The 57,671-nt window shown below is 33.5% G+C and carries 39 protein-coding genes and 9 pseudogenes; 12 read left to right on the top strand and 36 right to left on the bottom strand.

Annotated elements, in window-relative coordinates; genetic code table 11:
• Positions 1–225: 225 nt before the first annotated feature.
• From nheB to ACUN26_RS27835, 3 genes are all read right to left on the bottom strand, one after another.
• Complete coding sequence (nheB, locus tag ACUN26_RS27845; protein ID WP_000743454.1) at positions 226–1,362, bottom strand: non-hemolytic enterotoxin subunit B; 1,137 nt, start codon at positions 1,360–1,362, stop codon at positions 226–228.
• Between the two features lie 59 nt (positions 1,363–1,421).
• A complete protein-coding gene (gene nheA, locus ACUN26_RS27840; RefSeq protein ID WP_000709940.1) occupies positions 1,422–2,582 on the bottom strand; it encodes a non-hemolytic enterotoxin subunit A in 1,161 nt (386 codons plus the stop codon).
• A gap of 665 nt (positions 2,583–3,247) precedes the next feature.
• Positions 3,248–3,601, bottom strand: a complete 354-nt coding sequence (locus ACUN26_RS27835) for a hypothetical protein (protein ID WP_000289512.1) — start codon at positions 3,599–3,601, stop codon at positions 3,248–3,250.
• A gap of 302 nt (positions 3,602–3,903) precedes the next feature.
• Here ACUN26_RS27835 and ACUN26_RS27830 point away from each other — a divergent pair, with 302 nt between their 5' ends.
• Complete coding sequence (locus ACUN26_RS27830) at positions 3,904–4,452, top strand: recombinase family protein (protein WP_033659284.1); 549 nt, start codon at positions 3,904–3,906, stop codon at positions 4,450–4,452.
• Positions 4,453–4,535: 83 nt separating this feature from the next.
• Here the strand turns inward: ACUN26_RS27830 and ACUN26_RS27825 are convergent, their stop codons facing one another.
• From ACUN26_RS27825 to ACUN26_RS27810, 4 genes and pseudogenes are all read right to left on the bottom strand, one after another.
• Complete coding sequence (locus tag ACUN26_RS27825) at positions 4,536–5,069, bottom strand: hypothetical protein (protein WP_000347974.1); 534 nt, start codon at positions 5,067–5,069, stop codon at positions 4,536–4,538.
• Positions 5,070–5,104: 35 nt separating this feature from the next.
• Positions 5,105–5,779 (bottom strand): annotated as a pseudogene (locus ACUN26_RS27820) (RHS repeat domain-containing protein); the annotation flags it as partial.
• A 188-nt stretch (positions 5,780–5,967) separates the two neighbouring features.
• The gene (locus ACUN26_RS27815) at positions 5,968–6,405 is read right to left on the bottom strand and encodes a hypothetical protein (RefSeq protein ID WP_001061275.1); all 438 of its coding nucleotides are present in this window, start codon (positions 6,403–6,405) and stop codon (positions 5,968–5,970) included.
• On the bottom strand, positions 6,405–6,980 hold the full coding sequence (locus ACUN26_RS27810) for a polymorphic toxin type 35 domain-containing protein (RefSeq protein ID WP_000561926.1): 576 nt from the start codon (positions 6,978–6,980) through the stop codon (positions 6,405–6,407). Before ACUN26_RS27810 ends, ACUN26_RS27815 begins: the two co-directional genes overlap by 1 nt.
• Positions 6,981–7,020: 40 nt before the next feature.
• On the opposite strand from ACUN26_RS27810, the gene ACUN26_RS27805 reads away from it, so the two are divergent.
• Positions 7,021–7,584, top strand: coding sequence for a recombinase family protein (locus tag ACUN26_RS27805; protein ID WP_000127207.1), 564 nt, complete (start codon positions 7,021–7,023; stop codon positions 7,582–7,584).
• 172 nt (positions 7,585–7,756) lie between these two features.
• Here the strand turns inward: ACUN26_RS27805 and ACUN26_RS27800 are convergent, their stop codons facing one another.
• Together ACUN26_RS27800 and ACUN26_RS27795 are read right to left on the bottom strand one after the other, a co-directional pair.
• Positions 7,757–8,047, bottom strand: a complete 291-nt coding sequence (locus ACUN26_RS27800) for a hypothetical protein (RefSeq protein ID WP_002093857.1) — start codon at positions 8,045–8,047, stop codon at positions 7,757–7,759.
• A 44-nt stretch (positions 8,048–8,091) separates the two neighbouring features.
• Complete coding sequence (locus tag ACUN26_RS27795) at positions 8,092–9,321, bottom strand: RHS repeat domain-containing protein (protein WP_000682225.1); 1,230 nt, start codon at positions 9,319–9,321, stop codon at positions 8,092–8,094.
• Here ACUN26_RS27795 and ACUN26_RS27790 point away from each other — a divergent pair.
• Positions 9,297–9,419: pseudogene (locus ACUN26_RS27790) on the top strand (IS6 family transposase); the annotation flags it as partial. The gene ACUN26_RS27795 and the pseudogene ACUN26_RS27790 sit on opposite strands and share 25 nt — an antisense overlap.
• 135 nt (positions 9,420–9,554) lie before the next feature.
• On the opposite strand, the gene ACUN26_RS27785 reads toward ACUN26_RS27790, so the two are convergent.
• The 4 genes and pseudogenes from ACUN26_RS27785 to ACUN26_RS27770 form a co-directional block, all read right to left on the bottom strand.
• Positions 9,555–9,908 carry a YxiJ family protein gene (locus tag ACUN26_RS27785; RefSeq protein ID WP_002040409.1) on the bottom strand — a complete coding sequence of 118 codons (354 nt, stop codon included), beginning with the start codon at positions 9,906–9,908 and terminating at the stop codon, positions 9,555–9,557.
• 34 nt (positions 9,909–9,942) lie between these two features.
• Positions 9,943–10,707, bottom strand: a pseudogene (locus tag ACUN26_RS27780) (RHS repeat-associated core domain-containing protein); the annotation flags it as partial.
• Positions 10,708–10,799: 92 nt separating this feature from the next.
• Positions 10,800–11,492, bottom strand: coding sequence for a hypothetical protein (locus tag ACUN26_RS27775; protein WP_000219086.1), 693 nt, complete (start codon positions 11,490–11,492; stop codon positions 10,800–10,802).
• A gap of 79 nt (positions 11,493–11,571) precedes the next feature.
• The gene (locus tag ACUN26_RS27770) at positions 11,572–12,078 is read right to left on the bottom strand and encodes a putative toxin (RefSeq protein WP_000348316.1); all 507 of its coding nucleotides are present in this window, start codon (positions 12,076–12,078) and stop codon (positions 11,572–11,574) included.
• A 785-nt stretch (positions 12,079–12,863) separates the two neighbouring features.
• Here ACUN26_RS27770 and ACUN26_RS27765 point away from each other — a divergent pair.
• The gene (locus tag ACUN26_RS27765; protein WP_000899496.1) at positions 12,864–15,299 is read left to right on the top strand and encodes a PAS domain S-box protein; all 2,436 of its coding nucleotides are present in this window, start codon (positions 12,864–12,866) and stop codon (positions 15,297–15,299) included.
• A gap of 187 nt (positions 15,300–15,486) precedes the next feature.
• Here ACUN26_RS27765 and ACUN26_RS27760 read toward each other — a convergent pair whose 3' ends face one another.
• Entirely contained in the window at positions 15,487–22,065 is a 6,579-nt protein-coding gene (locus ACUN26_RS27760; RefSeq protein ID WP_151547736.1) for a Cna B-type domain-containing protein, read from the bottom strand.
• 2,127 nt (positions 22,066–24,192) lie between these two features.
• Here ACUN26_RS27760 and ACUN26_RS27755 point away from each other — a divergent pair.
• From ACUN26_RS27755 to ACUN26_RS27745, 3 genes are all read left to right on the top strand, one after another.
• Positions 24,193–24,984 (top strand): carbonic anhydrase, encoded by a 792-nt coding sequence (locus ACUN26_RS27755; RefSeq protein WP_000677290.1) that lies wholly within the window; start codon positions 24,193–24,195, stop codon positions 24,982–24,984.
• Positions 24,985–28,304: 3,320 nt separating this feature from the next.
• Complete coding sequence (locus tag ACUN26_RS27750; protein ID WP_000207753.1) at positions 28,305–28,994, top strand: response regulator transcription factor; 690 nt, start codon at positions 28,305–28,307, stop codon at positions 28,992–28,994.
• A gap of 194 nt (positions 28,995–29,188) precedes the next feature.
• The gene (locus ACUN26_RS27745; RefSeq protein WP_000806404.1) at positions 29,189–29,599 is read left to right on the top strand and encodes a hypothetical protein; all 411 of its coding nucleotides are present in this window, start codon (positions 29,189–29,191) and stop codon (positions 29,597–29,599) included.
• 302 nt (positions 29,600–29,901) lie between these two features.
• Here the strand turns inward: ACUN26_RS27745 and ACUN26_RS27740 are convergent, their stop codons facing one another.
• From ACUN26_RS27740 to ACUN26_RS27700, 9 genes and pseudogenes are all read right to left on the bottom strand, one after another.
• Positions 29,902–31,716, bottom strand: a complete 1,815-nt coding sequence (locus ACUN26_RS27740; protein WP_001143141.1) for an acyltransferase family protein — start codon at positions 31,714–31,716, stop codon at positions 29,902–29,904.
• 367 nt (positions 31,717–32,083) lie between these two features.
• The gene (locus tag ACUN26_RS27735) at positions 32,084–32,749 is read right to left on the bottom strand and encodes a YkyA family protein (RefSeq protein WP_000610466.1); all 666 of its coding nucleotides are present in this window, start codon (positions 32,747–32,749) and stop codon (positions 32,084–32,086) included.
• A 20-nt stretch (positions 32,750–32,769) separates the two neighbouring features.
• Entirely contained in the window at positions 32,770–33,591 is an 822-nt protein-coding gene (locus ACUN26_RS27730; protein WP_001246628.1) for a peptidoglycan-N-acetylglucosamine deacetylase, read from the bottom strand.
• Between the two features lie 473 nt (positions 33,592–34,064).
• Positions 34,065–35,186 carry an alanine dehydrogenase gene (gene ald / locus ACUN26_RS27725; RefSeq protein ID WP_000583519.1) on the bottom strand — a complete coding sequence of 374 codons (1,122 nt, stop codon included), beginning with the start codon at positions 35,184–35,186 and terminating at the stop codon, positions 34,065–34,067.
• Positions 35,187–35,322: 136 nt separating this feature from the next.
• Positions 35,323–36,546, bottom strand: coding sequence for a PucR family transcriptional regulator (locus ACUN26_RS27720; RefSeq protein WP_002040123.1), 1,224 nt, complete (start codon positions 36,544–36,546; stop codon positions 35,323–35,325).
• A gap of 501 nt (positions 36,547–37,047) precedes the next feature.
• Positions 37,048–37,194 (bottom strand): annotated as a pseudogene (locus ACUN26_RS27715) (IS6 family transposase); the annotation flags it as partial.
• Between the two features lie 478 nt (positions 37,195–37,672).
• A complete protein-coding gene (locus ACUN26_RS27710; protein ID WP_000725198.1) occupies positions 37,673–39,073 on the bottom strand; it encodes a zinc dependent phospholipase C family protein in 1,401 nt (466 codons plus the stop codon).
• Positions 39,074–39,512: 439 nt separating this feature from the next.
• On the bottom strand, positions 39,513–39,950 hold the full coding sequence (locus ACUN26_RS27705) for a GNAT family N-acetyltransferase (protein ID WP_000617458.1): 438 nt from the start codon (positions 39,948–39,950) through the stop codon (positions 39,513–39,515).
• A gap of 56 nt (positions 39,951–40,006) precedes the next feature.
• Complete coding sequence (locus tag ACUN26_RS27700) at positions 40,007–40,312, bottom strand: hypothetical protein (RefSeq protein WP_000836236.1); 306 nt, start codon at positions 40,310–40,312, stop codon at positions 40,007–40,009.
• A 337-nt stretch (positions 40,313–40,649) separates the two neighbouring features.
• Between ACUN26_RS27700 and ACUN26_RS27695 the strand changes: the two are divergent.
• Together ACUN26_RS27695 and ACUN26_RS27690 are read left to right on the top strand one after the other, a co-directional pair.
• A pseudogene (locus tag ACUN26_RS27695) lies at positions 40,650–40,833 on the top strand (IS4 family transposase); the annotation flags it as partial.
• A 740-nt stretch (positions 40,834–41,573) separates the two neighbouring features.
• On the top strand, positions 41,574–42,743 hold the full coding sequence (locus ACUN26_RS27690; RefSeq protein WP_000702209.1) for a serine hydrolase domain-containing protein: 1,170 nt from the start codon (positions 41,574–41,576) through the stop codon (positions 42,741–42,743).
• A 542-nt stretch (positions 42,744–43,285) separates the two neighbouring features.
• On the opposite strand, the gene ACUN26_RS27685 is transcribed toward ACUN26_RS27690, so the two are convergent.
• The 3 genes and pseudogenes from ACUN26_RS27685 to ACUN26_RS27675 form a co-directional block, all read right to left on the bottom strand.
• Positions 43,286–45,370, bottom strand: coding sequence for a serine hydrolase domain-containing protein (locus ACUN26_RS27685; RefSeq protein WP_000694694.1), 2,085 nt, complete (start codon positions 45,368–45,370; stop codon positions 43,286–43,288).
• Positions 45,371–45,464: 94 nt separating this feature from the next.
• Positions 45,465–45,791 (bottom strand): annotated as a pseudogene (locus ACUN26_RS27680) (serine hydrolase domain-containing protein); the annotation flags it as partial.
• A gap of 216 nt (positions 45,792–46,007) precedes the next feature.
• Positions 46,008–46,142 carry a hypothetical protein gene (locus ACUN26_RS27675; RefSeq protein ID WP_255291721.1) on the bottom strand — a complete coding sequence of 45 codons (135 nt, stop codon included), beginning with the start codon at positions 46,140–46,142 and terminating at the stop codon, positions 46,008–46,010.
• A 300-nt stretch (positions 46,143–46,442) separates the two neighbouring features.
• On the opposite strand from ACUN26_RS27675, the gene ACUN26_RS27670 reads away from it, so the two are divergent.
• Complete coding sequence (locus tag ACUN26_RS27670; RefSeq protein WP_001087723.1) at positions 46,443–46,718, top strand: hypothetical protein; 276 nt, start codon at positions 46,443–46,445, stop codon at positions 46,716–46,718.
• 200 nt (positions 46,719–46,918) lie between these two features.
• Here the strand turns inward: ACUN26_RS27670 and ACUN26_RS27665 are convergent, their stop codons facing one another.
• From ACUN26_RS27665 to ACUN26_RS27650, 4 genes are all read right to left on the bottom strand, one after another.
• Positions 46,919–47,152, bottom strand: coding sequence for a hypothetical protein (locus tag ACUN26_RS27665; protein ID WP_000340041.1), 234 nt, complete (start codon positions 47,150–47,152; stop codon positions 46,919–46,921).
• 296 nt (positions 47,153–47,448) lie between these two features.
• Positions 47,449–47,595 carry a BC1881 family protein gene (locus ACUN26_RS27660; RefSeq protein ID WP_000738554.1) on the bottom strand — a complete coding sequence of 49 codons (147 nt, stop codon included), beginning with the start codon at positions 47,593–47,595 and terminating at the stop codon, positions 47,449–47,451.
• Between the two features lie 546 nt (positions 47,596–48,141).
• On the bottom strand, positions 48,142–48,603 hold the full coding sequence (locus tag ACUN26_RS27655) for a CarD family transcriptional regulator (protein ID WP_000486319.1): 462 nt from the start codon (positions 48,601–48,603) through the stop codon (positions 48,142–48,144).
• 216 nt (positions 48,604–48,819) lie between these two features.
• Positions 48,820–49,728 carry an acyl-ACP desaturase gene (locus tag ACUN26_RS27650; RefSeq protein ID WP_000957115.1) on the bottom strand — a complete coding sequence of 303 codons (909 nt, stop codon included), beginning with the start codon at positions 49,726–49,728 and terminating at the stop codon, positions 48,820–48,822.
• Positions 49,729–50,163: 435 nt separating this feature from the next.
• Between ACUN26_RS27650 and ACUN26_RS27645 the strand changes: the two genes are divergently transcribed.
• Positions 50,164–50,472 (top strand): hypothetical protein, encoded by a 309-nt coding sequence (locus ACUN26_RS27645; RefSeq protein WP_000446158.1) that lies wholly within the window; start codon positions 50,164–50,166, stop codon positions 50,470–50,472.
• A 283-nt stretch (positions 50,473–50,755) separates the two neighbouring features.
• On the opposite strand, the pseudogene ACUN26_RS27640 reads toward ACUN26_RS27645, so the two are convergent.
• Positions 50,756–50,878: pseudogene (locus tag ACUN26_RS27640) on the bottom strand (recombinase family protein); the annotation flags it as partial.
• 236 nt (positions 50,879–51,114) lie between these two features.
• Here ACUN26_RS27640 and ACUN26_RS27635 point away from each other — a divergent pair.
• On the top strand, positions 51,115–52,545 hold the full coding sequence (locus ACUN26_RS27635; RefSeq protein WP_001055918.1) for an IS4 family transposase: 1,431 nt from the start codon (positions 51,115–51,117) through the stop codon (positions 52,543–52,545).
• A 205-nt stretch (positions 52,546–52,750) separates the two neighbouring features.
• Here the strand turns inward: ACUN26_RS27635 and ACUN26_RS27630 are convergent, their stop codons facing one another.
• The 5 genes and pseudogenes from ACUN26_RS27630 to ACUN26_RS27610 form a co-directional block, all read right to left on the bottom strand.
• Complete coding sequence (locus tag ACUN26_RS27630) at positions 52,751–54,166, bottom strand: 6-phospho-beta-glucosidase (RefSeq protein WP_000933780.1); 1,416 nt, start codon at positions 54,164–54,166, stop codon at positions 52,751–52,753.
• A 71-nt stretch (positions 54,167–54,237) separates the two neighbouring features.
• Entirely contained in the window at positions 54,238–56,073 is a 1,836-nt protein-coding gene (locus tag ACUN26_RS27625) for a beta-glucoside-specific PTS transporter subunit IIABC (protein ID WP_000122701.1), read from the bottom strand.
• Between the two features lie 126 nt (positions 56,074–56,199).
• Positions 56,200–57,048, bottom strand: coding sequence for a BglG family transcription antiterminator LicT (gene licT / locus ACUN26_RS27620; protein ID WP_000694490.1), 849 nt, complete (start codon positions 57,046–57,048; stop codon positions 56,200–56,202).
• Positions 57,049–57,192: 144 nt separating this feature from the next.
• Positions 57,193–57,326, bottom strand: a pseudogene (locus ACUN26_RS27615) (IS6 family transposase); the annotation flags it as partial.
• A pseudogene (locus tag ACUN26_RS27610) lies at positions 57,320–57,585 on the bottom strand (DUF3238 domain-containing protein); the annotation flags it as partial. The pseudogenes ACUN26_RS27615 and ACUN26_RS27610, both read right to left, overlap by 7 nt.
• Positions 57,586–57,671: the final 86 nt, after the last annotated feature.

Raw genomic sequence — 57,671 nt, 5'->3', positions numbered from 1 at the left:
TAAGCTTCGATTCTTTACTTCAAATGAATTACGATGATTGCAAATAAAACAACATATTAAAATAGAGATTCTCGTACTTTCTTATTCTATAATTTTTATTAAGTTTCATAACTATATAGGAAGTCTCCTGCTCATACTTGAACAGGAGACTCACATTATATATTCTTCAAAAAGGAAACTCAGTATATTATATTTTCATTACTTCGGCAATTTCTTGAAGTAATATTATTTTTTATCTTCTACGAATGAAATCTCACTACTTTGAATTTTTTCAGCATACTTTCTAATATCCGCCCAATGATCCTTCGCTGTATCCAGATCTGCTGTTATATCCATAGCAAGGAATTCTGGGTCAACAGCTTTAGCACTCTTAATCAATGAGTCATATTTTGTTCCCATTCCATCCCACGCAGTCTTTATATTTTCAAGAGAAACAATAGCTTTATCAATTGTATCTGTTAAATTTTTAATATCACTTTGCACTATCGTTAACCTAGCTGACTGTAGTTGCGCCATTGAAATATTTTGTGTTAGCGTTATAATTTCTTCTTGTGCCTTGATTATCTGCTGCTGCGATGAAACTACTCCGTATATCCCGCCTCCTAATATAGGTGCACCAATGGGCGCAAAAGGTGAAAGAACTAAATATGCACCAGCAGCAGTTGCAACCGACGATGCAATATAAATTTTGTTATTCTCATCGATTAATGCTTTATTTGTTTCGATTTGTTTCTGAAACAGTGGAATTCCAGCTTCTTGACCAGTTAAAATATTTACGATATCTTCAGAATTCCCTTTTAAATTTTGTGTATCTTTTTCTAATTTGCCGCGAAAGCTTTTTAAATCCTCCACTAATTTGGTCACTTGATCTTTATTCTGTGAAATTTCACCATTCAACTTTGTAAGCAAAGCTGTTAGTTTGACTGGATCATTTTTATATTGTAATAAATAACGAGAATAATTTTGGAATTTTGTATCATAACTGATAATATTTTGATTTGTCGTAACTATCCCTGATTTCAAATTATTTAACCAGTATGTTGCATTTTCTCTAGTAAGATTTTGGTTGGCTTTAATGGATGTTTTTAAATTATCGCCAACTGAAGGTAAACCATCCAAATTAATATCTGCTTGTTTAAGAATAGTTAAGGCATACAGGTCCATTACCAACATATTGGATTTAGTATCCTTCATCGCATTATCAAGCCCTGTTGGTCCAAGGTAATAACTAGGGTATTTAAGGTCTTGATTTGCATAAATAGGTGCTGGTTCCGCTGCCGAAGCATATGATGGCATAATGCCACCCGCTACGATTGTTGCTATTAATGTAGATAAAGCCATTACTTTATAAGGTTTTTTCATCACATTTTTCTCTCCTTACATTATATTATTAAGAATTATTGTTCTGGATTCTACAAATCTCATCCTGTTACTTTTATTTTTGTAACACTCTCTTGATATTCCGTTGTTTGTTTTTTCAATTCATCCGTAAACTGTTTAAGCTCTTTTAATCGTGCTTGTAATGAATTTGAATCTATTTTTGCATCAGTATTAAGACTTGTCCCCGTTTCAATCATTATGATATTAAAGGTGTCCCAACTACTTACTAGATTGTCAAAACTCTGAGTTTGCTTTTTAACTGTTCTTGTAAAGTTATTTAATTGCTGCTCAATAAGTGTCATTTGAGTTGCTTGCACTTCAATATTCGATAAATTTTGTACCAATTGAATTAGTTTCTGTTGCTTTTGAGCAATAGCTTTATTCAGTTCTGTTACTTTATCATTTGTGAGTTGTCCATATTGGTTATAAACCGCTTCCAAATTAGACACGTCTACAGTTTTATCCTTAACTCCGTCTTTCAAAATATTAATAACCGACTTTGTAATATTTAAAGAACCGTCTAGATTTTCTTTTGGTAGAGCTAGAAGTTTTTCAAAATCTTCTTGAATACCTGCATTAAGTTGTCCCATTTCCGTTCTTAATTTTTCAATGTCACCGTCGGAACCCTTATAAGATTCAAACGCTTTGCTAACTTTACTAGAAAATTTATTACTATCTTCAACCAATTCGTTTTTAGAATCGTTTAAGTCTTCTGAAGTTATTTTCATATTATACTGAATTTTTTGAACGTCACCTTGAAGTAAGTTAAAAATACGTACAAATAATGCTCTTGCTTCCGGATCTTCATTCATCTTTCCAGATAGTTCAACTAATTTATTGTAGTAATTTGTAAATCTTATTCCGAAACTCTGTATCTCTTGATTTACAACGGATAATTTGTGGTTATTTACATCCAGGCAGTCTCGAACATGGTTTCTTATAGTGGCTTGATCAGTTGTTATTCCATATATAGTACTTACATCAAGATCTGGTTGCTGTAATATGATTAGCCCATATCCTTGAATTAATGGCGTCTGTGATCCTAAGTTCGTAATCGAATTTGATAACCTATCCATAGCGGGTCCAAGTATACTACTTGGTTGTAAATAAGTTGTATTACTTTCTGCATAAGTATTTACAGGTGAGAAGCAACTTGTAGATACTGCTGTAACTAATAACCCTGCGACTAACGCTTTTTTCATGGTGATCCCTCCCATTTATTGGTGCCTTTTGATAAAATAGTTGGACTAAATTTTAATTAATCTGAAACCTAACATTGTAACTATTAATCTATATAGATTATTTTAAAGATGATTTTTTAGGAATATAGATTGTAAACATTTGTACATAATGCTCTACTATAAACTTATTTCCTAAGTCATTACATAAAAGGCATATACGAAGATAATCTTGATTTTATATGTCTTAAAATGTAACTAACATCTTGTGCCCTTATTAAAACATCAAATTTCCATTGCGTATATAGTAAAATTTTGTTGATTTTTGTATAATTTTGTCCTTTTTTGTTTTTTTATCTTAATTATTTGATATGTGTAGAAATTAAAATACTATACTTCTAAAATTGCTATGCAACTTCACTACTATAATTAAAATAATTATAATTTAATAGTACTAATAAAAAGGTACTTAATTTAATTTAACTAGGTGAATTTTCATTCCAGAAAAATTATTTCAGTATAATTTTTCAATACTTTTCGCTTATTTCTTCCTCTATATGGATATGTAAAATTGCATATCTATATAGAGGGAAGTTAACTATTATATATACATAGTCATAAGGGTTCTGTTGCAAAGTTTTTGGAGCTGAGCTAGATCAATTTTCAGAATCATTTTCTTTTTTGTCTTTTTAGATTTTGGAGTTGGGGGATAATAATTTTTCTTTTAAATTCTTTAAAACCTTCTCTCTCTTCTCTTTTAATTCAGGCTCTCTCCACCAACGTTTTAAATCTGATTTATTATCAATAATATTAATTGCTTTTTCTTTAACCAGAGGTTCCAGTCTTCCCATTTCCCATTGGATTGCCGCTAAGGCAATCCAAAAAACATTTTCTTCATATTTTCTTAATGATGGAACATATTTGCTTATCAATATACTAGTAGCTTTCTCTAAACTATATCCATCACTTATTAAATTTTGAAAATCAAACTTTATATCTTCAGATAAATCATCTTCAAAGATACCTACTCCTGATACATACATTTTCTAGCCTCCTCTATTTCCTTTTAACCATGAATTGTGTAGCTTATTCCATTTCTTTTTAACATCTTTAACACTTTTTTAGAAGCACCTACTTTTCCAGTTCGAGCACTTTTATAAAAGTGCCAATGCGCTCTCCCTTAACAGGTATATTTTTATTTCTTACTAGCATTCTATCTTTTAGAATTTGTTTCCTCACAAATTTACTATTTTTAACGTAACCTACCTTAATAAGAAAATTCTTTTATATTAGAGTAAGTAGTAAAGATCAATCTATTAAGGGATAATTTGCAACCGCAGCAGAGATAAGTATTCCTGAAGAATACATCTTTATAGAAAGAGCAAGTGGAAAAGATTTTAAACGTCCTGAATATCAACTTATGAAGCGTATGTTGAGAAATGGAGATGTTTTATATATTCAATCACTAGATCGTTTGGGAAGAAATAAACAAATGATTTTAGACGAATGCCAAGAATTAATTAAGGAAAAAGAAATTGATATCGTTGTGTTAGATATGCCCCTTCTTAACACCATGAAATATAAAGATTTAAATGGAATTGAAACCCTTATTTCAGATTTAATTTTACAGTTATTAAGTTATATGGCTGAAGATGAAAGAAAAAGGATCCGTGAACGACAAAAAGAAGGGATTACAATTGCTCTTCAAAAAGGAGTTAAATTTGGCCGCAAAAAAGTTGAAATAGATGATAATTTTAAAGAAACTTATCGAGAATGGAAAAATCATAAAATTACTGCAGTAGAAGCAATGCAAAGAGTAGGAATGAAGAGTAATACATTTTATAGAAGAGTAAAAGAATACGAATTTAGCTTAGAAAAAAGCAAGCTTCCTTAAAAGGAAAGCTTGCTTTTTTCTAATTTTCTCCTTTTCAAAAGGATGGGCAAAAACACCTAAGATATAATTCCATTTTATTATTTTTATGTTGCACAAATATCCAAATTATTACTAGCAATTGTTAAAAGTGCACCATCATATTGAATAAATGCACACGCCGATGATGGAACCAATTTGATTTGTGGTACAAAGCATTCTCCCATTAAACGCTCCATAAATTTACTTTGATTTATTTTCTCTAATTTAATGTCAACGCTATTTCCTAAACTGATAATAGCCAAAGTATTTTCTATACTTACACCATAAAACAACTTGATTATATATAATACTTCTGTCCTTGGTATAGAATTAAAAATAAAGAAAATGTCCCTTCTTCCCAAATCAAAAACTGTGTAGGAAATTTTTTTAGAATCTATTTCTTCTTTTAAACTTTTTTCCTCAGATTTATCTACATGTACAATAAACTGATTAATCCTCTCTTGAAAAAGCAAACTTAAGTTATCAACATTACGATTATAATCATCAAATAAATCGGTTTCATATATATCAGTTACATTACTAACACGATATATATTTTCATCTTCGATATGTTGAACCTTTTCGAATGTAAAATCCATAATGCACCTTCTTTTCTCTCAAGGTTATAATTATTTTATTTCCATTTCACCTTACTTCTTTTAGGATATATAATGTGATGTTTATTCTTTTTATAGTTCCAATGCAAATGTAAAACCTTTCTGGTTGTCCTTTTTTTATTTTCTCTAATTTGATGATAATCCAATGCAAACAATCTAGAATCGGTGGATTTTGTCTGCTTTTTTTTGCGATTTACAATCGCAAATATCCTACCATCTCTTTTGCTCGGCCCCTGAATGGTGTATTTGCGATTTTTCCATGCATCCTTTGCCTTATTCGCTGTCCATTTAGCCGCTTTTTTTCCATATTTCACACCATATTTTCCAACTATTCTAGCGCCTGCTATCGCTACCGGTACAAGCCATGCCCACTTACCATCTGGATCTGTCATCATCACCGGATTATTATCTCCATACGTATATCCATTCTGCGTCACAGGATCATCTTCATCACCCAGATCTGGATCTATTGATAAGAATACACCATGCTCTGGGTTGTAGTAACGAGCAATTAAGTAATACATGCCAATTTCTTTATCATACATGTACCCCGCATATCCAAATGGATTGTCTGCTGCGATACCTTTTGCATCACTCTTTAATACGTTCCCCCATGCATCGTATTCATAGTTTGCGACAACTTGTCCATTTTGGTCTGTCATCGCAATGACATCACCACGTGGGTTGTAGTATAACGCTTCTTCTTATGATTTTATAATCAACAAAAATTAATTGTATACAAAAAGAGAGAAGAGTCTACATCACATCAGCTCTTCCCTCTTTCAATTACTTCTCTGTTTATTATTCTATTTTCATTTATTCTACATCATATAGCAAACATTCATTTTCCAATTCAAATAACGAACTTACTATCCATTTGTCATAAATTTTCTTCTATATAATTTTTAGCTACCTCATTGTTTGGGTCATCTTTTAATATATCTTTTGCCCAATTCATAGCTGATTTTTCTTCAAAAACATCATCTGGAACACTAGCAAAAAACAATAAAAACTCCCTATATTGCATATTATTAGGCTCCAATTCGATACACTTCTTTGCATGATAAAAAGCAGCTAGGTATGCCCCCTCTAAATGACATAGTGGATGACATAAAATATCTGATGCTAGTGAATGTAATCTAGCATCATTTCGACTCTCTAAATAACTAGTCAAGAAAGTGTATACAATAATATTGGGTTCATTAAAAGACCATTCTATTAATAAATCCTCTAATTCCTCAATACTTATTTTATTTGCATGTGCTATAGCATTTCCAATGTCTCCTCGATAAATTGCATCTTTTAACAAATTATTCATTATTTTACCCACCCATTTGATATATATATCTTCCCGTTCTTTTTAGCATACGTAACCGTTACTTGTTGTCCTTTCACCTTCATAGTTCTTTGATAACTTGATTTTTTATATGGTGTTTCCTTTCCTTTCCTCATTACCTTCCCCATAACTTTAGAAACAGATTTAAAATCACCTGGTTTTTTTGTAACTTTATTCCAATTGTGCTTTGGAGCTAAAATATGCTGTACTTTATTAGTTTGCTTCCCTATATTTTTTAATTCTTTGTTCACAGCCCTAGAGTGTTTATAATTATTATAAACTGTCTTCGCCTTATTACCTACCCACTTTGCTGCCTGTTTACCATATTTCGCACCATAGCGGATTGCATATTTCGCACCATACCTAGCTGCTACCATTCCACCTGCAATTGCAACCGGTACTAACCATGCCCATTTACCATCTGGATCCGTCATCATCACTGGATTATTATCTGCATATGTGTACCCATTCTGTGTCACAGGATCATCCTCATCACCTGGATCAGGATCCACTGATAAGAATACACCATGCTCTGGATTATAGTAACGAGCAATCATTAGAGTAAGTAGTAAAGATCAATCTATTGAAAGACAACTTGTGACTGCATCAGAAATAAATATTCCTGAAGAATACATCTTTATAGAGAGAGCGAGTGGAAAAGATTTTAAGCGTCCTGAATATCAACTTATGAAGCGTATGTTGAGAAATGGAGATATTTTATATATTCAATCACTAGATCGTTTGGGAAGAAATAAACAAATGATTTTAGACGAATGGCAAGAATTAATTGAGGAAAAAGAAATTGATATCGTTGTGTTAGATATGCCCCTTCTTAACACCATGAAATATAAAGATTTAAATGGAATTGAAACCCTTATTTCAGATTTAATTTTGCATTTATTAAGTTATATGGCTGAAGATGAAAGAAAAAGGATTCGTGAACGACAAAAAGAGGGAATTACAATTGCACTTCAAAAAGGTGTTAAATTTGGCCGCAAAAAAGTTGAAATTGATGATAATTTTATAGAAACTTATCAAGAATGGAAAAATCATAAAATTACTGCAGTAGAAGCAATGCAAAGAGTAGGAATGAAGAGTAATACATTTTATAGAAGAGTCAAAGAATACGAATATAGCTTAGAAAAAAGCAAGCTTCCTTAAAAGGCAAGCTTGCTTTTTTTCTAATTCCCCCTTTTCAAAGGGATGGGATAAGCACCATAGTTGAATTCTAGTTAGTGACAAATCTCTAATCTAGTTGGATGTTACAAAACTTAGCAACATAATTTTTATAACCTTACAATAGTATAGTGTTCCACTTCTAGTTCTACGTTATTTAATTACGGGATAACTCATAATCAAATATAAAACAATAAATTATCGTAAAGATTACTAAACTAACATACTGTACTGTGAGAGGAATATCTATTAGTACTGATGTTAAAATATTTGTAAAAGTAACAATAATAAGTAAAGCGAGTGCGGATACCATAAGTACTGCTGATAAAAAGAGTCTTTGCTTTATACACTTAAGAATCAAACCTAACCCTGCTAATATTAAAATTATCCGTATTGGATATTTTAATATTAGTGGAAACAAATTGTCTATAACATAAATATTTATCATTTATATTTACCCTATCACTTTCTTCACTTAGATTTTTTATTATTTTAACGATAACTTTTATACGCTTTTTTATATCCCTTATATGCCGCCGATCCAAAAGTATAAGCATCTTCTATTAACCCAACGCCCCAAAACACTTTAAATCCTACTTTAAGTCCAGCCTTTCTAGCAGCTTTATTTACGTAGGCTTTATTATAAGCTGGCCTGTTCTGTTTTTTATATTGAAATTTCCCTTTAGAATATCCAATAGAGAACCCCACTGATAAGGATAAGGCCTTCCCAATACTAGCATAACTTTGATAAACAGCCTTAGCACCTGCTTTAGCACCGGCCTTCGTTGCATACCAAATACGTTTTCCTTTCTTTTTCCATGCTTTATGCCCATCCGGATCAATCTTCATTACAGGATTATTATCTGCATACGTATATCCATTTTGTGTAACAGGATCATCTTCATCACCCGGATCTGGATCTACTGATAAGAATACACCATGCTCTGGTTTATAGTAACGAGCAATCAAGTAATACATGCCAATCTCTTTATCATACATGTATCCCGCATATCCGAATGGATTGTCTGCTGCAATACCCTTTGCGTCACTCTTTAATACATTACCCCATGCATCATATTGATAGTTTGCAACAATTTGTCCATTTTGGTCTGTCATCGCTACGACGTCACCACGTGGGTTGTAGTGGTAGAATAACGTTTGTCCTTGTGCTTTCATCGCGAGACGTACACCGTCTATTGAGTATACATATTGACGAAGGACATTTCCCTCTCCATTTGTTTCATATAAAGGATTAATGCTGTCACCATCGTAGAAGTAACGTGTGATTTGTCCATTTACTTCTTTTTCAATACGGCGACCATCATCGTCATATTTATATTTCGCAAATGGTGCCGTTTCACCTTGTTTCGTAATGGTCGTTAATTGATCTGCTTCATTCCATGTATAGCTATACTTGCCATCTGCTGTACGGTTACCATTTGCATCGTATTTCAACTTTTCATTTCCGTACGTTTCTAGTTGGTTCCCAGCGTTAAAGGCTAGACTCACATTTTTTACTATTTTTCCTGCTACTGTTTCTTTAACCGTTTTACGGTTACCAAAACCATCGTAATCATATTCGTATTTTACAATTTCTTTTTTTCCGCTTCCAAGGTCTCGTGCAATCTCAGTACGGTTCCCTGTTTTATCATATTTGTAACGTTCGAGTAAGATTGTTTCTCTAGATATATGTAGAGTTTCAAAATTTTTGTTATGCTTCACGTACGCTATAAGGCATCGAGATTACTCACGATATATATAAACAAAGGCGAAGTCTTCAAAGAGACTCCGCCTTTTCAACGTACAATGAACTTCAATAATTACTAGCTACTTTCTAAACAGTATTCCTCATTTACCAACCCGTTTTTGCTTTTTTCAAATTTGCAACAAACCCCTAACTTACCCATTAAAAATCTAATTATTACTAATATATATCGACTTACTATAACTCTAGACTAATATGTTTCAACTGCTCTAATTAATAAATTCCGAGTATATTCATAAACATTTAATTGCTGATGCAATTCTTGATACTTTGACTTTTCTCTAAATAAGAACATATATTGGGGATACATTTGATAAAAATTTTTATACAATAATCTCCCTTGATGAATAGGAATTTTTTTTTGAGATAAAACATAACTTAAACTTCCTTCAATTATCGAACAATAATTGTAATAATCTTCAGCAAAGCAATCTATATTATAATCTAATTGGATGCGCTCAATATCATCTGAAGGATATGGAATTTCTAATTGTATTTTAGCATTCTTTATCTCTTGCAATAATTCTAAATTAATTTTTGCCATTGTAATATTCACAATCCATTCACTTATTAAATTCTTAGCGCTTTTTCTTTTTCCATCCATTATTCCAGTAAGTAATTATCTTACCGTTTTTAGTATAATAACCACCTTTTTTTCCATTTGATAAAACTACTTCTTGTCTCAAATGTTTGTTTGATCGATAAAAAGATCTAGCCATATCTGTATATCTTTTTTGGCCATAAGATTTTTCTTTCCAAGTTACATGCTTTTTATGATGATATGCTAGAGATTTTGATCTGCTTTTAAATGTTCCCTTACTCCAATGGCGTGTCTTAGTATACCAATTCTTAGCAGCTTTATAAGCTATCTTTCCACCTTTGAAAGCTGCTCCACCGACTAAACCAACGCCAACAGCTATTGCTGCTGCTTTCCAGCCATTCTTTTTATAAGCATTATAACCATCATATGCTGCGAATCCTGCATTGAATACCATCCATGCCAAGTGACCATCTGAATCCACATTCATCACTGGATTATTATCCGCATACGTATAACCATTCTGCGTCACAGGATCATCTTCATCACCCGGATCTGGATTATAGTATCGCGCAATTAAGTAATACATGCCAATTTCTTTATCATACAGGTATCCCGCATATCCAAATGGATTCTCTGCTGCAATACCTTTCGCGTCATTCTTTAAGACATTACCCCATGCATCATATTCATAATTTGCGACTACTTGTCCGTTTGCATCTGTCATCGCCACTACGTCACCACGTAGACTGTAGTGATAGAATAACGTTTGGCCTTGTGATTTCGTCGCTAGACGAACACCATCTTTTCATGATCAACCTTTTTCAAGGGATAAAAACATTCAAATAAAAAAGGGAATCCTTGTATAGATTCCCTTTCTACAAAATAATAATTACTTTATAATTTTGGATATTCTCTTGATTGACCGTTAAACAAATCTAAACCAAAATTATTTTTGATTTGTTTTTCTATTTGTAAAAAGTCATCTTGAGGACTCTCTCCTATAAAAGTTAATATTCCTTTATCCATCTCCAATTTTTCAAACCAATGAAAAGAATTTAATTTTTCTTTCCCAATATAACCAGCAAAAACATCACCAAAGTAATTGCACCAAAATATCCCAGGTATTCTTTCTTTTAAAGTACCGGTTACATGTTGACGATCTATAGCATTTTCTTCACTTATATATCCGTATAAGGCATTAAATAATAATGTTATTTCTTTGAATATTACTATTATAGCATCTTTATATTTATTAAACGTTTTTTCCTGAAAGCTAATATCTAAATAATTTATACTAGCTTCCTTAGGATTATTCCACCAATTTACCATAAAAGAAAACCCTTGCCCTTTACCAAGAAGCCCCCCCGCAGTACCAATCAATGCATCTAATTCTTCATCATAACAACCAGGTTCAGCCAAATTCCACATTTCCACTGCTTTTTCTATAGTAAATTCTTTATTTATGGGCTCATAAAGTGCAATTTTTTTGACAGTAAGTCCTTTATTTTGTAGCGTATTAAAAAAATAATTTGCATATATCTTGGAACCAATATTCTCTTTAGTATAAACACTCATTGTTACAGTCAAAATAAAGCTCCTTTCTATAATAATTTAATTTTGATTCATTGTTTACATTATTAAACAATATTTTTCAACTTTCAAAAAATTATTTATGAGTATAGTATCGATTTTTCCCATATCTAACTTTTATTTTACCACCTGATTTCTTTATCGCTGCTTGAAGTGGCTTAGAAACTCTAGAATGTTTCGAAACAACTAAATCAATCCTTTTCCCAGTTTTTACATACCTTCTAAACTGTTTGCTCATTGATACCCTTCGAACATCTTTTATTTCTGTAATTCTTCCTTTAGATAAACTATCAGGTATAGTACCATTTATACGTTTAGAGTTCTTTTTTAATCCCAGTTCTCTTAGAGCTTTTTTCTCAAAAGCTCTTCCTCTAGCATATCTATAAGTATATTTTGCGCGTTTCTTAGCTGCATAACGTGCGCCATGTATAGCTACTGGAATTAAAAATTGAGCAAAGTGACCATCCGGATCTGTCATCATCGCCGGATTATTATCCGCATACGTATAGCCATTCTGCGTCACAGGATCATCTTCATCACCTGGATCTGGATCCACTGATTTCGCAAATGTTACAAAATCCATTCAGTACATTTTAATAAGAAACTTTTCATATATTAACGTAAAAGATTTATTTAGCAGTTAATTTGATGTCGAATTTATCAGAATTTTGTATTTTTTTGTTGTTTTATCTTGTTATTGATGTTAAACTTATACTTACAAAGAAAGAGATTAAATAGGAAACTTCGCTTTATAAATTTTCTGATTTTTCAGTCTTTACCTATTTTACTCCACTCCGTTAGATTGGCATGTTTGTGTATTCCTTCCCTACTCTTTCTTTGTTGTACCCTTCATAAGAAAACAATTTGTTCCTATCCAAGTTGTTTTCTTTTTTTTATACTTAGTTTATTATTTTTATTAATACAGAAAATATTTCGGACTAATCACCACTTAACATTCTAGTTCAATGTTTGAAGTGGGAGATTGTTAGGTACTGAAAACTTATTGGTTTCTAGTTCATTAGGCTATTCCCGTAGTTCCTACGGCCAGGAGACGACTGTCCCCCATCTTTTAAGCAATTACTATTTCTTATCGCCTATTTAAATAGATACAAAACTTATACACATTATTTACTAACATGGGTTGTAGATGCCCTGATTATATATCCTTATTAGCATTCATTTCCTATCTAAAATTAATGTTTCTTACATTTAATATTTTAGTGAAGGATCTATTGTTGGAAAAAGATAAAAAAGAACTGAATTTTTATCAATACTCATTTCCCTTTTCCAAATAACAAGTCTAATCACCGCATAATTCATAGAATTTCCTTTCTATTTTTCAATATATTTACTAAGGGGGAATATGGCATGCTTTTTACAGGGTTCATCATTAATCTATCTATTTTTGCATTCTTAGTTAGTACATCTATTTTTATTCAAGTATTTATAAGTAAAGTAGATTCTAAATCATTTCGTTTATTTTGTGGTATTTACGCAGGTATCATAGCTGCCATTTTAATGATTTTTAATTTTAAGCACATGGGATTGTTTTACGACCTGCGAGTCGTTCCACTAATTATTTCTTTTATTTATTTTGGTCGTACAGCTGGTTGGATTACATTAATGTTTATTTTATTTATGCGTATTTTCTACCTTGGTGGTGATTGGGGACCAGCTTTAATAGCATCTTTAGGAATAGCTATTATATATACTATATTCAAAACATATCTAAAAAATATCCATCCTTTTAAAAGCGTTTTTCTTTATCTAGCTGCTTATCTAGTTATAATTCATGTTGTATTTGGATTCTTTTTTCCTTCTATACCACTTATACTTCTTAACATCCAAGGTACATTTTTTATATCATGCGGACTCTTAATTGGTATTTTTCTTATGGAGTCGTATCAAAAGTTATATGTTTTAACACAAAATTTAGCCAAAGCGAATGAAACATTACTAGAATCAAAGCGAGAATTAAAGGATACTGTACACCAATTGCAAGGAGGTATTTTTAAATTCGAAAAAGTAGGGGGGAATTTTGTCCATACTCTATGTGATGGACAATTATTTTATCAAAACGGGTTTCACTCTCAGCAAGTCGTAGGTAAATGTTTATCTAATATAGATGCTTCAATTATTCCATTTCATTTAATTCCTCGACTATTAAAATATTATCAACAGGCATGGGATGGTGAAGAAGTAACTTTTGAACTACCATGGCCAAATGATGAGGCTACGATACTTTTCTCTCTTAGACCTGTTAAAAGAGGGGGAACAGTGGTTGAGGTAGTTGGTTCTACTGTTGATATAACGAAAAGAATAAATGCGGAAAATGAACTGAAGGTTACCAAAGAGCGACTAGAATCATTTATTAACCATAATGTAGATGCTATCACTATATTTGATTTAGATGGGCATATGTTACAAGCGAATAAAGCTTATGAGAGAATATTTGGTTGGTCAGAAAAAGAATCTGTAGGAAAAAAATTACCTTGCGTGCCTGAATTTTTAATAGATCAAACTTTAGAATATATAAACCACATTAAAAATACCAATATGAATGACCCAATTCTTACCCGTTTTGAAACTGTTAGACAAAGAAAAGATAAAACTTTAATTGATGTAAGCCTGACAATTTCGCCTATTTTAGATTTTAGAGGTAATGTAATTGCTTTATCAGGAATTTGTAGAGACATTTCTGAAAGGAAACAAGCAGAAAGAAAACTGCATCAATTACACCAGCAATTAAGTGACAGTGAAATGAAATACCGTGCACTCATCGAACAAGCAACTGATGCAGTATATGTAGTGGAACTGAATGATAATGAATTACCAACTCGCTTTATCGAAGTAAATCCTGTTGCGTGTAAAAGATTTGGATATAGTAGAGAAGAACTTCTTTCGATGTCTTTCCCTAGTAACGTTCTACCAGATTCTCCAATGGTCCAAAGAATCATAGAAAAAATTAGAGAAGGGCAAACATCTTTTACATTACAAGATGAATTTGTTTTTCCTAGAGGAAAAACCCTGACAATTGAATTTTCTATTCGTGTGTTTAACTTGAATGGCAAAAAAGTTTTCTTAAGCATCTCTCGAGACATCACTGAACGGCTAAAAACAGAGGAATTATTACGAAAATCGGAGAAACTTGCTGTAGTAGGTCAATTATCCACTGCAATTGCTCATGAAATTAAAAATCCTTTAACAGCAATGAAAGGATTCATGCAGTTATTACAATCACTGGGAAATAAGGATACCGAGCATTACATAGATATAGTGTTATCAGAGATTGAACGTATAGATAGTATTACTAGCGAATTTATGACATTAGCAAAACCTGAGGCATTAGAAATTAAAACTAATGACCTGAATGTATTAATGAAGCAAGTTGTAATGTTACTTGAACCTCAAGCGACAATGAATTGCATACAAATTAAAACTCAGTTTACATCTGATACTTCATTCATACTTTGTGAATGTAATCAATTAAAGCAAGTTTTTATAAATATCTTAAAAAATGCAATTGAGGCAACTTCAATGGGAGGGGAAATATTGATTCAAATCGAATATGCACCTGATCAAAATCAAGTAAACATTCGATTTACTGATTATGGGTGTGGAATTGAACAGGAACGTATACCTTACCTAGGAGAACCATTCTATAGTCTCAAAGAAAATGGTATCGGTTTAGGATTAATGATCTGTTATAAAATTATTGAGAAGCACCAAGGAAAGATATTTATTGAAAGTGAAGTAGGTAAAGGAACAACAGTCAATATAGATCTACCTATATCTACTCTCTGAGGGTGGATTAAATGAAAGTAAACACAAAAAACACAATTAATTATACAAACTTAAGAAATCTAAAATTAAGACCCACACATTTTGATTAAACTTTTTTCAAAATGTGTGGGTCTCCTCTATTTATAAAATCTATATTTACAGCAACACTTTGATCAAGCTATAATTCAAACCAACATAACCAGTCTTTTTATCTCATTCGTTGACGAACTAATACGAATCCACCTAAAGCCAATAACAACATTCCAGCAATATATGAAATCATATCCATTGATGTTCCACCTGTTTTAGGAAGCCATACTGATGTCGTAGAATTTTCTTGAGTAGGTGGATTTTTTGAATCTGTACTTGGATCTTTTGGATCCGTACTTGGATCTTTTGGATCTGTACTTGGATCTTTTGGATCTGTACTTGGATCTTTTGGATTCGTACTTGGATCTTTTGGATCTGTACTTGGATCTTTTGGATTCGTACTTGGATCTTTTGGATCCGTACTTGGATCTTTTATATTCGTGATGTCATAACCATGTACTTCTGATTTATATCCATTCACTGGTTGTTCTTTCACTTCATACTTATATGCATTTCCTTCGGCATCATATGCCGCTAAGTCTGTAAATGCATATTTCCATTCATCTGCTGCGCTCACTTCTTTTGTCGCGATCACTTTGCCATTTTGTAGTAGATCAATCTTGATCATTTCCGGACGGTTTTTTACATTTCCATCCTTCCATGTCTTCGTTCCTTCTACTTTTGTTTCGCCTACTTTTGTATTCGTAATGTCATAACCTTTTACCTCTGATTTATATCCATCTACTGGCTGTTCTTTTACTTCATACTTGTATGCATTTCCTTCGGCATCATATGCAGCTAAATCTGTAAACACGTACTTCCATTCACTTGCTTTACTTACCTCTTGTGTTGCAATTACTTTGCCATTTTGTAGTAAGTCTACTTTGATTATTTCCGGACGATCTTTCGCATTTCCGTCTTTCCATGTCTTCGTTCCTTCTACCTTTGTTTGGCCTACTTTTGTATTTGTGATGTCAGTACCACTTACTTTTGATTCATATCCTGGTACTGCTTGCTCTTTCACTTCATACTTGTATGCTTTACCTTCTGCATCGTATGCTTTGAGGTTTTCAAATGTGTACTTCCATTCTGTTGCCGCTGTTACTTCTTTTGTATCTACTACTTTACCGTTTTGTAGTAAGTCTACTTTGATCATTTCCGGACGATCTTTCGCATTTCCGTCTTTCCATGTCTTCGTTCCTTCTACTTTTGTTTGACCTATTTTTGTATTTGTGATGTCAGTACCACTTACTTTTGATTCATATCCTGGTACTGCTTGCTCTTTCACTTCATACTTGTATGCTTTACCTTCTGTATCATACGCTGCTAAATCTTTGAATTCGTATTTCCAGCCTGTTACTTTGCTTACTTCTTGCGTCGAAATCACTGTACCATTTTGTAAAAGGTCTACTGTAATCATTTCCGGACGATCTTTCGCGTTATCGTCTTTCCATGTCTTCGTTCCTTCTACCTTTGTTTGGCCTACTTTTGTATTTGTGATGTCGTAACCATTTACTTTTGGTTCATATCCAGCTATTGGCTGTTCTTTTACTTCATACTTGTACGCTACTCCATTCGCATCGTATGCTTGTAGCTTTTCAAACGTATACTTCCATTCTGTTGCCGCTGTTACTTCTTTTGTATCTACTACTTTACCGTTTTGTAGTAAGTCTACTTTGATCGAGCTTGGACGATCTGTTGCGTTATCGTCTTTCCATGTTTTCGTTCCTTCTACTTTTGTTTCGCCTACTTTTGTATTTGTGATGTCATAACCGTGTACGTCAGATTGGTATCCCGCTACTGGCTGTTCCTTCACTTCATACTTGTATGCTACTCCATTTGCGTCATATGCTTCTACATCCGCAAATGCATATTTCCAGTTTGTTGCCGCTGTTGCTTCTTTTGTATCTACTACTTTACCGTTTTGTAGTAAGTCTACTTTAATCGAGCTTGGACGATCTGTTGCGTTGTTATCGTTCCACGTTTTTGTTCCTTCTACTGTTAAGTTCGCTACTTTTGTATTCGTAATGTCATAACCATGAACCTCTGATTTATATCCATCCACCGGTTGTTCTTTTACTTCATACTTATATGCATTTCCTTCGGCATCATATGCCGCTAAATCTGTAAACGCATATTTCCATTCGCCCGCTGCGCTCACTTCTTTTGTATCAATCACTTTGCCATTTTGTAGTAAGTCCACTTTGATCATTTCTGGACGATTTGTTGCGTTTCCGTCCTTCCACGTCTTCGTTCCTTCTACTTTTGTTTGTGCCACTTTTGTATTTGTAATGTCATAACCTTTTACTTCGGATTTATATCCATCTACTGGTTGTTCTTTTACTTCATACTTGTACGCATTTCCTTCGGCATCATATGCCGCTAAATCTGTAAACGCATATTTCCATTCGCCCGCTGCGCTCACTTCTTTTGTATCAATCACTTTGCCATTTTGTAGTAAGTCCACTTTGATCATTTCTGGACGATTTGTTGCGTTTCCGTCCTTCCACGTCTTCGTTCCTTCTACTGTTGTTTGCGCTACTTTTGTATTCGTAATGTCATAACCATGAACCTCTGATTTATATCCATCTACTGGTTGTTCTTTTACTTCATACTTGTACGCATTTCCTTCGGCATCATATGCCGCTAAGTCTGTAAACGCATATTTCCATTCGCCCGCTGCGCTCACTTCTTTTGTATCAATTACTTTGCCATTTTGTAGTAGGTCTACTTTGATTGTTGTCGGACGGTTTGTCGCATTTCCATCTTTCCACGTCTTCGTTCCTTCTACTGTTGTTTGCGCTACTTTTGTATTTGTAATGTCATAACCATGAACCTCTGATTTATATCCATCTACTGGTTGTTCTTTTACTTCATACTTATATGCATTTCCTTCGGCATCATATGCCGCTAAATCTGTAAACGCATATTTCCATTCGCCCGCTGCGCTCACTTCTTTTGTGTCAATTACTTTACCATTTTGTAGTAAGTCTACCATGATTGTTGTCGGACGATTTGTCGCATTTCCATCTTTCCACGTCTTCGTTCCTTCTACTGTTGTTTGCGCTACTTTTGTATTTGTAATGTCATAACCATGAACCTCTGATTTATATCCATCTACTGGTTGTTCTTTTACTTCATACTTATATGCATTTCCTTCGGCATCATATGCCGCTAAATCTGTAAACGCATATTTCCATTCGCCCGCTGCGCTCACTTCTTTTGTGTCAATTACTTTACCATTTTGTAGTAAGTCTACCTTGATTGTTGTTGGACGATTTGTTGCGTTTCCGTCCTTCCACGTCTTCGTTCCTTCTACTTTTGTTTGTGCCATTTTTGTATTTGTAATGTCATAACCTTTTACTTCGGATTTATATCCATCTACCGGTTGTTCTTTTACTTCATACTTATATGCATTTCCTTCGGCATCATATGCCGCTAAGTCTGTAAACGCATATTTCCATTCGCCCGCTGCGCTCACTTCTTTTGTGTCAATTACTTTACCATTTTGTAGTAAGTCTACCTTGATTGTTGTTGGACGATTTGTTGCGTTTCCGTCCTTCCACGTCTTCGTTCCTTCTACTTTTGTTTGTGCCACTTTTGTATTTGTAATGTCATAACCTTTTACTTCGGATTTATATCCATCTACCGGTTGTTCTTTTACTTCATACTTGTACACATTTCCTTCGGCATCATATGCCGCTAAGTCTGTAAACGCATATTTCCATTCGCTCGCTGCGCTTACTTCTTTTGTATCAATTACTTTACCATTCTGTAGTAAGTCCACTTTGATCATTTCTGGACGATTTGTTGCGTTTCCGTCTTTCCATGTCTTTGTTCCTTCTACCGTTGTTTGTGCCACTTTTGTATTCGTAATATCATAACCGCTTATCTCTGATTTGTATCCCGCTACTAGGTGTTCTTTCACTTCATATTGATAAGCTACTCCATTCGCATCGTATGCTTCTAAATCTGCAAATATATATTTCCAACCTATTGCTGCTAGTACGTCTTGTGTTTTGATCACATTTCCATTTTGTAGTAAGTCTACTTTGATCATTGTCGGACGATCTATTGCATTTCCATCTTTCCACGCTTTTGTTCCTGCTACTGTCATTTTCGCTACTTTTGTATTTGTAATGTTGTAGCCATTTACTTCTGATTTGTATCCCGCTACCGGTTTTTCTTTTACTGTATACGTATAAGCAACACCATTTGCATCATATTGCGCTAGGTCTACAAAAGTATAATTCCAACCGTTCGCTGCTGTTACTTCTTTTGTTTGGATTATGTTTCCATTTTGCAATAAGTCTATTTGGATTGAGCTTGGACGATTTGTTGCATTTCCATCATTCCATGTTTTCGTTCCTAAAACAGATGTTTTTGCATCTTTTGTATTGGTAATGTCATAACCGTTTACTTCTGTTTTATATCCATCCACCGGTTGTTCTTTTACTTCATACTTGTACGCATTTCCTTCGGCATCATATGCTGCTAAGTCTTTGAATCCATATTTCCAGCCTGTTGCTTCACTTACTTCTTGCGTCGCAACTACTTGACCATTTTGTAGTAAGTCTACCTTGATTGTTGTCGGACGATTTGTTGCGTTTCCGTCCTTCCACGTTTTTGTTCCTTCTACCGTTGTTTGGCCTACTTTTGTATTTGTAATGTCATAACCGTTTATTTCTGATTTGTATCCCGCTACTGGTCGTTCTTTTACTGTATACGTATAGGCACTACCATTCACATCATATGATTCTACATTTGTAAATGAATATTTCCAATCATTTGCCGCTGCTACTTCTTGTGTTTGGATTACATTTCCGTTTTGTAGTAAATCTACTTGGATTGAGCTTGGACGATCTGTTGCATTTCCGTCTTTCCACTTCTTCGTTCCTTCTACTGTCATTTTCGCTACTTTTGTATTTGTGATGTTGTAGCCATTTACTTCTGATTTGTATCCCACTACCGGTTGCTCTTTTACTGTATACGTATAAGCAACACCGTTCATATCGTATTGTGCTAAGTCTGCAAATGTATAATTCCAACTATTTGCTGCTGTTACTTCTTTTGTTTGGATTACGTTCCCATTTTGCAATAAGTCTACTTGGATTGAGCTTGGACGATCTGTTGCATTTCCGTCTTTCCATGTTTTCGTTCCTGAAACAGATGTCTTTGCATCTTTTGTATTTGTAATGTTGTAGCCATTCACTTCTGATTTGTATCCCGCTACTGGTTGCTCTTTTATTGTATACGTATAAGCATTACCATCATTATCATATGCAGGTAAATCTGCAAACGTATAGTTCCAGCTATTCACTGCTGTTACTTCTTGTGTTTTGATTGAATTTCCATTTTGCAGTAACTCTACTTGAATTGAGCTTGGACGATCTGTTGCATTGTTGTCATTCCATGTTTTCGTTCCTGAAACAGATGTCGTTTTTACTTTATTCGGAATAGTAAGCTTTACACCTTTATCAGCATTGGCATCAATGGTAAAAGGTACTTTTACTTGAGGATCAAAATCCAAATAGTTTGGACCTGCAATCTCCTGTACATAGTAATTACCTGGGTCTAAATTAGGAACCTCGACCATACCTTGTTGATCGGTTGTATACGTACTACCAATTTGCTGACCTGACTCCGTATACAAGTTAAATGAAACATTTGGTATAAATTTTGTCTCATTACCGGCAATGTGCTTCACAATTCTTAACGTTCCCTTAGGAGGTAAATCGCCTTGCGCACCGCCGCCCTGATCTATATTTTTAACACTGACACTATCTGATTTAGATACTTTCTCTTCACCTGTAACCTTGTAGTCTACGTTATAATTATTATAAAATGCTTCTAATTTCTTTCCACTATCAGTTATATTTGCTTTATATTCAAAAACAAAAGTAAGACCATTGGCTTTATCTTTATTGATAACAGCTTTAAATCCATTATCACCAATAAATGTAACCGTGCCATAACCTTGCGCTTGGAATTCTTGTGGTGTCATTGGAGCTGCAAATCCTCCAATACGGAGACTATCTTGATTTAGCGTTTGCCCTTCTTGTAAAGTATCAACCAAAACAATATCACTATCTAAATTTTGTTTTGAAGTATTTGCATTTAAAACCCATTGTACTTCATTAGTGTTTTCTGGTTGAATGCTACCCGTTTTGTATGAAAATGGTGAAGATCCGCCACCTCCACCACCAGTCGGGCCGATAATCGTTACCGTTTTCTTTTCTAATTGTGTACCTAAATTCGTTTCAGTTGTTACCGTTTGTCCTTGTGCAACATCAATTGCTTTAACTTGGAAATAAAAATTCCCTCTAATATTTTTAAGTTTCTCAACCGTATCACTAAATGTACATACAACATTAGTTGTCTTTATTTGACAAGTACCAAAATTAACACCTGCATCATTATTTAATGGAATAGTTCCACTATATCCTTTCAATTCTGAAGGTAATGTTAATGTTAATGTATCTCCAGCTTTCATTTGATTCCCAGATTTATCACTAAACTGTACTGCCATTCTTGTCGTTTCTCCGGAGTTAAGCGTCGTTTTATCGATTGTAAAACTATCAACAAATCCTGTTGTATTTAACTCCTGTGCATTTGCTATTATCGATGTGAAACTCTGACCTATAGTAAATATAAAAAGCATTAGAATCGAAAAAATCGAAGTTACTTTCTTGATCATGTCATTCTCCTATCAGTTATAATTAGATGGCTCTAATATGAATATGCAATGACAATGACTTTATAGGCTGATGGTATTCCATTTCTTTTAATCGTTATACACATAAAGCTTGAAAACAAATTTCTATAAATAATTCTCTTGTACTCTACTAAACTTCATTTTTTAAATGTAACATTACTTTCACTAAGTTTAATATTTACAAGTTAAACAATTTTCGATATAATTGTAACTGGCGAAGTTACGTTTTTCATCATTCCTATAAAATCCCGAGATTTTATATCATATCTACCGTCTTATTTTGAGCATACATTTCTGATTAATAATGTTATATTTCAACACTATTAGTCTATTGATATTACTTTTTATTGTTTTTATATTAACAATATCAATATATTCAGTTTTTTAATCACGTTTTTAAATGATTTATAACATTATTCACCAGAATCTTTTTCCCCCTCCTATAGGCATTCTTTCATGCTCCCATCCGTAATATAGGGCTTTTTAAATGCCAAAGATAGTTTTTGTAGTTTTTGTAATTGATTTTGTAATTAAAGAAACCAAACGTAAATTAATATCCCTCTTGAGATAAGATCCTTATTTTATACTCCCTCCTATATACACCAAAATATTGTCCTTAAATTATTGTTCTACACCACTACCTAATTCTTGATTCATTTAGTAAAAATATAAATCACAAATAATTTTGTTTATTCAAATGTCACTTAAAAATCATTTCTCAGATTTTTAATTAGATAGTCTTATAATTTTCAAAAAGATCATCAAAAACGTTTATCAATTTCGGTCTACTTATGCATTTAGAATCTTAATTAAAATCTGCATGAATGATAAACTCCATGGCTAAATCTCGTTATACCGAATCTTCAATGAAATTCTCAGTTTGTTGACTAGATTCATAATTATTTGTAGCTGTTTATTTACTTGTATGAACTCACATTTTTCATTGCTAGATTGAAAAAAACGTCTCAATTCTCTCTACAAATATTTGTAATAAGTATGTTATTCATTAAGATGTCATACAAACAACAGAATACTTATCCTCTACTTTTACCGAATAATTACATTCCATTCACCCCGCTATCTATACATAATGTTCAATATCATATATAAAATAAAACAAAGAAAGAGTAGTAAACATGAGTATTATTCATTTAATAATTAGACTGAATCTTCAGTCTTTTCTGTTCGGATGGAGATATTTTCGGCTACTCTTTCTTTGTATTATGAGTTTAGCACTAAATATAAAGTATCACAAGACAAAAAATCACAAAATTCTCACAAATTCGACATTTTTTTCACAAACTAATATTACCACTAACTAGTAGAGGTCACCCTATCTCTCCATCAACTTAAAAATTTTATGACGCACTTAAAACAAAATTGTACATTTTCATCTTGAGAATTCAATCTTTTTATATTTGGGTTGTTTTTTAGCTTGATGTTGATGGAAGGTAGATCCAATTAAACTGATTTCTCTATTTCGTAGATTTAGGAAAATAACTTATTGTTGAAAACTCTTCAACATAACCAGAAATACATAGTATCACATCAAAGAATATAAATCTATATTGATTTTTTTTTAATAATTTATATATAATTATAATAAATATAAAATGAAAGTCAATATCAATTAGGAATGAGGATGATGAATATAAGAATGATAAAACATCCATGCTTCGGAATGAATACAGGAATGCCAACTAAATATGACCAGGTTAAGTAATTTGAATCATAATTAGATTACATAATCGATTTTGGGTATGGGTATGGGTAAGAAGTTATTCTATTTAGTACTACATGAAGACAAATAGAACGATAGAAATGTAATATGCTCTTACTTCCATTTCTCATAGTATTTAAAAATTATCGCCTGCAACCTGACTTTGTATAAAGATTTTCTAACTTGGGTAAGAAGCATAGTTATTCCTTTTCGCGTAAATTAACTGTATAGTTTCCGTATTCCATTTTTCTATTTAATAACTTAAATTGCATAACAATCGAGGAATGCTTCTCTAAATTCTTAATATTTTTGGCGAATTTGTAACAGAACCTTTAGTTACAAGCAATATTCTTTAAATACAATGTTTTATCAACTAAGGAGGAAACAGTATGAAAGGCTTAAAGTTTGTTTATAAAACTCCCCTTATATTAACAATGAGTGTAGTATTGATGGGATGTAACACAGCAAAACAAGAGGCTCCGCAAAAACAATCTACGAAGGAAAATACGCAGTGGTCATATAAAGGGACTACTGGTCCAGAGCACTGGGGAGAATTGAAACCAGAATACAATATGTGTTTAAATGGGCAAGAACAATCTCCGATAGATATCAAAACAGAACAAATAAAATCAACAGTTGATAATAATCTTTTGCAAATAAACTATCAACCAATATCATTTTCTATTAAAAATAATGGGCATAGTATTGAGGGAAAAGCAAATAGTTCTGATGATTATCTCACGCTAGGAGAAAATCGTTACACATTAAAACAATTCCATTTTCATACACCAAGTGAGCACCAATTTGAAGGAAAACATGCAGATATGGAATTACATCTAGTCCATCAAAATGATCAAGGTCAGTTAGCAGTAGTTGGTATTATGATCAAAGAAGGACAAAAAAACGAAGGTTTTGCAGCTATGTGGCAAAATCTCCCGCACAGAAAAAATATAAAGGCCGATGTGCAACATACCATTGATATAAAACAGATTCTTCCTTCTGATCATTCATCCTTCCGTTACATGGGGTCTTTGACCACACCTCCTTGTACTGAAAATGTCCAATGGATTGTGATGAAACAGACAATAGAGATGTCCAAAAAACAAATTAAAGTGTTCCATAAATTATTCCCAACGAATAACCGACCAGTTCAACCAATTAATGGACGAGCAGTATTATAAAAATCAGTAGTGCGAACCAATACCTTGATCTATATTACCGATTTATGTATGTTTATTATACGAGAATCATAGCGAAGTTTTGAAACCCAGACAATTTAAATAATGATTCTCTTGCTCAATGAAATTATTAATTTTTTTGCACCAGTATAGAAAAAAGTTGTTGTCCTTTAGGACAGCAACTTTTTGTTCCTTAAAAAAGAAAAAGATAACATACTAGATATATTATATATATAAATCATTAGTAAAAATCTCTTTTTAAAATAAAACCCTATAATTATTATATAATAATTATAGGATAAATAAACAATGAACATTATAATTCATAGTACATGTCTTGCTTAAACAAATACCTTAAAATAATAAAATAAATTATATTTTTACAAAAAGAAAACAACCTGTATAAAACAGATTGTTTTCATTTAAGGGTAAAACAAAGAAAGAATGGCAAAAAGACACAAACTTATAAAGCACAAAAAGTAGATCGATTAGATAGAACTAAGAATTCTGATATCATACTAGTTAGGGTTTCTGTTTACTCTTTCTTTGTTATTATGAATATAGCATCAAAAAGACATATATCAACAAAAGGTAACATAATTGTTACTTTTTCGGCATTTAATCATAACCCCTTACAAACCATATCCTAATAATGAAAAAAGTGACGTACTTCTTTCATTACTTTCAGTATAGACAGTGATATTATTTTTTGTACCAGTACGACAAAAACTGCTGTCCTAATGGGACAACAGCCTTTTCATTATACTGCATTTTCCTTTTGTCCCTTTTGTAAGGTATTATTTTTTTAACCGTAATTGAAGTAAACTACAAGTCTAATTATAAAACATATTGCAAAGCCACTCCATGTTTTTGCTGGACGTTATAACGCAAAAAAAAACAACCTGTATAAAAACAGATTGTTTTCTTATGTAGGGTGAACAAAGAAAGAGTGGAAAAAAATGCACAAACTTCTTCGACACAAGAAGTACATAGGTAGAGAAAACTAAAAATTCTGAAATATCACTTGATAAGGGTTTTTTGTTTACTCTTTCTTTGTTGTTATGAATATAACATTCAAATCGACAAATATCAACAAAAAGTAACAAAGTTGTTACCTTTTCAGCATTTAATCATAATTCTCCCATTCGGAACATATTTTGTATTTGATATGAAATGCATACATGCTTATTTTCAGCAATTGCAATATAAACTTTATCATTTTCTTCCAGAAGACTCCCCCTCAAAAATATGAAGGTGTGAAACAACACTTTTAGGTGGGAGCTGAATGTAAGTTCGCATAGGCCAACATGTTTGCTGGCATTTACTTGTACAGATTGCTCTTCGAAAACTGAAGATATGAGGTTGGTTGCAGAAAGACGTTGCAACCGTAAAATCTTCAACGTTCTATCGCCCCACGCTTGCCGAAGTTGCGAAAACCAAGCTAAAGTAGGGAGTGTGGTGCGTCAACGTACAAAATACTTATGTTCTCACCGTAGGGACTACGGGTAGAGCCTGCTAAGATAACCGGTGGATACATCGGTGTTCGCAGGAATCTCCCACTTTAAACAATCCGTTAGGACGTTAAGTGGTGAGTAGTTCAATTAAAGGTAACAAATGATTACAAATAAGGTTTCATCATTTACTTATCGAAAAATAAATGTTTTAATTTTGGATGTAAGGTCCTTACATTCTATAAGATACAAAAGAAGTAAATTTCAGTTTTTTTGTATCTATAATTTAAGCTTAGTAAATATTTAATAAGTATGTATGTGTTGTAGATTATTCGATAAGTGAAAAAGCAAAAAGTATCATCTGTGGTATTACCTCAAACCAAACAAGTAACACCTCTTCAATATACAATTAGATTTTATTGTGTTTTGAAATTCATGGGGTACAGTGAAGCAAAAAAATATTTAGAAACACTATGGAAGAACCTTTATTTAAGTTCCTATTATGGAATTATTGGAGTTCTTTATTAAAACTTGTCATGCTTAACGTTTAAATAATTCTGGAGCGCAAAATTTCACCAAAAAAAGTCAATAAAAAGAGTGACACCTTGTCAATCAGCATGAATTTCTGCAAAAGTCTAAGGTATGAGATGCAATTTAAAGTTAAAACAGATATGACAATTTATACTCACTATCTTTGGCTCATATAGTGGGTATAAATTGGTTGGTTTTAGTGTTAAAGGTGTATTGAAAATTGAAGTAAGTTAGGGATTTTAAAATAAGTTTGGGACAAATATCTCTTGAAGCGAAGAATAAGCAGTATCTCAAAAATGTAATCTCGCTAATGACTCTGATTCCAAATATTCGTAGCAGTGTTATATCAAGTAAATACACCCTAGAACCTACTCTGATGGCTACAAAATCTGTAAACAAACAGCGAATTTAAATTTATATAATTCAGGAAAGTTGAAGCAAAGAATACAGCTACTACAATATCCTTTGCTTTTACAGGCTCACTTAAACGGGTAATATAAATTTAATTCATTCAGATATGTAAAAAAAGTCAAAATGTAAGGCCCCTAATCCTTTAAAGTGTTTATATAAAAATGACGTAGAATATGTTCTACGTCATTTTTATATATATGAGAGGTATCCACCTCTTCAGAATAATGGTGTCGCTTTTAAATAAAGTCACGATGCTTTGAAAAAAGATGCGATGTTTATAATAAGGCCACGAAGGTTTGAAGACATGTCTTATGAGTTGTAAAACATGATCCTTTCAGATTATAAAACCTAAGTCTTTTGTGAGTTCTTCCAAAATAGAATGAGTTAAATGTCTTCGCAGATCTTCAGCAAATACTGGTAATCCCTCTTAAATCAAAAGATTCATAAAAAACGTTATTCTTTCTAATAATCTTGTTTAGAAAGAATAACGTTTTTTTATTAGGTTCTTAGGTTGATAGACATATATGGTACCCGCTAGAAGGTAATACATATAGAAAACAACAGTAGCAAAATAATAATAGAGTATTGGTTCAGGGTGTTCAGGATGCAATTGATTAAATAAAGTTTTTGTGTAATTCCACAAAAGTGAGATGTATTTTTCTCCCTTCTTAACAATGAAAAAACGTTTTGAACACTCTATACTCTAATTACATTGAACTACTCAACGTTTTTTTATACTGATACAGATAAAACGTGGCTTGAAGTTTATACCTTTGATCATAAGGAATGGCCAAAGATCAAAAATTATGAAGCGGCAGTTAAAACAAGAGAGCATGTATATGAAATTCCACAAAAACTCCAACTACCAGAATCCTAAATCTTTTATCAAATCCATGGCTGATTATCAACGAAAATAAAGGAGCAGAGAGTATGACAACAATTTTAGTATTAGATGATGAGATAACAATTCGTAGTTTTATTACTTTAAAGATGAAGCATGCTGGTTTCAATGTTCTAGAAACCGATACAGGTGAAAAAGCTCTTGATCTTCTAGAAAATCATAATGTTGATATTATAATACTTGATGTTATGTTACCAGGAATAGATGGTTTTCAGGTATGCAAACAAATACGAAAAAACAACGAGAAGATTGGTATTATCATGTTAACGTCACGTGTGCAAGGTAAAGATCAGGTTCACGGTTTGACAATTGGGGCAGATGATTATATTAAAAAGCCATTTAGTATAAATGAATTAGTAGCACGTGTACAATCATTGCTAAGAAGAGTAAAAGAAACTAAAAAGGATATGGCATCGATTCACTCAGAACCATTTAAATTAAATATTCTGCAAGAAAAATTATATAAGGATGGGATAAAAATTGACTTAACTCCAACAGAGTATATTATTTTACGATATTTAATGGAAAATTCCATAAAACCAATTCCACGTGATGAACTCTTAAATAAAATATGGGGTATAAATTGTTTAAGTGACACAAAAGTAGTAGATGTGAATATCAGTCGTCTTCGTCAGAAGATCGAACCTAGTCCTTCTAATCCTCAATTTCTCCTTACTGTATGGGGAAAGGGATATAGGTGGAATGGAAGAAAACAATGAGGAGAAAATGTATCACCTGGTTACTACTACTAGTGATAAACAAAAACAGTTAGAAGCATTATCAGGAATCGTTTTATTAGTAAGTAGGAGATTAGCTAACCTTTTTATTCTTGATAAAACTTCCACTGTAATAATATAAAAACATATTAATTATTTATAATTTTATATACAGGTTCATTAGGAGGTGTAAAAAGATGAAACAAGCCAATTTAACTATAACCCTAACACTCATTCAACTATTCACTTTAGTAACTACCCTATTTATTTGCTCCACAAATGTGCCATTTTTTCCTTGGTTTATTAAAAAAGGATTTGGGTGGATTGGAATCTTTATTACTGCCCCTGTACTATTAATTATAGGCACAATTATGACATATTATGATAAGAAAAAAACAAATTCTATCAAACGAATGAGACAAAGTATTCCTTTCATTACTGTAATTTTCTTCATGTATGTCTCCTTTTTCTCTTTGACAGATAGAATTGTAATAACGACTTTTATCGTTAATCTTGTATTAGTTATCATTACAATTACGTTTTTAGCACAAGATATTTCTAAATTACATAGAAACAGAAAATATAGACTTAAAAGAATACGAATGTAACAAAATTGTTCTGATGTATATACTGATTAGCACAAAAAGACTCCATTTTGATTAATCTTTTTCAAAATGGAGTCTTTTTGTTTGACGTAAAATCAAGGAAATAAATTTTTCTGATTAAATTCTATTCTAAACTAATAACATGCTTATGTTCTTTATTATAACAAACCTTGAGTTTAGTTAATTATGGAGTTAAATAACTTGTTTTACAGCTAAATCCTATTGATAGATATAACAAAAAGACGTTTTGACTACCTCTATTTTAAAAATAAAATGAATGGTAAATTATCTAGACGAGAATCAAATTACCTATCTATATGCTGAACAACAAGTGAAGCGTATTCTTTTGCTCCTGTTGGATTTAAATGAATTCCATCTGGTTCGAAATATGATTGATTTTCAGCACTTGCTGCATACCAATCAACTAGCACAGTATTTGGAAATTTGGAAGAGACTTCTTTTAATTTCTCATTAACTACGGACTCCCACGGACGAGGTATTCTAGTATTAACTAATACAATTTCACGTTCATCACCTATTAACTGAATTAACGATTCTAGTTGCTCAGTAGTAAATGCCCCATTTGTACCTAATCCAATAATAACATGACTTCCTAAAGTGCCTTCCTTTTTCATTCCCTCTACTATCTCCAATGCTTGAGACATCTGTCTTCCAATTTTCGCATCAATAGTAATATTAGGAAAAGCATCTTTTAAATATGGAGAGATATCGATCATAATTGAATCACCAATGGCTGTAACAGTTTTAGGTTGTTTAATTTGTTTAGAGGAATCTTTATTTTCGTCCTCTAATGTTTTATCAACCAGTTTCTCTTCCTTAGTAACTGGATGAGCAGGTTCCTCATTTTTTTTCACTTGTACCGCCTCTGTCCTAACTTGTTTAGAATTGTCTTTTACTTTGCCGGCTGTTGAGAAACCAAAGATAACTGTTATGGAGAGGAATATTGTACATGCTAAAGCAACTCTATTAACGAATGATAAGTCTCTTATTTTCAAGTCCTTTAAACGAAGATTCTTCAATGCACCTTGACGAATTGGATTTTCAATAAACTTCCACGAAAGATGTGCCATAATTAGAATCAAAAAAACTTGAAAAATAGCTTTAGTAAGATGAGGTCCTTCTGTACTAGCTTGCGAGCTCGTCAATGTGATAATCGGATAATGCCAAAGGTATATTCCATAGGACCGAATACCAATCCAACGTAATGGTTTAAACCTTAAAAGCACACTAATTCTGCTAGTTGGATGAGCAAGGTTGGCTACTAATAAAGCAGTAACAACTGATAAAAATAACATTCCTCCACGATATAGGAATGAGTCATATTGATTTGTCTCCCAAAACATAATTAAAATAATAATTAAAGCGATTCCCCCAACTACATCTAAAACAAGACGGGCTGACGGAATAATTTTATTAGAAAGTCTATTACTTGGCCAAAGTAGAGCGAGTACTGCCCCTATTAATAGAGAAAACGCTCTTGTATCGGTACCATAATAAACTCTACTTGGATCACTTCCTGGTTCATACAGTACAGCCATTGCAATTGCTGAAGCAATTGCTCCTAAAAAAATAAATAGTGTCATACGTGATCGTTTTTTTATGTAGTAGAATCCTAAGCTAAGTATGAATGGCCAGAATACATAAAATTGCTCTTCAACGGCCAACGACCAAAAATGATTTAAAGGAGTAGGTTGGCCAAAGTTATCGAAATATGATAATTTATGATAAATGTACCACCAGTTACTAATATATAATACTGCTGCTAACGAATCTCCCCGCATTTTTCCTAGTAAGGAGTTATGAAATAACGTCACCCATGCAAAAACGATAATGAGCATAACAAACATTCCTGGAAGTAATCTTCTTGCCCTACGTATCCAGAAATTTTTTAAATCAATTCTTTTATATTTCTCCCACTCAGTAGCAAGAAGATCGGTAATTAAATAACCAGAGAGCACAAAGAAGACTGTAACGCCCAGGAATCCTCCAGGTATCCATTTATAGTTGACGTGATATAACACGACACCTAGTATAGCCAGTCCTCTTAAACTATCTAATCCGACCATATAACGATTATTTTTCTTTAATTGTGTGGGCATGTATAATCCTCCCTTAAACTTTGCTGATATGTTTGGTTACTTTTTCTCATAAGTAATTATCAACAGAAAACAAATGAAAACTCTATGAATATGAGAAAAAGTACATCTATACAACGAAACTTTTATATAGAAATTCCTTAATTTGTAATTTTATTCTTTGTTACCAAGCCAAAAAGTCGAAAGAGCATTATAAAATGCTTTTTCGACTTTTAGATTATATCATTTAGTTAAACTAGTACTAGAGTACCCCCTTCTAATATTTCACAATCCCAATTTATCCTTTTTACAGATTTTCAATATAAGAAGCTCGGTGTAAAATTTTGATTAGTCTATAGATAGAAGAATTTCAAGATACTTAAATTCATAACTATTTCTCTGGCTTTTGCTCTTTTATTTTTATCTTCGCATCTTTATAAAAATTTAATTTCTCCTTATTATACTCTGTAGTATATTGATTGAACTTTTCTTTTTCCTTTAGTGTTTCTTCATTTATTACATTGTAAGCTTTAACTTTCTCACTAATCTCTTTTAGTTTTGTTTCTTTTTCTTTTAGCTTTTCATAAAGTTCCTTTTCAATTACTAATGATTTTTTGTAACTTCCATTCATTTTTAGAAAAGCATCATAACGTTTTTTATAAGCTTTTTCTACTGTTTTGGCTTGTTCTTGTAATTTTTTATCCTCGATTTTATTTATATCATTAAGAACTGATGTTACTTCTTTTTGTGCTTTTTCTAATACATCTGCTTCATTATCTAATTCTTTCTCACGTTCAGATACATTTGCAACAGCTTGTTCTACTTGGGGTAGTGCTTCCTCATTATTCTCTTGTCCTTTCTGTATAATTTGATTATACAATTCTTGTCCCTTTGCTTCTAACTGCTCTAATTTTTTTACATTATCAGATAACGTTTTTTCTTGATTTGCTGCCTTTTCAAAAGCAACGTATAATTTCTCTTCTGACTTTGCTCCTAAACATCCCCCTAGAAATCCAATTGATATGATTCCTATTAGGATCGCTTTTCTATTAATCAATTTCAATCCCTCCTACAATGTCAAATACGTTTATCGTGCCAAAAATTTACTGGAAAATGTTCCTCTTCATGATACGCTTCAAGTTCATATCCTTTTTCTTTTAATCCTTTTATGATAGCTGGTACAGCAGCAACAGATTGCGGATGAATATCATGCATTAAAATAACTTCTTGTGGTTCTGTTGCACCTGCTAGTACATTTTGAACAATTTGAGCTGAAGCTGAATCAATTGGCATCTTGTTATACTTCCAATCTAAAGAGTCAATTGTCCAATCCCAAACTGTAAAACCAGCTTTTACTGCTTTATTGCGAAGTTCTTCATTTAGTCCTGGCATGGAGCCATATGGTGGACGTGTTAATTTGGGAGATTCCTTCAGAATATTTGCTATTAAATTTTGATCTTCCTTCATTTCATTTACATACTCACCATCGGTATATAATTTCTTAAAGTTATGTGTCATACTGTGCATGCCCACATAATGGCCTTCTTCTTTCTCTCGTTTCACTAAATCCGGAAACTGCTTCACGTTTTCACCAATTAAAAAAAATGTTGCTTCCGCGCCATTTTGTCGTAGGATGTCTAACAACTCAGCTGTATATTTACCAGGTCCATCATCAAAAGTAAGATAAGCAACTTTTCTCTCTTGGCCATTAAAGCGCTTTGGTGCTTCTTTCTTTATTTCATTTTTGGCTTGTTCACTTGCTAATTGCACTGAATTCTCTTGCTTCGTTACGGATCTTGCTGGTGAAGTAAGAGATTGATACATAAAATAGCAAGCTACTACTGCAATAATTGCTATAATTGTAATAGATATACGTTGTATATTAGTAGTATTTCTCATAATAGTAATCCCTTTCGCTGCATATATTAATTTTATTATGTGATTCACATTTGATTTGCTATGACGTTAATAAATAACAAATCAAAGTAATAATTTTTCTCTTTTTAATAGAAGAGATATAAGTTGTTGAGGATATATACAATGTCCAAAGCTACATTGAGGGTGTTTTTCCGCGTTGATACGATTTACAGATAATCCTTTTGAAGTATTTGGAGGAAAAGACGTTTATCCTTCATATAATTTTTAAAACTTCATTAACGGATATGAAAACGATTCCTGATATGTTTATATTAACTATTAAATCGATTAAAGCTTTCTTATAATACAAGAAGATTAGATAATAATTCTATCCAATCTTCTTGAGGGATTCAGATAGTTTAACTATTTTACCGCTAATTTCTTAAATCAAATGACAACAACTTAGCTTCTTTTTTCATCTTATTTAATACATGAAAGGCTCATGTTAATTTGGTTTATTTTTTCGCAAGAGCTTCTTCTATAGAAACACAAGCATAGCCGAGTTCTTTTGCAACCACTTCACATATAACTTCACCGTTCAGCATGTTTACACCGAGTTTTAATGCATTGTTTTCAAAGATTGCTTCTTGCACACCCTTATTGGCGATTTGTAAAGCATATGGAAGTGTTACATTAGTTAAAGCGATGGTGGAAGTTCTTGGAACTGCCCCTGGCATATTCGCAACAGAGTAGTGAAGTACTCCATGCTTTTCGAATGTCGGGTTATCATGCGTTGTAACATGATCGCAAGTTTCCACGGCCCCACCTTGATCAATGGCTACATCCACGATTACAGAACCGGTTTTCATTGCCCTTACCATTTCTTCTGTAACTAGCTTAGGTGCTTTTGCACCAGGAATTAAAACAGCACTAATTAATAAATCTGCTTGTTTTACTGTTTCCGCGATGTTAAACGGGTTGGACATCAATGTTTTGATTTGAGTACCAAAAATGTCATCCAGTTGGCGTAACCTTTCTGCATTCAAGTCAATAATTGTTACATCAGCACCTAGGCCAATTGCCATTTTCGCAGCATTTGTTCCTACAATCCCTCCTCCGAGAATAGCGATTTTCCCACGATTTACACCGGGAACACCTGCCAGAAGAATCCCTTGTCCACCATTTGATTTCTGTAGGAATTGTGCGCCAATTTGCACAGACATTCGTCCAGCTACCTCACTCATTGGTGTAAGAAGAGGAAGTGTATGATTCACTTCTACAGTTTCGTAAGCAATTGCAGTAACGCCATTATCTTTAAGAGCTTGAGCTAAAGCTGGCTCTGCAGCCAAATGCAAGTAAGTGAATAGAATTAACTCAGGACGAAAGTATGTGTATTCACTGGTGAGGGGCTCTTTTACTTTCATAATCATTTCTGATTGTCTCCATACTTCTGCAGCACTTTGAATAATTTCTGCACCCGCATATGCATAATCTACATTTCTAAACCCACTTTCGACACCAGCATTTGTTTCAATCAGTACTTTATGTCCAGCCTTTACAAACGTAAGAACTCCTGCAGGTGTAAGTGCAACACGGTTTTCATTATTTTTAATTTCCTTTGGAACTCCAATAATCATGAAATGATTTCCCCCCTGTACTTATCTTTGTGTAACTTAGTTGTAGTCCAAGTATAGGGTATTAAAAATCTTTTTTCATTGTTGAAAAAAAAGAAAAATGCAGCATCCTTTTGTGGAATTCCACAAAAGGATGCTGCTACAAGAATTTTTTTAGTTTAAGATCCAAGAACATAATCATTTTTTTATTTGGATCTTTTAAATCAATCTCACTGATTTCACAAATACGTTTAAGTCTATAACTTAATGTATTCGGATGAATATTTAAAGATTTTGCTACCTCCCCCACATTGCAGTCTTTGTTCAGAAAGGTTTCCAACGTCTCAACAAGATCACAATTATACTTATGGTCATAATCATACAGCTTTTGTAACGCTTGATTTTCATACTCTTCACATTTTCTTTTCTCAAGGAGAAGGTCAATCAATTGATAAATACCCATATTTTGATATCCGTAGATATTTGCTGTGTCGCAAGGGAATTTTTCCTTTATAGATAAAACAGTTAGAGCCTCTTTATAAGCTTTATCAACTTTTTGATAATCACTATAAACACTACTGAACGCTGGCTTGATAGACTTAATTCCAAATCGTTTTTCCATTTTATGCACAAACATTTCAACGAAATTGTTGATTTCATTGGACGGTCGATTAACACCATCTAATGGAATAAGAAGAATTAATCGATTACGATCTATTGTGCCAAGTAAACCTTCGAAATGTTGGCTTGTTTTTAACAAATAAGAAATCTGTCTTTCTATTTCATTTATAATTGTCTGTTCAAACTGGAATACGATGATAGTAAATACAGATGCAGGAGTAATGTGCAGTCGATGGAAATTTTCAATAATCTCTTCATTTACTTTTATATGATTGGTCAATAATTTCCATAAAAATTCTTGTGATTGTTCGCCCTTTATATTTTTACGAGCTTGAATCTGTATTAATTTACTTTTTATGGCCTCCGCAGCTTTTTTCAGCAAGGTGCAATTTTCCTCAGTTAAGGGATGTTCGTCTTCCATAGCCCAGATGAACCCCAAAACTTCCTCTTTGTTCCAAATAGAGATAGCAACCCTGTTACTGAGACCAACACCATCTATCTTCTTTATACGAATAGGTTCACGTTTTTTCAAAAGTTCAGGAATAATGCCTTCTTTCCACAAACTATTAATTACTTTTTCAGGTACACGTCTTCCCATAATAGTTGCAACTCTCGCGGAGTCTATTCTTTCGTCATGAGTACTATATGCCAGAAGTCGATGATTCACATCTTCAATTGTAACTGGGCATTGTAGAATCTCACTAATTGTGTCCGCAAACTCTTCTAAACTGTTAAAGTTGATTTTAGAGAAATCATTTTTCATATATGTCAAAACTCATCCATCCTATTTTAAATATAGTTTTTATCGTTTTCCGACAGAAGACTCCTTCCTCAAAAATGTGAAGGTGTGAAACACCAATTTTAGGTGGGAGATGAATGTCGGTTGGCATAGGCCAACATGTTTGCTATCATTTACTTGTACAGATTGCTCTTTGAAAACTGAAGATATGAGGTTGGTTGCAGAAAAACGTTGCAACCGTAAAATCTTCAACGTTCTATCGCCCACACTTGCTGAAGTTGCGAAAACCAAGCTAAAGTAGGGAGTGTGGTGAGTCAACGTACAAGATACTTATGTTCTCACCGTAGGGACTACGGGTAGAGCCTGCTAAGATAACCGGTGGATAATTGGTGTTCGCAGGAATCTCCCACTTCAAACAGTCCGTTAGGACGTTAAGTGGTGAGTAGTTCAACTACTGTAAAATGTAAAAAAGTATTCATTGTGTAAATTAACAAACCTATAACACTTTTTATTAATAGTAAGGAATCACTGTAACTCACTACACGTTGAAAAACCAAAGTTTAGTCGCAAACTTCGGTTTCGTTTATATAGAGCATGAAGCGTTTCAATTCCTTTAATCGTAAGAGAAGTATGACCCCGATTTTGAAAGTCTGTGGATTTCAAAAAACTTCGCTATTTTCGAAGTTAAATATCTAATATACGTCCATATTTATTGATTGTACGATATAGATAACACCATTTTTTTGAACTTTATATAGTTTTTTCATCTAGCTTCTAGGATAGATGAAGGCTTTTCATATTCTTCTTCCATAATGGTCATACCAATTACAACTTTATTAAAACATTAAATTCCCAATGCGTAAACAGTAGATTTTTGTCGAATGTATTCAGTGATTTAATTATTATTTCATCAAATATGGGTTTTTGATGAAATAAGGGAATTATGGATACCTTTTTAGAAGATATTGCATATGTTTGGTTATATATAATATTTATCTTTGAATTGATTAAGATGGCTTCCTGCCATCCCTTTTCCGAAGCCAACTCATCTCCCGCCTACTCTCTTCGCGTTCCTTGAGAAAGGAGCCTTCTTGGTTAAAATGATAAAAAACACTCGTTCTGATTAAGGACGAGTGCTTTTCTTTTTAGGTTATCTAACAGGGATAAACTTCCATGAGCTAGGTTTTTGTTTTTTTTCACCTAGTACAATCCAATTTTTCTTTGCATTTATATTCTCATAATTTAATGGATAGTCATCTGTAAAAATATTATATTCTGTAGGATTGTCCAGGTTAATTTTAATTTTAAAATCAGCTAAACTATCAGATTTTTGAGCAAGGTGAATCCAACTAGAATAATTAGACCAATTTAAATATTGGAATTGGTCGTAATTTGAGTGCTTCATGCGAAGATATATACTCTCCCCGTGGTGTAGCTTTGCATCATTTTCTTTGTAGAATTCAAATTCCATAGGTGTACCAGATAAACCATTGTTTTCTTTATTTGCAAGTGTGACATAATCGTAACGATTTGCCATATACCATTCAAATGTTAGACCTTGATAAGGAGATTCACTTGGTACGATATAATAGTTTCTCCCTGCTTCTATGACGTTTCCTTCTATATCATAGATTAATGCAGTCTCTATACTTGGAGATTTTACATTTTCAGTAAAAGTTTTAAACCACAGATTTAAGAAACCTGCTGTATTGCGCTGAGCTTCTCCTAAGCTTCGCTGCACAGCTGGGGTAACCATTTCTTGCCACAATTGTGCCTTACCACTATTATAATACTTAAATGTTTTATCATTAGTAATATTTTGGATTTCAGGTTTAGCTACTCGGGCTGCATAATCAATCCATTCTTCAGGTGTGGATAGAGAATTGTTATAATTCCCTCCAGTATTGACTGCAAATTGATTTTGAATGGTTGTAACATAATTTTCAAAGTAGCTATGATATTTTATAGCTCTCGTATCAATTGCAGTAAAATTTGCTGCATGCATAGGTTGGGTAGCATCTGTAAAGTAGTGCGTGGCTACTCCTAAGTAATAGAAAGCTTTTTCATAGTCCTTATTTCGTAAGTGTTCTCCAGATTCATAAAAGTATTTCTTACCTTGTGTAAGAGCCGTTGGATTTGTTTCTCCTCTATAATTTTCTTTAGTATCAGGATCATAAAAATGAGATTTCCATCCGCCTTTAAAAACGCCGCCTATTCCTGTTCCACCATCATTAAACTCTGCATTATAATCTGCATCATATAATCCTTTAGAAAATAGATCTTTATATTGTGGATAATTTAAAAAGTCCACAGCCTGCTTATTTGCTTCAATATTAGATTCTGTTTTCATAATTTCAATAGCTTGTTTTGCAATCCATAAATGTGTACTTTTATCAGAATGATACGGAGCTTCTGCAGACCATCTTGCAGTAATAGGATCATTCTCATTTAAATCAATTTGATCGAGATGAGCATAACTACTTTGAGGACATGCTCCTAAAATAGTTAAAGTCACTCCAGCTATACATAGTGTTGATACGATTTTTTTCATTTTTTATTCCTTCCTAAATATAAAGATTCTTATGCGGATATTCATCTTAACAACGACAGTTAAATAGCTCTAATAAAAGAGCGATTAGCAAAGGCTAACTGCTTAATTTCTCTCTTAAAGGAATACCATCATACATCGATTAAATTAAAAATTTTAAATTAACCCTAAACAATAATTTTCCTTCTCTACCTCTAGTTATATATAAAAGCGCGTCTTATTTAAACATGTTTTTTTATGTAATTTTACATATCCAAAAATAGGGAATTAAATAACCTTCCATTTATTATATTAATGAAAGACCATTGTCTTTAGACAATTGAAATTATGATGTTTTAAGTTAATAATCTATATCCATTAACTTACGAATTTTCACTACCTCTAAGTACAAAAAACGTTATTCTTTCTAAACACTCTAAGCAAAAGCATCTATAAATAAAATTTAATTAATTGGTATATACTTCTTGAAACCCTTACTTATGGTTCCATTGTATCCATTTTTAGTGAAGAATTTATGTGCTTTTATTCTAGTTGCACTACTTAATAAGATAATTCTTGTGGAACCCCTTGCAATTGATATCTGTTCTACATGTTTCAATAACTTTTCCCCTATCCCATTACCTCGAAAATCTTCATTTACAATTACATACTCTAAAACAGTATACGGTCTAAATTGGTATCCAGGATCAAGACAAAACGTCATAAATATACTCCCTTTGACGTTACCACTTTCCTCATAGACAAACAAAAAATTATTAGAATCATTCCTTATCTGCTCAATTCTTTCTGGTAAAACCTTAATATTTTTGCTATGTGGTGCTAATTTTTTATATAGATTTTCAATTACATTACTGTCCTTTGGTTCAGCTTCACGAATCATATAACTACCTACCTTTGCATTTAATATATAATGATAAAGACAGAGATCGATTATGACTATAACTCTATATAGGCTTTTTCCCCACCTGGAATCTTAATTTTTTTTACATTATATTCTTTAATTATATATACCTTTATCGCTTCAAAATCTATATCAAAAGTAAGAATTGGATTTCTAAAAAAATATATTACTTCTTCCCCATCATAAATTCGGGCTTTTATTGTTTCTTTGTCCGAGTGAAACGATAAATTGACTCCTTTGTAAAAATATTCGTAGTATCCCTCTTCGTCCTGCTCACTTTTATCTTCAAAAGGAACACATTCAATATGATATATATTCCCATTTACATTTATTGATTTCATACAACATTACCCCACTTCCAATAATATCTATAAAAATTAGCATCCATATTTAGCAAAGTAATTTTTGAAATTATAACATTTTCCAATGTGTCTATGAATTTTATTTGCTAATAAATTCATAGACACATTATTTATTCATTTTCAAATTTCTCTTATCAATTTCACGATATAACGCTGAACGACTCAGCTGCCTACCCTTTTTTCTGAAGAGAAAAAGTTTCCTTATACAATTGTATATACTATTCAAGCTCCTCTTTTGTTAAAGCTTCTTCAGCTAAGTATATAAAATCTGTCTTCTGTTGATATGTCTTTTTAGAAAATCCCCACTCTTTACTCCCATTTTCTTCTTCTATTCCAAACTATACAAAAAAAACACCCAAGAGCCATCAAAGGTGTTAAATCGCCTGTTCAATCTCCTACAGCAAAACTGGCGGAAATCCCATAGATATGAGAAAAAAACGGTCTTTGATATATTAAGTGCCGTTTACAATTGTACCTTATCTGATAATCAAGCCGCTTAATTCAAAAAAGTGAAACCCATTAGGGTTTATTTCGTATGCAAATCTTTAAATTCCCTACATGTATCCTCTAGAAAAAAAGAAATAACCTCTACTATAAGTGACGTTGTATGAGCTTAGCTTGATAGCGATGTGGCGAGACCCCACATCCATCAACTTAAGAAAAGTAAACACCCCAAAAACAAAAAATGAGCTGACTTCTCAAAATAACTAACTATAGAGAAAGAAAAATTTCATTTAGTGGGTACTTCAAAACCTTAGCTTGATTGCGATGGAGGCACCATATCAAAAAAAGAAAATTGTGCGTTTAGACATATTTTTCAACCGCTTCCTGTACGTTAAGGGACTCGTTATTTTTTTACAGTTTTTTATTATGAAATTCTAATTAACTAATTATAATAGGTGAAAAAAACGATCAATAGTTGGGGTACGGAAAGGATTCGAATTTACATTCTTTCTCAATACATATCATGGATAAATAAAGTAAAATATGGGTTGGGGCTATGTCTCATGTTGTGTTAATCCTAACAATAACTAAGGGTACATAATATGCTTTCATACCTTTGAATAATTTTTTTATAGAAGGGATGGAGATTTAACTGGCTCAAATTGTTGGTATTGATAGATACCTTTGTACTGGGGCTTTAATCTATATGCGTGAGGGCCTTTCCCTAAGTCTTTTCAGGAAGTAAGGATCAGTAAGCAAACACTTATACAATATGAATAGAGGAGAGGAATGCCTTATGAAAATACGTATTCAAATTACATGTGCAAGTCTGGCCCTTTTAATAGCTGGAAGTTCCCTGTTATATACAACACCAACCTCAATTGTAAAAGCAGAGCCTACTCAAAATGTATCTAGTTCGTTACAAACAAATACTCAACGAGATCGTACTTCCGTCAAGCAAGCAATGCGGGATACATTGCAACTTGGATACCCGGGGATACTTGCTAAAACTTCTGAGGGTGGAAAAACGTGGGGGTATGCCGCTGGAATAGCGGATCTGAGAACCAAGAAACCAATGAAAACAGATTTTCGCTTTCGCATTGGGAGTGTGACGAAGACGTTCACCGCAACAGTTGTACTTCAATTAGTTGGAGAGAATCGCCTGAAGCTAGACGACCACATCGAAGACTGGTTGCCTGGTGTCATTCAAGGAAATGGATATGATGGTAACAAGATTACTATCCAGGAGATATTGAACCATACAAGTGGTATCGCTGAATACTCAAGGTCAAAAGACGTTGATTTTACGGATACAAAAAAATCGTATACGGCTGAAGAGTTAGTGAAGATGGGGATTTCTTTTCCCCCAGACTTTGCTCCAGGAAAGGGCTGGTCTTATTCAAACACAGGATACGTATTACTGGGTATCCTTATTGAAAAAGTAACTGGAAACAGCTATGCGGAAGAGGTTGAAAATCGAATTATTGAACCACTTGAATTGTCGAATACATTCCTACCAGGCAACTCAAGTGTTATTCCAGGCACTAACCATGCCCGTGGATATGTCCAACCAGACGGAGCAAGTGAGCTAAAAGACGTTACTTATTATAACCCAAGTGCAGGTAGCTCTGCTGGAGATATGATTTCTACTGCTGACGACTTAAACAAATTCTTCTCTTACTTGCTCGGAGGCAAATTACTGAAAGAACAGCAACTAAAACAAATGCTTACTACAGTTCCTACAGGAAAAGAAGGAATCGATGGATATGGTCTTGGAATCTATGAAACTAAGCTTCCAAGCGGTGTCTCGATATGGGGACACACAGGTGGCATTCTAGGGTTTACTACTCTTGTTGGAGGTAAACTTGGAGGCAAGCATACGTTGGTCGTCAATTGGAATAGTTTGGGTAGAACTGACAGTCCTAATCCTTTTAAAAAAATTTTACTTGCTGAATTTAGCAAGTAGGAAAAAAGGAAAAATTTATCGTAGTTTTCATAGTTAAAAATATACTTTTCTGTTTCAAAAGCCCCAACTTATTTTCAAGAAAAATTTGGGGCTTTTTTTGTTTTGGTGGCGTTTATTCTTCTTAAGTTGATGGGCATGGGGTTATTTCAAAATCTTAGGTTGATGGGTATGTGGTAGGGCCCTGTATTTGGCTCTTTTTCTACACCTAGATATTCTAGTGTTCGTTCTAACATAAGTGCAGCCTGTTGATGTGTGAGTGTGCCATGTTGGTTAAACTTAGTAGCCAAAACACCTCGGATAATTCCTGCATCGTATAGGGCTTGTACATCATAATGCCGGCTGCGAACGTATTTACACCGAGAAGATGAGTGGGGCAAAAGATGATTGCCCAGAACTGGTATGCTAGCTGTTCTTGCAGAGTTTGAGCGTGATATTATTCGTGGAAAGCCTCTTCGTAAAGATCAGACGTAAATACAAACAAAACCAGCAAAACACCTCCTCTGTGTCGTACTGGTTTTGTTGAAGTCCATCTAGAATTGTAGCTAGTTCAACGTAATTGCAAATTCTGAGTTCGGTGCCCCAGCAAATACAACCGTTCCGTTCTTCGGCAATTTCACTTCGTTATTGCCGCTCACAACGGTAAAATTAACACATACTCCCTTCTCATCATACACCACAAACGAACCCTTCGATGGCAACGTCACAGTCATCATTTTCCCGGCTGCCGCTTTCGGGATCGTAAACCATTTCGCATGCCCATTTGCTTGCAGCGTAACTTTGGATGATTGGCCTGCATCAAGCGGTTTTACGCTGGATCCACTTACATATAATAATCCGGCCATCTCCATATATTCTCTGCCGCCTTCTGTATAGAAATGAGTTTCAGTCGTATCACGGCCATTCATCACGGGAATCTGGAGCTGATGCGCCGCGGTGTTCGGACCTGTAATTTTTCTGCCGTCCCAATAGCCCGCCAGGCCTTCCTTGCGAGTAATTTGTGTGGTAATAAGTTTCGGTTGAACGAGATATTCAATAGAACTAAATTTCTCGTTCACGAGATAGAATTTGACGCCTTCCCGCTTCGCCCATGCGGCAGCGGTTTTCTTCGATAGCACGTTGTCTTCTAGTTTCTCGGCTAAATAGTGAGTCATCACATTTTGCCCTAAGCCTGGCGTCAATTTATATGTGCTCTCCTTCAAATAAGTTCTTCCATTCTTCTCAGTAACGAAGCTGAGCTTGGAAGTACCCTTCTCATTAATAAAGCTTCCATTCGCAGTATATACATATTTTTCTTCTCGATTAGATGGTAAGAACAGTTCTCCATTCTTCGTAATTTCTATTTTGAAATGACTGTCGCTATTGCCGTAAAAGCCCGCTTTCTTCGCCACCTCTTGAGGCATCTTGGCCTTGACCGGCTTGCCAAAGGATTTGTTTGGCTTGATGTCCTTAATTGTGCCCTTCTCTTTAAGCGCGGCGAGCAGTAATTCAGTTGCCAGTAGTTGATTTGTAGAGCTTTGCCCGCCGGATGACAACACAGCCACTGCCATCTTCTGTTCCGGAAGCACGACCAGTATAGCATGTTGCAGTGACGTGTCGCCGCCCTTAGCCAAGCCTTTTATCCCATATTCACTGAATGGGTATAGTTTGACACTATCCCAGCCAAGACCATAGTTAAAAATATTATCTCCATCCCCCGGCCACATTCCTTTTTTATATTCCTCTTGCTCCATCGCCTTGACTGCCTTATCAGAGAGGATCCCTTTTCCCTGTCCCATAAATAATTGTGAAAATCGTACCATATCTTCTGCCGTGGAAGAGATTCCTCCCGAACCAATCACATTCACCGATTCAATGGGAAGTTGTCCTTGGTACGCCGGAAAATAAAGTTCAGCCCGCTTTTCGCCTTCCCATTTGTCCTGCGGCGTTTTCGTATGATTCAGCTTTAAGGGTTCTGTAAACCGTTGATGTAGAAATTCTGTAAAGCTCGTACCGCTGACTCTTTCCACCAAAATCTCAGCCAGCGTAAAGCCGTCGTTGCAGTAAACCGAGAGCGCGCCAGGATCCGCCTTCAAGCTCTGGTTGGACAATTGCCGCAACAAGACATCATGGGCATAGGTATCATTATCGTTAAATAAAAATGCATTACTTAACGTGGAACCTTGCAAGCCGGAGGAGTGGTTTAACAGCATACGTGGCGTAATGCGTTTGTACCGCTCATCTTTCATCTTGAAATCAGGAACATAGTGGACGACAGGAACATCCAAATCGACTTTTCCTTCGTCGACCAATTTCATTACAGCCGTTGCTGCATACATTTTACTGACTGAACCAATCCCGTATAGAGTATCTTTAGTCAGCGACTGTTTCCTTTTCATATCGTTCTTGTCTGTCTGACCCGACAAAATAAGTTTGCCATTATCAATCATCGCATACTGCACGCTAGTCGTCCCATGGGACTCCGTAAGTAGGGCAGCCTTATCTGCCGCAATCTTCTCCAGTTCTTCGCTAGCAACTTCTTGGTTAGCTACAACCGGAGTCTTACTGCTAGAAGACGCCATCGCGCCTGTTGGTAGGGTCATCGTTAGCGCAAATGTAGCGGCTAATACCCCAGATAGTTTAATTTTCATGAGAGAATTGCCTCCTTAGATAAGTGATCGATTTCATCACTTATTTGTTTAACTATAAAAAACATGACAAAATCTATCCGTTTTTCCTCTTTGCCTACTTGCTAAATTCAGCAAGTAAATTATTTTTATAAAAATCAGGACTGTCAGCTTTACCCAAGCTGTTCAAATTGACGGCTAACGTTTGCTTACCTCCAAGTGTGCCTCCAGCAACAGTAAGAAATCCTGGAATGGCGCCTCCGTGTCCCCATATTGAGACACCGTTTGGAAGCTTAATTTCATAGATTGCAAGACTCTATCCATCGATTCCTTTTCTTCCTGCAGGAACTGTAGTAAGCATTTGTTTTAGTTGCTGTTCCTTCAGTCATTTGCCACTGAATAAGTAAGAGAAGAATTCGTTTAAGTCGTCAGCAGTAGAAATCATATATCTGTTCCGCCTTTCATACTTATTTATATTTTGATCATACACAATGAAAATCTCTTTTTCCTTACCTATTCCTTACAAATCCCTTACGTTTAAAATAGCTTCTATAATAGGGGTCACCATACATGCCCATAAACTTAAGAGATTTTAATACTCCTAAGTACTAAAAAACGTTATTCTTTCTAAACAAGCTAGATTAGAAAGAATAACGTTTTCTTATGTATCTCTCGATTCAAGATGAACTACAACCTCTAAACCTTTTGAACGAAACTTTTTTACAACTTTATCTAAGTCCATTTTTAAATCCTGACGACTCCCAGATCTAACTATTTCAATTTCTATATTTTTCACAGTAACACCTCCTAAACAAAATGGTAAAAATTTATTGCGTTCACTATCACTTTGTTCTTCTTTACAATACATTTAATCTATTAAGATTTAAAAATTATACAACAAAAGAGTGACTCGGTTTAGAATCGCTCTTTTCACCTACCTCTTAACTTCATCCTATTTATAATTGAGTTCTTCACCAAAATCACTTGTGACAATCCCTTTGACCGATGAACGTTGCAAGTAAGAACGGTCCATTCTATCATATTTTCTATTCAAATATGATAGAATAAAAATATATGCAAAACGGAGGGAAAACAAATGAACTCAAACACAAAACAGTTTATTTATGATATCCAACAAAGAAAGAACAATTATATAGAAAATGTATTAATAGCAATACAACATCCTAAAAAAGAGCAATCTGAACAGGTCATTCAAAATATAGTAGAGAAGATGGATATGATGATTAGTCTAGTTACTACGTACATGCGGATTGAATCTGGATCTACGGAAGAATTAAAAGAACTTCAGAAAGAAATTATCCATGCTCAAGCATATATCCAAAAAAGAAAATTTGAAGAAACACAGAGATAAAACCCTGTGTTTTTATTTGGACGTCTATGAAACCAATTTGTTATAAATCAAATTAGATGTAATTTAATCATTGTTTTGGCATAATCCATACAATTTGTTGAATTCGTACAATATACTGTTACTTTTGTTAGTTAATAGGTGATGCTATAGGAATATTTCGAATATACATTTAGGTTATTCTTTTCAAGATATGTGTCATTTTAAATACGCCCTTTGTTAGCATACTGCTCATACTTTTTTTGAGATTCTTTCGTAATACGTGCGTTAAGTAAAATTGCTAACAATAAAAACACTCCATATTTTCCTCCTGTAGCTCCTATGATAATCACACTACTACAAACAAGTACAATTAATAGGATAAACGAAACTAAATAAATACAATTATAATTGTTTGACATCTTCTCGTATTTTATGCGTTCTTTCCTTGCATCCATCTAAATTCCTCCTTTAAATTATCCGTTTCACCATAAGATAAATCCCGCTCTTAAAAAGAAAACAATCTATCGTTTCAAATACTTAGTTTGTTTTTGATCAACTAATGTATATAAAATAAAAAGAAATTCTACCAATATTAAGCTTTCCACTATGATAATCCCGACCCTCTCCTTCCTTTTACCTCATCACATCAGATGGAATATACGAATATCCTATTATTAGTCGTAGCAAACAAAAAGGATCTGCCCTTCTCGTAAAGGCTGATCCTTCTCTTCGTTCATTCAGCTATTTTTAGCTATTCTTGATTAATTAGAATCACAGCTGGTCCATCTACACGAATTCCACCAACTTCGATTTTTTCATAAGGCTCAACTGTAATAGAAATAATCCCTTCTCGCTTCCTTAATTCATTACTTAATTCTTTTGTTAACATTTTTTTCATGTGTGCACTCCTTCTTACTGCTTCATTTACTATTGTTATGTAAATAAGATTAAAAATGGTTTCCTGGTCTGGAAACCATTTTTTGTAGTTGACCATATGGTGTTACCAGTTCGTTTATCAATTTTACGTAAAGAAGATAAACAATTACTATTCACTGTCTCAGTAGATGTAAGCAACTCTTAAAGATAGCGATGAGATTGATTGTTTTTTCTTCTAGAAATAATGACTTAGATAGTATATTACCTAAAACAATGAAAGCCCTACCTCTCTTTCATCCTTACGGCTCCTTGTCCGTGCCAGTGTGAATCAGGATTGCAAAAATCAAGTGACTATTTAATCGAGTTATTTAATGAAACTTCGAACGTTCGTAAAAGAAATTTAAAAATAAAAATGGATTAGATTGAAGTGATAACAAAAGAGGTTCCTACTCTAAAAGTGAGTTGAAGAAGTTGAATGTCTTTGAAATAATTTACTTTTAATAACCATCATATACCCAGAAAATTCAGGATATTTCTGGGGGATGTCATACATTATTTATAATAAATCTCAACAGAAACTTTTTATTTGTTTTTCAGTGATTCCTTTAATTAATTCTAGCTCACTGACCAAAAATTTATATGCATCATCCAACAATTTTTTTTCGCTTGTATTCAGTGCTTTTTCCTTCTTCATACGGATTAAATCACGTATAACTTCAGCACCTTTTTGTATTTCACCCGTTTTTATTTTATCCGTGTTTACTTTATGCCTTTGTTTCCACGGCAGTAATTCATCTGACTCTCCATGCTGAAAAATTTGTATAATGTGCGTTAATGCAAGTATATCAATAACTGGGCGTATATTCGAACTCAATATTTTACCCGTAGGAATCATGACTTGCATATTACTAATTGACATTTTTATTACATAATACAATTGCTTTTTCCCTGAGAGCTCTTTTTCTTCTATGGCTTCAATTATACCTGCTCCGTGCATTGGATAAACAATGTTATCGCCAATTTGAAACATATAATCCACCTCCATATGTGGTAACCTTCTCAAGCTTAACACATATGTTATTTTTTATCAAATATTTCATAATATCATAAAATCATTTTTATCGTCAATAACTTTTTTAACGAAAATTAAATTAAGTAAAAAACACCCCCAAAACAATAGGGATTGTGTCAGATTTCCCATAAAGGTAAGGGAATTTCCCCACTTATATTCTTAAATCCATACTCATTAACGTAGATCAGTTTTCCCTTGAAACCGGCCAAATCGATCCCGTATTTTTTTCAATCTTATATGGTACTCCAAAATCTCAATTCTTGCTTTTTCTGCTAGAGGGGCAATTGGTCGTAAGTCTTTTAACCCCCAATACTCAACCACTACATCAAGTACTTGATCAAAATATTGTAGTGGTCCATAGTTTGCTTCTTTTGCAATCACAGCCATTCTATTTTCAAAATCAGGCATGACGGCACCTGGCATTTTAAAATTCTTAATCACATTGGCAATATGGTAGCAATAATTAGGTTCTAATTCCAAATGTGTTCGAATGACGTCTCGATAAAACGCATAATGAAGAGTCTCATCTTTGGCGAGACGGCGTAATAATGTAGCAAGATCTGGATCATGCTTACTTGCAACCTTAGCTACATTATTGTAAAACACCATCGTTGCAAGTTCTTGTAGCGTCGTATACGTCATGGCTTCGATTGGTGTATGAAAATCTGGCTCAAATCCACCCTCAACGACTGACTTTCTTAATTCATGTATTCGTTTAGGGTTCACACTTCGAGTGAGTAGTAAATATGTCTCCAATGAATTCGAATGTTGATCCTCTTCTGAAGTCCATGTGTGAATAAAGTCTGTAATAACAGAAAGGGAACCTTTAAAAGTCGCAGATAAATACGTTGTAAACCATGGTAAATTCACTTCTGTTAATAAAGCTGTTTCAATGGCTGTAATTATACCAGATGGAAGAGTAACTTGACTTTCATCCCAAGGAACTCTTTTAAAGTCCATTCCCTTATCCCATGGTAAAAACTCATGATAACCCCAGTCTATCTTCTGTGCTCTTATTTTATGTTGTTCATACAGTTCTTTTAAACGTGGTTCTAATCGTAAATCTAAATCATTTGTTAGCATATAAGTGCCCCCTTTTCTTATCATATAAATAGTCATTCTATATTTACTCTTGAAATTTTCTACAAATAAATATTACGTTCCTTTTTTAAAGTCAAACATAATAAATTTGTAACAAAATTCTTTAAGAGCGCTATTTTTTTATATAATTTTTTCATATAAAAAGGGATACTGAGGATAACATTCATGGATGAAGATACTCGTCATGTTTTAAATCTTGGTGAGTGTAAAAAGGTGCAAGCCTATAAAGAATCGTTTTATAATAAAGATTGATAGTATTTTATACACACTATCAACTTATTTAGATGTAAAATCCATTTAGCGCTTGAAAAACAAATACAGTTGATGAGATAGCCTTAAACGACAATTCCCAACAAGATTAATATACATTGGCTAAGTTAGACCGAATTTATCACACAAAGGAAAGAGGCGATAAACATGGAGTCAACGGAAGCGCATATGAAGGAAAAACAACGCAGAGAAAAAATAGAAATAATATTCAGCCATATGGTAAAAGGAGAAGGTTATTTTCACGGTTCTTCTTATAAATGGAAAAACATTGTATATCAAAATTATAATAGAATACAACAAAAAGAGTTGGAAATCGAACAAATTATTTCAGAAATGGAAAAAGAAGGGGTCAGTTTTGCGCAGCATCGTTCACTCATACACTATCCCGTCATTGATTTTGTAAAATATATAGCTAAGATTTATAAGGAGCCCCTCAAATACAATAATCATATTTAAAATAAACCTTTATAAAAGGTTTATTTTAAGAGATTTTTAACTATACCCAAAAAAATATAATATTCTTTTTATTCGCAATCCTATTTATTTTTGTTATAATATCAACTATAACGTATTATATTCGTTTGTATATCTTCATATTTTGGGAATTTTATTGCACAAAAAGACAACTCTTAATTGGAGTTGTCTTTTATTTTTTTCGATATACATAATACTATTCTGATGCAAAAAATCAAAGATTCTTACAAGTATAGAAAAAGTAGGATTTTTCATAGCAGAGATGCTACTTTATTTCTTTATATTCCTTCATTATTTTATAAACCGTGTTTTTCTTTAGCTCCAACATTTGCATAAACATGATAGCTGTTATTCCTTCACTTTTCCATATAGAATAAGTTTCTTCTATATGGGGTTACACCCCATTGCTATCAAGCTAATATTTTAAAGCATCCCTAAAACAAAAAAATTGTACATTTTCATCTCGAGATGTCAATTTTCTCGTTTTGGGGGTATTTGCTTTTCTTAGGTTGATGGGCATGTGGTGCTACCCCACATCCATCAACTTAAGGATTTAGACTATTTTTGAAGCTAAAAGCACGTTACTATTCTCTTATGTTAATGAGAAAGGGTGACGTGCTTTTTATGAATATGCACCAAAAACAAGAGTTATCTTTATTTGCTGAAGAGTTATATCGATATATGTCTCCCGCTACACTTAATCAACTAGCTATAGAAGCAGGCGGGATGAAACGAAAACGCAAGTGCCACGGGCACCATTTCTTATCTTTGTGTGTATGGTTAAATCAACAAATCGCTACTACCTCTCTTACTCAACTTTGTAGTCAATTAGAAACTTCAACAGGAATTTTATTAAGTCCGGAGGGACTTAATCGACGATTTAATTCGGCTTCTGTAGCCTTCTTTCGAACTGTATTTACTACACTTCTACAAGCTAAAATTGGAGGAGTATCTAAGATTTCTAATTCTCTTTCTGCTTATTTTGAGCGGATTCTCGTTCTTGATTCTACAACCTTCCAAGTTCCAGATCGATTCGCAACTACTTATCCTGGTGCCGGAGGATGTAGTCATAAAGCTGGTGTGAAAATTCAACTAGAGTATGATTTGTTGAGTGGAGAATTTTCTGATGTGGAAATTGAACCAGGAAAACGAAGTGATCAGGCATATAGTGCGACTCGAACAGACATGGCACAAAAGAATGAACTATATATTCGTGATTTAGGATATTTTCGTTTACAAGACTTTAAGTCTATTCAGGATAAGCAAGGATATTATTTATCACGTCTTAAGTTACCAACTAAAATATATAGAAAAGAATTCGAAACAGTGGTATTTAAAACAAAACCTGCTCAATTGAGACCGGTATATATACAGATTCATTTGGAAGACATCATGAAACAATTACAACCTGGCCAAGTGTATGAATTACATGATGTATATGTAGGGAGTAAAGACAAACTTCCTACTCGAATTGTAGTTTATAGATGTACCGAGGAGCAAAAACAGAAACGTCTACGTGATCGAGCTATTCGCGAAAAGAAAAAAGGAATTACATATACAGAGCGTACAAAACTTTTACAAGGTATTACGGTATATATGACAAACATTCCTACGGAATGGGTACCAAAAGAGAAAATTTATGATCTATATTCACTGCGTTGGCAAATTGAGCTGTTATTTAAAATATGGAAATCTTGGTTTCAAATTCATCGTTGTAAATCTATTAAACAAGAACGATTAGAATGTCACCTTTATGGGCAACTCATTAGTATTCTATTATGTTCTTCTACTATGTTTAAAATGCGAGAACTCCTGTTACGTAAGAAACAGAAAGAGCTAAGTGAATATAAAGCGATGTACATAATTAAGGATTATTTTTTACTTTTTCATCAAGCATTACACAAAAACACCCAAGAGCTATCAAAGGTTCTCCTTCGTCTGTTTAACCTCCTACAGCACAACGGACGAAAATCTCATCGATACGAGAAAAAGACAGTCTTTGATATTTTGGGTGTTATTTATGAGTATACCACTTCTACTCATCAGGTAGCATAGTAAAAAAATTAAAACCCGTCAGGGTTTATTTGATATGCCTACTTTTATAAAATCTATAAAAGATAATAAAAAACTATATGGAAAGACCGCATTTTGTATAAAAATATACCTTAAGTTGATGGATGTGTGGTAGGACCCCTAAAGATACAAAATATAAAAGGATGATCGTAATCAATCTTTAATTACGACCATCCTTTATACATTCTTAATTTAAATCTTCACCATTAGAAGCAATGACTTGCTTGTACCAATTGAAACTTTTCTTTTTGTAACGTTTTAATGTTCCATTACCTCCGTTATCCTTATCTACATAGATAAAGCCGTAACGTTTTTTCATTTCAGCAGTAGAAGCACTTACAAGGTCAATAGGCCCCCATGTAGTATAACCGATTAAGTCCACACCATCAGCGATAGCTTCCTTTATTTCAGCAATATGATCACGGAAATAGCTAATACGGTAATCATCATTTACAGACTCATTTTCTAAAATATCAACAGCACCAAAACCATTTTCAACGATAAATAAAGGGATTTGGTAACGGTCGTATAACGTATTTAAAGCAATTCGAAGGCCTTTCGGATCGATTTCCCATCCCCATTCAGATGCTTCTAAGTATGGGTTTTCTACGCCTCCTAATTGTAAGTTACCATCAGAAGCCTTATGTTCTTCAGGAGTTGCAGAGGCCGTACCGCTGTTATAATAACTGAAGCCTAAATAGTCTACTTTATGAGTACGAAGAATTTCTTCATCACTAGGCTCCACTTTAATTGTAATATTATGTTCAGCAAAGTAGCGCTCCGTATAGGAAGGATAGTATCCACGTACTTGTACATCTGTGAAAAACACTGTTTCACGATCTAACATCATGGCTGTCCACACATCTTCTGGATTACAAGAATAAGGATAAGTTGGAGCATAGGCAAGCATACAACCAATTTTGCTATCTGGAATAAGCTCATGACCTGCTTTTACTGCCAGAGCACTGGCAACAAATTGGTGATGAGCCGCTTGATATTGTGTGTGTTTTACATTTTCTCCTTCCTCAAACTCAAGTCCACCGCCAGTAAATGGGGCATGGATAACAAAATTAATTTCATTAAATGTCATCCAATATTTTACTTGATCTTTGTAGCGAGTAAAAAGAGTTCTAGCAAAGCGCTCATAAAATTCTATAAGTTTACGGTTTTTCCAACCACCATAATTTTTCACTAAAGCGAGTGGCATTTCATAGTGAGAAATGGTAACAATAGGCTGAATGTTGTATTTTGCCAATTCAGAAAATATGTCATCGTAAAATTTTAAACCTTCCTCATTTGGTTCTAATTCGTCACCATTTGGGAAAATACGAGTCCATGCAATACTCATACGGAAGCATTTAAAGCCCATTTCAGCAAACAAGGCGATATCTTCTTTATAGTTGTGATAAAAATCAATTGCAGTGTGGTAAGGATAATAGCCTTCCATTGAATAATCTTGCGGGCTAAAAACACCATGTGGTAATACGTCTGCTGTAGAAAGGCCTTTTCCTTTTTCTTGGTATGCACCTTCTATTTGGTTTGCTGCCGTTGCACCACCCCATAAAAAGTCTTTTGGAAACGGTTTTGAGAAGTTATTCAACATTATGTGTCCCTCCAAAATATGTTCAACCAATTGGGAATAAGTATAGTTTATCCCCAATCAGCTAGATGTTATTAAAATATTAGAGTTAGTAAATCTTCATTTTTAGTAATTTGTTCTTTATTTGTTTCAATGATATCCGTATATTGTGCAGTATTTGTAATAATTACAGGTGTTGTTACAAGGTAGCCAGCCTCTTTAATCTTTTCTATATCAAAGTCGATTAAATGTTGTCCTTTTCTTACTTTGTCACCCGTTTTCACATGTGCATTGAAATATTTTCCTTCTAATTGAACCGTATCAATGCCAATATGAATAAGAATTTCTGCTCCATCATCTGATGTAATACCAACAGCATGTCCAGTAGGGAAGATCGTTGTAATGACACCGTTTACTGGTGAATGGACTTCACCAACAGTTGGCTCAATCGCAATCCCTTTTCCCATTGCCTCAGATGCAAATACAGCATCTTTTACTTGGTTTAAAGGAGTAATGGTTCCTGTTAAAGGACTTACAATTCCTTCTTTTTTTACAACCGTTGCACCAGCTTCTTTAGATGTTTCTTTATTTTGTAGTTCCTCTTTATTCTCGTAACCTAAGAAATATGTTAAGGCTGCTGCTCCCCCTACTGTCATGATAATCATTAAGAAGTATGGAAGCCATGGTGTTGTTGTACCACTTAGTGTAAATATAGAATGAAGGGCAAAGGCATTGTTTTCAGCTTTAAATGCCCCAATGAAAGCACCACCAATCGCTCCGACAATAACAACATATTTTAATGTACGTTTATGAGTTGCAATTAATCCGTATAGAATTGGTTCTGTTACACCTGCAAGTATCCCTGTTAATGCTGTTGAACCAGCAAGAGATTTTGTTTCTTTATTTTTTGTCTTTAAAAAGATACCTAGTGCGATACCCGTTTGAGCGAATGTACTTGCAGCCCACATTGGGTCGATTGGGTCTCCACCGTTCATTAAGTTTTCGATACTCATTGGAACAAGAGCCCAATGTAATCCAAACATAATAAGGAAAACCATGGTACCACCAACAACAGCCCCAGTTAATAGTCCGCTATGTTCACTTAAGAAATTAATTCCTGTAGCAACCATTTTACCTACATAGGTTCCAAAAGGACCGAATGCGATAGCAGCTAATGGTACGATAATCATTAATGAAAGCATTGGTACTAAAAACATTTGTAAATCTTTGTATATAACTTTTTTCAAGAATTTCTCTAACTGAGCGTAAATAAGTACCGATATAAATGATGGTACGATTTGAGAAGAATAGTCTATCAAGATAACTGGTATTCCTAGGAATGAGCTTGTATCTCCATTAGCTAATAAAGCTGTAAAGTTTGGTTCTAATAGAGCAGCTCCGATAATACCACCCATGTATGGGTTAGCTCCTAATTTCGTAGCTAAAGTAAAACCTATCATAATAGGTAAGAAGTATAGAATAGCATTACCAGCGGCAGATAAAATAGCATACGTACCACTTTTATCCGATAACAAATCAAACATGACTAATACGCCTAAAAGAGCCTTCAGCATACCTGCTCCGGCAAGCGGTGCTAGTAATGGAGTAAACGTACCAGAAATTAATTCAAATATTTTTCCAGAAAGCGATGTTTTTTCTTCAGATGTTTCATTAGCATCTTTTGAGAAGTTACCAATTTTATTAATTTCTTTAAATACATCAGAAACATGGCTACCAATTACTACTTGTTGTTGGCCACCAGTTTGAACAACACTAATAACACCTTTTACATTTTCTAATACTTCTTTATTTACTTTGTTGCTGTCTTTTACTTTAAAGCGTAAGCGTGTAGCACAATGTTCTAAACTATTGACGTTATTCTCTCCACCAATATGTTGGAGAATTTCTTTAGCTAAGCTTGTATAGCTCATTTATAGCACTCCTTTAATTTTATTTTTATAAAAAAACCTGAGTTGATTTTTCTTATTCGAAATAATGAACTCGAATAAGAAAAATCAACCCAGGTTTTGCCTGCCGAACAGTCACAATCCTGTGGTTCAATTATTATGTTTTTCTCGTGATGTAATACGGTTAATGTGAAGCATTAAATAAAGCATTTCATCTTTGTTTGGTTTTTTACCATAAGTAGACTCAATATAAGCTTTTACCTTTTGGGTACATTGATAAGCTTCAGGATATTTTGCCTTTACTTGTTCATATAATTCTTTCTCACCTTCAATAGCAGATTGATTATGAGTCAATCTATAGGCAAAATATCTTAAATGAGTAACAAAGCGACTATAATTAATTGAATTTTCATCTAGCTCTAAACCGTAATGATATTTAACGATAGTAAGAACATCATTTACCATTTTCGTCATATTCATCGTGTCTTCCATATCATTTTGGTTTTGTTGAGCATTAATGAGGTGAAGAGCAATCGAACCAGCTTCATCTTCAGGTAGCTTATAACCAGTTTTCCTTTCAATGATTTGTAATGCGTGTAAGGCAACTTCATATTCATTGCGATAGAATTTCTTTACTTCCCAAAGTAACGCGTTTTTGAGTATGAAACCTTGTTGAAAGCGAGAAATTGAAAAACTAATATGATCGGTTAAGGTAAGATAAATATTATCACCAATTTTTCCAGATAACTTTGATTTAGCGTAGGTGATAATTTCATCCGATAAATCCAAATGTTCGGATGGAATTTCGTTAATAAGATGGGCTAATTTATCTGTTAAACCTTTTGCTTCTAAAACAAATGTTTTATCAACTTGGGAAGGATCAATATCTTCGCCCGATTTTTTTTGGAAAGCAATACCTTTACCCATGACAATCATTTCTGTATTATTATCATTTTCTACTAAGACTACGTTATTGTTTAATACTTTTTTGATTTTCATATATCATCACCTACTTATTAGCCTAAATAAAAAACCTAAATTCATACCAAAAATACAGCATAATTGTATTCTTGGTATGAATTTAGGTTTTGCCTGCCGAACAGTCACAATCCTATGTGAAAAGTATTCAATTACTGTTTATCATTAACCACTTAGATTATAACTATGTTTGATAACGTTTTCAAGAGGTTTTTTAACCATATGCATAGCTTCGATACTACTTAGTATATAGGTGCTGTTCGAAATGATTTCAATCTCAACATGGAACGGGCCCTTTTTTATACTCGATATAACCATCTGGATTTGTAATTTTCACAGTTACGATACAAGCATTTGCATGTGAAAAAATTTCTTTTTATAAAAATCAATAATCACTTCTTGCTCTAATCTTGACCGCATTGTGTTTACAGCATATGGTGTAAATTCACGTGCATCACCAGTATATTCAAAAAGGTTTCCTGTTGTAGGATCTTTAATATGTTCTAACCAAGCATACGGGGCAAACACACTTCCTCTAATTTTCACGATGTCGGCCATGAGAAACCTCCATAATTTATTAATTTTTGTTTCGTTGGATCCCTTATTTCTCTTATAACTAATTATAGTAAATTTGATTGACTATA

This window comes from Bacillus sp. WC2503, assembly GCF_052682895.1.
The sequence above is the reverse complement of the archived record's forward strand: the minus strand, read 5'-3'. Positions and strand labels throughout refer to the sequence as shown.

Excerpts from the sequence above, each read along its gene's own strand:
- nheB (WP_000743454.1), bottom strand. The coding sequence starts at position 1,362 with ATGAAAAAACCTTATAAAGTAATGGCTTTATCTACATTAATAGCAACA.
- nheA (WP_000709940.1), bottom strand. The coding sequence starts at position 2,582 with ATGAAAAAAGCGTTAGTCGCAGGGTTATTAGTTACAGCAGTATCTACA.
- ACUN26_RS27835 (WP_000289512.1), bottom strand. The coding sequence starts at position 3,601 with ATGTATGTATCAGGAGTAGGTATCTTTGAAGATGATTTATCTGAAGAT.
- ACUN26_RS27825 (WP_000347974.1), bottom strand. The coding sequence starts at position 5,069 with ATGGATTTTACATTCGAAAAGGTTCAACATATCGAAGATGAAAATATA.
- ACUN26_RS27815 (WP_001061275.1), bottom strand. The coding sequence starts at position 6,405 with ATGAATAATTTGTTAAAAGATGCAATTTATCGAGGAGACATTGGAAAT.
- ACUN26_RS27810 (WP_000561926.1), bottom strand. The coding sequence starts at position 6,980 with ATGATTGCTCGTTACTATAATCCAGAGCATGGTGTATTCTTATCAGTG.
- ACUN26_RS27800 (WP_002093857.1), bottom strand. The coding sequence starts at position 8,047 with ATGATAAATATTTATGTTATAGACAATTTGTTTCCACTAATATTAAAA.
- ACUN26_RS27785 (WP_002040409.1), bottom strand. The coding sequence starts at position 9,908 with ATGGCAAAAATTAATTTAGAATTATTGCAAGAGATAAAGAATGCTAAA.
- ACUN26_RS27770 (WP_000348316.1), bottom strand. The coding sequence starts at position 12,078 with ATGGATTTTGTAACATTTGCGAAATCAGTGGATCCAGATCCAGGTGAT.
- ACUN26_RS27765 (WP_000899496.1), top strand. The coding sequence starts at position 12,864 with ATGCTTTTTACAGGGTTCATCATTAATCTATCTATTTTTGCATTCTTA.
- ACUN26_RS27760 (WP_151547736.1), bottom strand. The coding sequence starts at position 22,065 with ATGATCAAGAAAGTAACTTCGATTTTTTCGATTCTAATGCTTTTTATA.
- ACUN26_RS27755 (WP_000677290.1), top strand. The coding sequence starts at position 24,193 with ATGAAAGGCTTAAAGTTTGTTTATAAAACTCCCCTTATATTAACAATG.
- ACUN26_RS27750 (WP_000207753.1), top strand. The coding sequence starts at position 28,305 with ATGACAACAATTTTAGTATTAGATGATGAGATAACAATTCGTAGTTTT.
- ACUN26_RS27745 (WP_000806404.1), top strand. The coding sequence starts at position 29,189 with ATGAAACAAGCCAATTTAACTATAACCCTAACACTCATTCAACTATTC.
- ACUN26_RS27740 (WP_001143141.1), bottom strand. The coding sequence starts at position 31,716 with ATGCCCACACAATTAAAGAAAAATAATCGTTATATGGTCGGATTAGAT.
- ACUN26_RS27730 (WP_001246628.1), bottom strand. The coding sequence starts at position 33,591 with ATGAGAAATACTACTAATATACAACGTATATCTATTACAATTATAGCA.
- ald (WP_000583519.1), bottom strand. The coding sequence starts at position 35,186 with ATGATTATTGGAGTTCCAAAGGAAATTAAAAATAATGAAAACCGTGTT.
- ACUN26_RS27720 (WP_002040123.1), bottom strand. The coding sequence starts at position 36,546 with ATGAAAAATGATTTCTCTAAAATCAACTTTAACAGTTTAGAAGAGTTT.
- ACUN26_RS27710 (WP_000725198.1), bottom strand. The coding sequence starts at position 39,073 with ATGAAAAAAATCGTATCAACACTATGTATAGCTGGAGTGACTTTAACT.
- ACUN26_RS27705 (WP_000617458.1), bottom strand. The coding sequence starts at position 39,950 with ATGATTCGTGAAGCTGAACCAAAGGACAGTAATGTAATTGAAAATCTA.
- ACUN26_RS27700 (WP_000836236.1), bottom strand. The coding sequence starts at position 40,312 with ATGAAATCAATAAATGTAAATGGGAATATATATCATATTGAATGTGTT.
- ACUN26_RS27690 (WP_000702209.1), top strand. The coding sequence starts at position 41,574 with ATGAAAATACGTATTCAAATTACATGTGCAAGTCTGGCCCTTTTAATA.
- ACUN26_RS27685 (WP_000694694.1), bottom strand. The coding sequence starts at position 45,370 with ATGAAAATTAAACTATCTGGGGTATTAGCCGCTACATTTGCGCTAACG.
- ACUN26_RS27670 (WP_001087723.1), top strand. The coding sequence starts at position 46,443 with ATGAACTCAAACACAAAACAGTTTATTTATGATATCCAACAAAGAAAG.
- ACUN26_RS27665 (WP_000340041.1), bottom strand. The coding sequence starts at position 47,152 with ATGGATGCAAGGAAAGAACGCATAAAATACGAGAAGATGTCAAACAAT.
- ACUN26_RS27660 (WP_000738554.1), bottom strand. The coding sequence starts at position 47,595 with ATGAAAAAAATGTTAACAAAAGAATTAAGTAATGAATTAAGGAAGCGA.
- ACUN26_RS27655 (WP_000486319.1), bottom strand. The coding sequence starts at position 48,603 with ATGTTTCAAATTGGCGATAACATTGTTTATCCAATGCACGGAGCAGGT.
- ACUN26_RS27650 (WP_000957115.1), bottom strand. The coding sequence starts at position 49,728 with ATGCTAACAAATGATTTAGATTTACGATTAGAACCACGTTTAAAAGAA.
- ACUN26_RS27645 (WP_000446158.1), top strand. The coding sequence starts at position 50,164 with ATGGAGTCAACGGAAGCGCATATGAAGGAAAAACAACGCAGAGAAAAA.
- ACUN26_RS27635 (WP_001055918.1), top strand. The coding sequence starts at position 51,115 with ATGAATATGCACCAAAAACAAGAGTTATCTTTATTTGCTGAAGAGTTA.
- ACUN26_RS27630 (WP_000933780.1), bottom strand. The coding sequence starts at position 54,166 with ATGTTGAATAACTTCTCAAAACCGTTTCCAAAAGACTTTTTATGGGGT.
- ACUN26_RS27625 (WP_000122701.1), bottom strand. The coding sequence starts at position 56,073 with ATGAGCTATACAAGCTTAGCTAAAGAAATTCTCCAACATATTGGTGGA.
- licT (WP_000694490.1), bottom strand. The coding sequence starts at position 57,048 with ATGAAAATCAAAAAAGTATTAAACAATAACGTAGTCTTAGTAGAAAAT.